Source organism: Mucilaginibacter sp. McL0603, from assembly GCF_049992945.1.
Taxonomy (GTDB): domain Bacteria; phylum Bacteroidota; class Bacteroidia; order Sphingobacteriales; family Sphingobacteriaceae; genus Mucilaginibacter.
Genome location: NZ_CP188251.1, coordinates 2187529 through 2245199 on the forward strand (window position 1 = coordinate 2187529; position 57671 = coordinate 2245199).

At 41.6% G+C, this 57671-nt stretch carries 55 protein-coding genes and 1 riboswitch (2 of these 56 only partly in view); of the genes, 32 read left to right on the forward strand and 23 right to left on the reverse strand.

Features of this window, described 5'->3' with window-relative positions:
* Window positions 1–268 carry the 3' end of a class A beta-lactamase, subclass A2 gene (gene bla, locus ACPPVU_RS10255; protein WP_426671608.1) on the forward strand. 623 nt of this gene lie to the left of the window's left edge, so the window shows 268 of its 891 coding nt (coding positions 624–891); its start codon lies off the left edge, out of view; the stop codon is at window positions 266–268.
* Between the two features lie 86 nt (window positions 269–354).
* On the opposite strand, the gene ACPPVU_RS10260 is transcribed toward bla, so the two are convergent.
* Both ACPPVU_RS10260 and ACPPVU_RS10265 read right to left on the reverse strand, forming a co-directional pair.
* Window positions 355–1053, reverse strand: a complete 699-nt coding sequence (locus ACPPVU_RS10260) for a class I SAM-dependent methyltransferase (protein ID WP_426671609.1) — start codon at window positions 1051–1053, stop codon at window positions 355–357.
* A gap of 72 nt (window positions 1054–1125) precedes the next feature.
* Window positions 1126–1539, reverse strand: coding sequence for a DoxX family membrane protein (locus ACPPVU_RS10265; protein ID WP_426671610.1), 414 nt, complete (start codon window positions 1537–1539; stop codon window positions 1126–1128).
* Between the two features lie 211 nt (window positions 1540–1750).
* On the opposite strand from ACPPVU_RS10265, the gene ACPPVU_RS10270 reads away from it, so the two are divergent.
* Genes ACPPVU_RS10270 through ACPPVU_RS10280 form a run of 3 tightly spaced genes read left to right on the forward strand, consistent with a single transcriptional unit; the run spans window position 1751 to window position 3265 of the window.
* Entirely contained in the window at window positions 1751–2725 is a 975-nt protein-coding gene (locus ACPPVU_RS10270) for a glycoside hydrolase family 5 protein (protein WP_426671611.1), read from the forward strand.
* Between the two features lie 49 nt (window positions 2726–2774).
* Window positions 2775–2990 carry a hypothetical protein gene (locus tag ACPPVU_RS10275; RefSeq protein ID WP_426671612.1) on the forward strand — a complete coding sequence of 72 codons (216 nt, stop codon included), beginning with the start codon at window positions 2775–2777 and terminating at the stop codon, window positions 2988–2990.
* Window positions 2987–3265 carry a type II toxin-antitoxin system RelE/ParE family toxin gene (locus tag ACPPVU_RS10280; protein WP_426671613.1) on the forward strand — a complete coding sequence of 93 codons (279 nt, stop codon included), beginning with the start codon at window positions 2987–2989 and terminating at the stop codon, window positions 3263–3265. Before ACPPVU_RS10275 ends, ACPPVU_RS10280 begins: the two co-directional genes overlap by 4 nt.
* 6 nt (window positions 3266–3271) lie before the next feature.
* Here ACPPVU_RS10280 and ACPPVU_RS10285 read toward each other — a convergent pair whose 3' ends face one another.
* Window positions 3272–4024 carry an SGNH/GDSL hydrolase family protein gene (locus ACPPVU_RS10285; RefSeq protein ID WP_426671614.1) on the reverse strand — a complete coding sequence of 251 codons (753 nt, stop codon included), beginning with the start codon at window positions 4022–4024 and terminating at the stop codon, window positions 3272–3274.
* Between the two features lie 198 nt (window positions 4025–4222).
* On the opposite strand from ACPPVU_RS10285, the gene ACPPVU_RS10290 reads away from it, so the two are divergent.
* On the forward strand, window positions 4223–4702 hold the full coding sequence (locus ACPPVU_RS10290) for a hypothetical protein (protein WP_426671615.1): 480 nt from the start codon (window positions 4223–4225) through the stop codon (window positions 4700–4702).
* A gap of 4 nt (window positions 4703–4706) precedes the next feature.
* On the opposite strand, the gene ACPPVU_RS10295 is transcribed toward ACPPVU_RS10290, so the two are convergent.
* From ACPPVU_RS10295 to ACPPVU_RS10305, 3 genes are all read right to left on the reverse strand, one after another.
* The gene (locus ACPPVU_RS10295; protein ID WP_426671616.1) at window positions 4707–5471 is read right to left on the reverse strand and encodes an MBL fold metallo-hydrolase; all 765 of its coding nucleotides are present in this window, start codon (window positions 5469–5471) and stop codon (window positions 4707–4709) included.
* A complete protein-coding gene (locus ACPPVU_RS10300; RefSeq protein ID WP_426671617.1) occupies window positions 5468–5740 on the reverse strand; it encodes a hypothetical protein in 273 nt (90 codons plus the stop codon). The genes ACPPVU_RS10295 and ACPPVU_RS10300 overlap by 4 nt, the downstream gene beginning before the upstream one ends.
* A 73-nt stretch (window positions 5741–5813) precedes the next feature.
* Entirely contained in the window at window positions 5814–6629 is an 816-nt protein-coding gene (locus ACPPVU_RS10305) for an SDR family NAD(P)-dependent oxidoreductase (RefSeq protein WP_426671618.1), read from the reverse strand.
* A 112-nt stretch (window positions 6630–6741) separates the two neighbouring features.
* On the opposite strand from ACPPVU_RS10305, the gene ACPPVU_RS10310 reads away from it, so the two are divergent.
* On the forward strand, window positions 6742–7806 hold the full coding sequence (locus ACPPVU_RS10310; RefSeq protein WP_426671619.1) for a polysaccharide deacetylase family protein: 1065 nt from the start codon (window positions 6742–6744) through the stop codon (window positions 7804–7806).
* A 47-nt stretch (window positions 7807–7853) separates the two neighbouring features.
* On the opposite strand, the gene ACPPVU_RS10315 is transcribed toward ACPPVU_RS10310, so the two are convergent.
* Window positions 7854–9512 carry a hypothetical protein gene (locus ACPPVU_RS10315; RefSeq protein WP_426671620.1) on the reverse strand — a complete coding sequence of 553 codons (1659 nt, stop codon included), beginning with the start codon at window positions 9510–9512 and terminating at the stop codon, window positions 7854–7856.
* Window positions 9513–9671: 159 nt separating this feature from the next.
* On the opposite strand from ACPPVU_RS10315, the gene ACPPVU_RS10320 reads away from it, so the two are divergent.
* Both ACPPVU_RS10320 and ACPPVU_RS10325 read left to right on the forward strand, forming a co-directional pair.
* Complete coding sequence (locus ACPPVU_RS10320) at window positions 9672–10088, forward strand: pyridoxamine 5'-phosphate oxidase family protein (protein WP_426671621.1); 417 nt, start codon at window positions 9672–9674, stop codon at window positions 10086–10088.
* A gap of 87 nt (window positions 10089–10175) precedes the next feature.
* Window positions 10176–10661, forward strand: coding sequence for a hypothetical protein (locus ACPPVU_RS10325; protein WP_426671622.1), 486 nt, complete (start codon window positions 10176–10178; stop codon window positions 10659–10661).
* A gap of 11 nt (window positions 10662–10672) precedes the next feature.
* Here ACPPVU_RS10325 and ACPPVU_RS10330 read toward each other — a convergent pair whose 3' ends face one another.
* The 3 genes from ACPPVU_RS10330 to ACPPVU_RS10340 are packed head-to-tail and all read right to left on the reverse strand — an operon-like array spanning window position 10673 to window position 14261.
* Window positions 10673–10960: a DUF5076 domain-containing protein gene (locus ACPPVU_RS10330; RefSeq protein ID WP_426671623.1), complete on the reverse strand. Its 288-nt coding sequence runs from the start codon at window positions 10958–10960 to the stop codon at window positions 10673–10675.
* 42 nt (window positions 10961–11002) lie between these two features.
* A complete protein-coding gene (locus ACPPVU_RS10335; protein ID WP_426671624.1) occupies window positions 11003–11674 on the reverse strand; it encodes a LolA family protein in 672 nt (223 codons plus the stop codon).
* A 52-nt stretch (window positions 11675–11726) separates the two neighbouring features.
* Window positions 11727–14261, reverse strand: coding sequence for a DNA translocase FtsK 4TM domain-containing protein (locus ACPPVU_RS10340; protein WP_426671625.1), 2535 nt, complete (start codon window positions 14259–14261; stop codon window positions 11727–11729).
* Window positions 14262–14559: 298 nt separating this feature from the next.
* Here ACPPVU_RS10340 and ACPPVU_RS10345 point away from each other — a divergent pair, with 298 nt between their 5' ends.
* Both ACPPVU_RS10345 and ACPPVU_RS10350 read left to right on the forward strand, forming a co-directional pair.
* Window positions 14560–15207 carry an ankyrin repeat domain-containing protein gene (locus ACPPVU_RS10345; RefSeq protein ID WP_426671626.1) on the forward strand — a complete coding sequence of 216 codons (648 nt, stop codon included), beginning with the start codon at window positions 14560–14562 and terminating at the stop codon, window positions 15205–15207.
* A 140-nt stretch (window positions 15208–15347) separates the two neighbouring features.
* Window positions 15348–16379, forward strand: a complete 1032-nt coding sequence (locus tag ACPPVU_RS10350) for an aldo/keto reductase (RefSeq protein WP_426671627.1) — start codon at window positions 15348–15350, stop codon at window positions 16377–16379.
* Window positions 16380–16551: 172 nt separating this feature from the next.
* On the opposite strand, the gene ACPPVU_RS10355 is transcribed toward ACPPVU_RS10350, so the two are convergent.
* Window positions 16552–17097, reverse strand: coding sequence for a hypothetical protein (locus tag ACPPVU_RS10355; protein WP_426671628.1), 546 nt, complete (start codon window positions 17095–17097; stop codon window positions 16552–16554).
* Between ACPPVU_RS10355 and ACPPVU_RS10360 the strand changes: the two genes are divergently transcribed.
* Window positions 17096–17236 (forward strand): hypothetical protein, encoded by a 141-nt coding sequence (locus ACPPVU_RS10360; RefSeq protein ID WP_426671629.1) that lies wholly within the window; start codon window positions 17096–17098, stop codon window positions 17234–17236. The two genes, ACPPVU_RS10355 and ACPPVU_RS10360, sit on opposite strands and share 2 nt — an antisense overlap.
* Window positions 17237–17248: 12 nt before the next feature.
* Here ACPPVU_RS10360 and ACPPVU_RS10365 read toward each other — a convergent pair whose 3' ends face one another.
* Entirely contained in the window at window positions 17249–17710 is a 462-nt protein-coding gene (locus ACPPVU_RS10365; protein WP_426671630.1) for a PA2169 family four-helix-bundle protein, read from the reverse strand.
* Window positions 17711–17966: 256 nt separating this feature from the next.
* On the opposite strand from ACPPVU_RS10365, the gene ACPPVU_RS10370 reads away from it, so the two are divergent.
* The gene (locus tag ACPPVU_RS10370; RefSeq protein ID WP_426671631.1) at window positions 17967–18509 is read left to right on the forward strand and encodes a lipocalin family protein; all 543 of its coding nucleotides are present in this window, start codon (window positions 17967–17969) and stop codon (window positions 18507–18509) included.
* A gap of 136 nt (window positions 18510–18645) precedes the next feature.
* On the opposite strand, the gene ACPPVU_RS10375 is transcribed toward ACPPVU_RS10370, so the two are convergent.
* Both ACPPVU_RS10375 and ACPPVU_RS10380 read right to left on the reverse strand, forming a co-directional pair.
* Complete coding sequence (locus tag ACPPVU_RS10375) at window positions 18646–19179, reverse strand: hypothetical protein (RefSeq protein WP_426671632.1); 534 nt, start codon at window positions 19177–19179, stop codon at window positions 18646–18648.
* A 487-nt stretch (window positions 19180–19666) separates the two neighbouring features.
* The gene (locus ACPPVU_RS10380) at window positions 19667–19846 is read right to left on the reverse strand and encodes a hypothetical protein (protein WP_426671633.1); all 180 of its coding nucleotides are present in this window, start codon (window positions 19844–19846) and stop codon (window positions 19667–19669) included.
* 823 nt (window positions 19847–20669) lie between these two features.
* On the opposite strand from ACPPVU_RS10380, the gene ACPPVU_RS10385 reads away from it, so the two are divergent.
* The 3 genes from ACPPVU_RS10385 (at window position 20670) to ACPPVU_RS10395 (ending at window position 23965) form a co-directional block, all read left to right on the forward strand.
* A complete protein-coding gene (locus ACPPVU_RS10385; RefSeq protein ID WP_426671634.1) occupies window positions 20670–21365 on the forward strand; it encodes a 3-keto-disaccharide hydrolase in 696 nt (231 codons plus the stop codon).
* A gap of 8 nt (window positions 21366–21373) precedes the next feature.
* Entirely contained in the window at window positions 21374–22897 is a 1524-nt protein-coding gene (locus ACPPVU_RS10390) for a Gfo/Idh/MocA family protein (RefSeq protein ID WP_426671635.1), read from the forward strand.
* Window positions 22898–23203: 306 nt separating this feature from the next.
* Window positions 23204–23965 (forward strand): NYN domain-containing protein, encoded by a 762-nt coding sequence (locus tag ACPPVU_RS10395; RefSeq protein WP_426671636.1) that lies wholly within the window; start codon window positions 23204–23206, stop codon window positions 23963–23965.
* A 20-nt stretch (window positions 23966–23985) separates the two neighbouring features.
* Here ACPPVU_RS10395 and crcB read toward each other — a convergent pair whose 3' ends face one another.
* Both crcB and ACPPVU_RS10405 read right to left on the reverse strand, forming a co-directional pair.
* Window positions 23986–24342, reverse strand: a complete 357-nt coding sequence (crcB, locus tag ACPPVU_RS10400) for a fluoride efflux transporter CrcB (RefSeq protein WP_426671637.1) — start codon at window positions 24340–24342, stop codon at window positions 23986–23988.
* A gap of 19 nt (window positions 24343–24361) precedes the next feature.
* Window positions 24362–25765 carry a voltage-gated chloride channel family protein gene (locus tag ACPPVU_RS10405; protein ID WP_426671638.1) on the reverse strand — a complete coding sequence of 468 codons (1404 nt, stop codon included), beginning with the start codon at window positions 25763–25765 and terminating at the stop codon, window positions 24362–24364.
* A 25-nt stretch (window positions 25766–25790) separates the two neighbouring features.
* Window positions 25791–25869: riboswitch (Fluoride riboswitch) on the reverse strand.
* Window positions 25870–25981: 112 nt separating this feature from the next.
* Here ACPPVU_RS10405 and ACPPVU_RS10410 point away from each other — a divergent pair.
* The 6 genes from ACPPVU_RS10410 to ACPPVU_RS10435 all read left to right on the forward strand — a co-directional run bounded on the left by ACPPVU_RS10410 (window position 25982) and on the right by ACPPVU_RS10435 (window position 29311).
* The gene (locus ACPPVU_RS10410) at window positions 25982–26752 is read left to right on the forward strand and encodes a hypothetical protein (protein ID WP_426671639.1); all 771 of its coding nucleotides are present in this window, start codon (window positions 25982–25984) and stop codon (window positions 26750–26752) included.
* Between the two features lie 113 nt (window positions 26753–26865).
* A complete protein-coding gene (locus ACPPVU_RS10415; RefSeq protein WP_426671640.1) occupies window positions 26866–27273 on the forward strand; it encodes a hypothetical protein in 408 nt (135 codons plus the stop codon).
* 182 nt (window positions 27274–27455) lie between these two features.
* Window positions 27456–27974, forward strand: coding sequence for a GDSL-type esterase/lipase family protein (locus ACPPVU_RS10420; RefSeq protein ID WP_426671641.1), 519 nt, complete (start codon window positions 27456–27458; stop codon window positions 27972–27974).
* A gap of 40 nt (window positions 27975–28014) precedes the next feature.
* Window positions 28015–28281, forward strand: coding sequence for a DUF4342 domain-containing protein (locus ACPPVU_RS10425; protein WP_426671642.1), 267 nt, complete (start codon window positions 28015–28017; stop codon window positions 28279–28281).
* 107 nt (window positions 28282–28388) lie between these two features.
* Window positions 28389–28925, forward strand: a complete 537-nt coding sequence (locus ACPPVU_RS10430; RefSeq protein WP_426671643.1) for a hypothetical protein — start codon at window positions 28389–28391, stop codon at window positions 28923–28925.
* Window positions 28913–29311 (forward strand): spore germination protein GerW family protein, encoded by a 399-nt coding sequence (locus tag ACPPVU_RS10435; RefSeq protein ID WP_426671644.1) that lies wholly within the window; start codon window positions 28913–28915, stop codon window positions 29309–29311. The genes ACPPVU_RS10430 and ACPPVU_RS10435 overlap by 13 nt, the downstream gene beginning before the upstream one ends.
* Before the next feature lie 73 nt (window positions 29312–29384).
* Here the strand turns inward: ACPPVU_RS10435 and ACPPVU_RS10440 are convergent, their stop codons facing one another.
* Window positions 29385–29816 carry a carboxymuconolactone decarboxylase family protein gene (locus ACPPVU_RS10440; RefSeq protein ID WP_426671645.1) on the reverse strand — a complete coding sequence of 144 codons (432 nt, stop codon included), beginning with the start codon at window positions 29814–29816 and terminating at the stop codon, window positions 29385–29387.
* 152 nt (window positions 29817–29968) lie between these two features.
* A complete protein-coding gene (locus ACPPVU_RS10445) occupies window positions 29969–30541 on the reverse strand; it encodes a Crp/Fnr family transcriptional regulator (protein WP_426671646.1) in 573 nt (190 codons plus the stop codon).
* 92 nt (window positions 30542–30633) lie between these two features.
* Here ACPPVU_RS10445 and ACPPVU_RS10450 point away from each other — a divergent pair, with 92 nt between their 5' ends.
* Window positions 30634–32196 (forward strand): M20/M25/M40 family metallo-hydrolase, encoded by a 1563-nt coding sequence (locus ACPPVU_RS10450; RefSeq protein ID WP_426671647.1) that lies wholly within the window; start codon window positions 30634–30636, stop codon window positions 32194–32196.
* A gap of 109 nt (window positions 32197–32305) precedes the next feature.
* Here the strand turns inward: ACPPVU_RS10450 and ACPPVU_RS10455 are convergent, their stop codons facing one another.
* The 3 genes from ACPPVU_RS10455 to ACPPVU_RS10465 form a co-directional block, all read right to left on the reverse strand.
* Complete coding sequence (locus ACPPVU_RS10455; protein ID WP_426671648.1) at window positions 32306–32983, reverse strand: peptidoglycan-binding protein; 678 nt, start codon at window positions 32981–32983, stop codon at window positions 32306–32308.
* Between the two features lie 313 nt (window positions 32984–33296).
* A complete protein-coding gene (locus ACPPVU_RS10460; RefSeq protein WP_426671649.1) occupies window positions 33297–35165 on the reverse strand; it encodes a M1 family metallopeptidase in 1869 nt (622 codons plus the stop codon).
* A gap of 216 nt (window positions 35166–35381) precedes the next feature.
* Window positions 35382–36365, reverse strand: coding sequence for a GlxA family transcriptional regulator (locus ACPPVU_RS10465; protein ID WP_426671650.1), 984 nt, complete (start codon window positions 36363–36365; stop codon window positions 35382–35384).
* 223 nt (window positions 36366–36588) lie between these two features.
* On the opposite strand from ACPPVU_RS10465, the gene ACPPVU_RS10470 reads away from it, so the two are divergent.
* On the forward strand, window positions 36589–36969 hold the full coding sequence (locus tag ACPPVU_RS10470) for a VOC family protein (protein WP_426671651.1): 381 nt from the start codon (window positions 36589–36591) through the stop codon (window positions 36967–36969).
* Between the two features lie 86 nt (window positions 36970–37055).
* Here ACPPVU_RS10470 and ACPPVU_RS10475 read toward each other — a convergent pair whose 3' ends face one another.
* The gene (locus ACPPVU_RS10475; protein WP_426671652.1) at window positions 37056–37817 is read right to left on the reverse strand and encodes an NUDIX hydrolase; all 762 of its coding nucleotides are present in this window, start codon (window positions 37815–37817) and stop codon (window positions 37056–37058) included.
* A 213-nt stretch (window positions 37818–38030) separates the two neighbouring features.
* Between ACPPVU_RS10475 and bglX the strand changes: the two genes are divergently transcribed.
* The 6 genes from bglX (at window position 38031) to ACPPVU_RS10505 (ending at window position 53066) form a co-directional block, all read left to right on the forward strand.
* Window positions 38031–40340: a beta-glucosidase BglX gene (gene bglX, locus ACPPVU_RS10480; RefSeq protein ID WP_426671653.1), complete on the forward strand. Its 2310-nt coding sequence runs from the start codon at window positions 38031–38033 to the stop codon at window positions 40338–40340.
* An 888-nt stretch (window positions 40341–41228) separates the two neighbouring features.
* Window positions 41229–44480: a SusC/RagA family TonB-linked outer membrane protein gene (locus tag ACPPVU_RS10485; protein ID WP_426671654.1), complete on the forward strand. Its 3252-nt coding sequence runs from the start codon at window positions 41229–41231 to the stop codon at window positions 44478–44480.
* Window positions 44481–44509: 29 nt separating this feature from the next.
* On the forward strand, window positions 44510–46429 hold the full coding sequence (locus tag ACPPVU_RS10490; RefSeq protein ID WP_426671655.1) for a RagB/SusD family nutrient uptake outer membrane protein: 1920 nt from the start codon (window positions 44510–44512) through the stop codon (window positions 46427–46429).
* Window positions 46430–46595: 166 nt separating this feature from the next.
* Window positions 46596–50183 (forward strand): VCBS repeat-containing protein, encoded by a 3588-nt coding sequence (locus tag ACPPVU_RS10495; protein WP_426671656.1) that lies wholly within the window; start codon window positions 46596–46598, stop codon window positions 50181–50183.
* Window positions 50180–51496 (forward strand): vanadium-dependent haloperoxidase, encoded by a 1317-nt coding sequence (locus ACPPVU_RS10500; protein WP_426671657.1) that lies wholly within the window; start codon window positions 50180–50182, stop codon window positions 51494–51496. Before ACPPVU_RS10495 ends, ACPPVU_RS10500 begins: the two co-directional genes overlap by 4 nt.
* Before the next feature lie 16 nt (window positions 51497–51512).
* Window positions 51513–53066, forward strand: a complete 1554-nt coding sequence (locus ACPPVU_RS10505; protein WP_426671658.1) for an FG-GAP repeat domain-containing protein — start codon at window positions 51513–51515, stop codon at window positions 53064–53066.
* A 64-nt stretch (window positions 53067–53130) separates the two neighbouring features.
* Here ACPPVU_RS10505 and ACPPVU_RS10510 read toward each other — a convergent pair whose 3' ends face one another.
* Window positions 53131–54180, reverse strand: a complete 1050-nt coding sequence (locus tag ACPPVU_RS10510) for a hypothetical protein (protein WP_426671659.1) — start codon at window positions 54178–54180, stop codon at window positions 53131–53133.
* Window positions 54181–54641: 461 nt separating this feature from the next.
* Between ACPPVU_RS10510 and ACPPVU_RS10515 the strand changes: the two genes are divergently transcribed.
* From ACPPVU_RS10515 to ACPPVU_RS10525, 3 genes are all read left to right on the forward strand, one after another.
* Window positions 54642–54830 carry a hypothetical protein gene (locus ACPPVU_RS10515; protein ID WP_426671660.1) on the forward strand — a complete coding sequence of 63 codons (189 nt, stop codon included), beginning with the start codon at window positions 54642–54644 and terminating at the stop codon, window positions 54828–54830.
* 84 nt (window positions 54831–54914) lie between these two features.
* Window positions 54915–57443: a glycosyl hydrolase 2 galactose-binding domain-containing protein gene (locus tag ACPPVU_RS10520; RefSeq protein WP_426671661.1), complete on the forward strand. Its 2529-nt coding sequence runs from the start codon at window positions 54915–54917 to the stop codon at window positions 57441–57443.
* Window positions 57444–57628: 185 nt separating this feature from the next.
* Window positions 57629–57671: the start of a flavin monoamine oxidase family protein gene (locus tag ACPPVU_RS10525; protein WP_426671662.1), read on the forward strand. It continues 1262 nt past the right edge of the window; 43 of the gene's 1305 nt are visible here — the first part of the coding sequence; it begins with the start codon at window positions 57629–57631; the stop codon falls past the right edge of the window.

Consider the following 57671-nt stretch of genomic DNA (forward strand, 5'->3'; position numbering starts at 1 on the left):
GAAGATCATGACGGACACATCTACCGGTCCGAAAAGGATCAAAGGTTTATTACCTTCAGATGCAGTTGTAGCACATAAAACAGGAACATCAGGCACTAACGATGAAGGCTTAACGCCTGCCACCAATGATGTTGGCATTATCACTCTGCCAAATGGAAAGCATTTGGCCATCGCTGTTTTTGTTTGTAATTCAAAAGCAGACGAAGCCGCTCGCGAACTGGTGATTGCGCAAATTTCAAAGGCGGCCTGGGATGTTTATGGTAATTAAGGACACGATTCCGAGATTTTATTGATTTTTTTAGATAACTCTTAAAGAATCCATTTTAATCCATAAAATCTCGAAATCGTGTCGTGTCATATCACTGCCGTTTCCACATTTTCATCCTTAAAACCACCAAATACAGCGAAGTTCATGTTTTTATAAATGCAATCGGCTTCGCTAAAACCGGCTTTCTCCAGCATTTTTAATTGTGTTTCAAGCGGAGCGAGCCTGTCCAGCTTGGTGCGCTCGAATGCTTGTATCAATGCCTCGCGGTCGAGGCCGGAATGTGATACGGTTTCACGCCAGTGGTATTTGTAAAGGCTGTCAAACAATATGTTTTTCCCTGCAACCTGGTCGGCATTAATAAACAAGCCGCCATCGTTAAGGGCAAGGTAAATGTTTTTATAAAGCTTAGCCTTATCAGCGTCCTCTAAATGGTGAATAGCCAGTCCTGAAATAATGATATCATATTTACCTGGCAGAGCATCTTTTGAAAAATCCAATTCTACGTATTCAAAATTTTCTGCATTACCGAAACGTCCGCGTGCAACGTTCAGCATATCACCGGAAAGGTCGGTCAGCGTAAAATGTAAATTCGGGTTAAGGTTATAAATAAATTGAGAAAACAGACCTGTCCCTGCCCCAATATCCAATACCTTTTTTGCATGGGTAAGGCTTTTTACCAAAGGCAAACATGCCGAATAAAAGTCGTTAAAGCACGGTATAAGGTATTTCCTCTGCGAATCGTACTTTTTTGAAACATTGCTGAATTGTTCTTTTACGTCGTTCATAGTTCAATAATTGGCTGGTAATATAAATTTAACCTTTTTGGCTGACATTTTAAATGCCTTTCTTAAAAAAAATCAATGTTGTGGCTCCTTTGTAAATCTTCCGTCTATAGAATATCGGTTATAGACCGCAAAACTGTATAGCAATGCAAAGTAAGCGCCGTAAATTACCTGGGTGAATACATTCTCCCATTGTTCTATCAAACTCGATCCAAATATGAGTGCCAGCATAATCAGAATACCCAGTACACAGGCAAAGCGGGTAAATAAGCCCAATAATAGCAGTATGCCTGTGAGGAATTCAAGAAAGGGGAGCGCACTACTGAAAAGCGATACCAGCGATGCCGGTATCATGGATTTGCTGAACTGACCCACCATGTGGCTGCTGAATGCCTGTAACTTAGGTATGCGGTCTAACCCGTGACCAAACATGCTCATGCCGATGGGTAAGCGGGCAAGTAAATAAGTTCTGCCTGGATTTTTTTGCATTGTCAAAATATTTAATGCTTTAACAACGCATTATAGACTAATTGTTTTATACCACCACTTAAAAATTACAATTTAAGCCGGGTGTATTGCTTAATATCTTCAAATAATTACGCCCAGGAATGAACATCATTATTTCTAATTTTTAACATTGTATGATTGATTTTTTACATAATGAGCCCCAATTAATTTAATTAATCTAATTTGCTCTTTCATGACAAAGAAAGCTTTTATAATAGTGCTGTTATCCCTCATTTTCCGGGGATTATTATCAGCCCAGACACCCGTTGCAAAAAACGGTGCCTTACATGTTAAGGGTGGTCAAATTTTGAACCAGCATGGTGTCGAACCTCAACTGCGCGGAATCAGTTTATCATGGAGTTTATGGGGTGGACGCAAATATTACAATCCTGAAGTAGTGGATTGGTTAACCAATGATTTTAAAATAAGCATACTGCGCGTAGCAATGGGCGTACAACCTAAGCACGGTTATCTTGACGAACCGGCATTGCAAAAGCAACTCGTAATAACAGAGGTCGACGAAGCCATTAAGCAGGGTATTTATGTATTAATAGACTGGCACGACCACAACAGCGATAAACACACCGAGCAAGCCAAAGCTTTTTTTGCTGAGATGGCTAAGAAATATACAGGTGTGCCCAATGTGATATACGAGATATGGAACGAACCAGCCAAAACAACCTGGGATACCGTAAAAAACTATGCCTCGCAAGTGATACCCGAAATAAGAAAGTATGACAAAGATAACCTGATCGTAGTAGGCAGCCCGCATTGGGATCAGGATGTAGATATTGCAGCTGCTGACCCTATTACCGGGTTTAAAAATATTGCCTATTCTTTTCATTTCTATGCATCTGACCCTAATCACCAGGAAAAATTAATGGCAAAGGCAGATAAGGCAATCAAAATGAATCTGCCGCTTATAGTAACCGAATGGGGCGTAGGAGAATCAGATGGTAATGGTCAGTTCGACAGGGAAAAGACAAAGAAATGGCTCAACTGGGCAGAAGCTAATCACCTGAGCTGGGCCAACTGGAACGTTACTGATAAACAAGAGACCACCGCTCTTATGTTACCCGGAGCACCTGCCAATGGCGGCTGGACGCAAGACCAACTTAGTCCGGCAGGGATTTATATCAGGGATGTGTTAAGAACGTTGAATAAGTAAACGGAGACACATTTTTCGCTAATAAATATAAATTTGCTAAATTTGAGTAATGGCTACTCAATTCATCACGAACGATAAAGGCGAAAAAACCTCAGTAATCATTTCCATTACTGAGTATGAAGATCTGTTACATCAACATCATTTAAATTTGGAATTAACTGATGAATACAAAAAAATGATGGATAACATGCTTGAACAGGAAGACAACGGTAAGGCTAAATATGTTCCATTCGATCAAATTAAAAATAGGTTTTTGAATAAATGACCTATGATCTTGTTTTCAGGGTTGAAGCTGAAAGAGATTTAGAAGATATCCAGGATTATTACAATAAGATACTTCCCTCTATTACCGATAATTTCTTTGTTGAGTTTTTTGACACAATGGATTTTATTGAAGATGAGCCTAAGCTTTTTCAAGCCAGGTACAGAGGTATAAGGATAGCCCCATTACATCGGTTCCCTTACGGAATTCATTATAAGGAAACTGGAAATAAAATTATTGTCTACCGGGTACTTCATACCAAAAGATATTTCAAATAAGTGCACTTATTTCGGCCTTTTCAAAGCCTCAGCAATAGCTTTCTCAGCCAGCGGTTCCATTATTTTATAGCCTGCCAAAATTGGGTGTACGCCGTCGCCTGACAAAGATAGCGGCAGGCCTTTTTGATTGTCAACCATCGCCGAATAATAATCCAGGTATACAATGTTATTTTTATCCGCGTAATCCTTAATCATTTTATTAAGCTGTATTATTTTTTCAGTTGGATTGATAGATGTTCTCCACGGTATTCTATTGGCGGGTAATACGGAAGACAGCACCACTTTGATATTAGATACCTGTGCCAGCTGTGTCATTGAAACGATATTACCAAAAATATTTTCGAGCTTTGACGGACCTGTATTTTCAGCAATATCATTAAGGCCTGCTGATATTACGACTACTGCAGGATTCAGGTTGATCACATCCTCGCGAAAACGAACCAGCATTTGCGGTGAGGTTTGCCCACTGATGCCACGACATACATTGTTACCGCCAAAAAATGCAGAATCCGCATATTCCCAATTTTCAGTAATAGAATTACCCATAAAAACCACGCGGTTAGGATTAGGTGTTAACCTGCTGTTCTCGTCTTCATATTTTTTAAGGTTGGGCCAATCGTTATGGAAACGTTCTTCAGCAGCCTGTCTTTGTTTTGCTTCCTGTGTCACTTTATCGTTAGCTGTTTGGGGTGTTGCAGTTTGTTGCGCATGTGCAATAAACGCAGAGAATAAAAACATTATAATGAATAATTTTTTCATAGTAAAGATATGAGCGATTGATATTGCAATATTAAATCTTTTGAAAACTTATTGATAAAATTTGTGCATTTGTAACAACATTGTGCTTCAACTAAACCTTTTATTTAGTACATTGTCAGAGAGGGTGCGTTTCGTATTACGGGCAGGCTAGTGCATAGGGAACGAAATGCTATTTGTTATCTGAAATCTTTTATTGTTATGGCATTACCCCACCAAAAACAATCTCCCCGATATCTAAGTGAACTTCCGGTTTTACCGGTTCTGCTCATACTTGTGCTGTTGCAATCGTGTTCGCATGAAAAAAAGATATATAAAAGCAATTGCAATGATGATAAAACATTTACACGCATCACCTTTAAGCACCTGATGGATAGCCTGGATGATTACGATCAGCAATATGTAGAAGTGTCCGGCAAGTATATTGAGGATAAAGACCTGTCGGCCTTATTTAATGATAGTCTGTTTGTGGATCATTCTAATAAAAATGCTTTATGGGTCGATTTTAGCCAGGAATGCCCGCTTTACTTATCAGGAACGCATACGGGCTTGTTTGAATACAATGATGGCAGTTTTACCCAGATCAACAATAAATCAGTTACCATAAGGGGGATGATCGTCTTTCATCCTAAAAAGAAATACAAGGCAACATTGGAACGGATAAGCCTGGTAAAGCTTTAATGGATCAATTAACTTCTAAAACAAGGCCATCATAAGCCAGGGTGATATTTTTTGGCAGTAGTCCCAGTATGGTAGCATGCCGTCCAAGGCGGTGACTGATATGCGTAAAGTAAGTTTTTTCGGCGCCTATCTCTTTGGCAAAAGCTATGGCCTCAACAAAGGTAAAGTGCGAAATATGCTTTTCTATCTGCAGCGCATTAATAACTAGTATTTTCGTGCCCTTGATTTTCTGTTTCTCAACCTCCGATATGGTTTTGGCATCAGTAATATAGGTAAAATCGCCAATACGGAAACCTAAAACGGGCAGCTTATAGTGCATCACTTCAATAGGGATGAATTTGATACCGCTTACCAAAAATGGCTTCAATGTAATCGTGTGCAGGTTAATCTCGGGGATGCCGGGATATTTAAACTCAGCAAAAATGTAGGCGAATTCCCTTTTTAACGCTTCCTGTACCCTTTCCGTGGCATAAACATCAATAGCTGCTTCCTGGCGATAATTAAAGGCGCGGATATCATCCATGCCGGCAATATGGTCCTTATGTTCGTGCGTAAAAACTATTGCATCCAGGTGTTTAACTTTCGCCCGCAACATCTGATAGCGAAAGTCGGGCCCCGAATCAATCACGATCACCTTTCCTTCTTCTTCGATCATGATGGAAGAACGCAGCCTTTTATCATGCGGATCAGGCGAAGTGCAAACCTCGCAGTCGCAGGCAATAACAGGTACACCCTGTGAAGTTCCGGTTCCTAAAAAAGTGATCTTCACAACTGCAACTTGGTTTGTTTTATTTGTTGTAAAAAAGCGATCTGTTTATCGTCCAGTAAATTATAATCCAGTTCCAATTCACGTACCAGTTCAACTATTGCCTGTATTTTGCTTTCAAGATTTGAAAATTTATTCACGACAATAATGCGGTTGCTTAGCAGCAGGCAGGCACCGGTTTTGAAATTTCCTTTCTCATAGCGCACCCGGTAACCAGCTGTTCTTAGCAGGATCTCCAGTTTTTCAAGGGTATGGGTAGTAAGGGTAAGCATCAGTCTCAAAAATAGTAAGAATAGACGAGACGCGAGATTTGAGACGACAGATTTTAAAAATATTTTATCTGTTTTATTTATCCTTTGCCCCGGCTTTTATTAGTGCCTTCTCATAAACCTTGCTCATTTTGCCTGTAATGAAGCTTTTGGGCATCAGGTTCATAAAAAAGCCGCCAACCCGGTTCAGTACGCCTGGCACATAAATGCCCTTGCGTGTTTGGAAGGCATAAATACCCTCATTTGCTGCTTGTTTTACGGGCATCAACCAGCCTTGCAAATCATGGAAATTATCACCGGCAGTCATTTCAGTAACAATTCCTCCTGGTGCGTAGATTGACAATGAAAAGCGTGGATTTTTGATCTCATGGGTCAATGCGGTAGCAAAACTCAGGATAAATGCTTTGGTGCCCGAATAAGCCGATTGGTAAGGCACCGGAAAAAGCGCCGCCATGCTGGAGACGATCAGTACGCCACCTTCGTTACCTGAAGTTTCAAAATGGTTAACGAGCCTGTTGGTCATTCGCACAACACTTACTACATTGGTTTGCAGCATAATTTGAAATTGCTCCCAGGTCAAATCGACATGTCGTCCAAAATAGGTAACGCCTGCATTTAATATTGCTCCGTATAATTGCCCGTCCGAAAGTATCTCATCCAACGCTTTATCAACTTCATTAAGATCCGATAGATCAGCAACTACAACTTTTACACTGACGTCGGCTTCTTTTTCAAGTTCCGTTTTTAATTGGTCCAACTTTTCTTTGCGGCGGGCAAGCAATACCAGGTTTGCTTTGTGCTGATGGGCCAGTTGCCTTGCCATCTCCTCACCAAGTCCGGATGATGCACCGGTAATCAGTATCCATTTATCTTTAAATTGCAGTTTGCTCATGTTGATGTGGCAAAGCTAATACTTTAGTCTGAACCGGAATTATAGGAATTAATGAATTAACAGAAATTATTACCAAAACCCTATATTTATTGATCCCATTATTGACCTGAATATGAAAAAAATTATTCTCGCTACATTTCTTATTTTAATTTCCTGCTATACATTCTCGCAGCAGACAAAAACCTACGCCGAAAAGCTAGGCTGGCCCAAAGGTACCAAAGTGCTGATACTGCATGTGGACGATGCGGGCATGTCGCACGACTCGGACGAGGGGGTTGAAAAAGCAACGGGCGAAGGTGTAGCCACTTCCACCAGTGTAATGATGCCTTGTCCGTGGGTGCCTGAGATCGTAAAATATATTAAAGAACATCCGGGCCTGGACGCAGGCTTACATTTAACATTAACCTCCGAATGGAGCAATTACCGCTGGGGGCCGCTTGCAGGTAAAGAAAATATTCCCGGATTGGTGGATAAACAAGGTAGTATGTATGCCTCAGTTGGCGCTGTTTATTTTAGCGCAACACCTGATGAAGTAGACAAGGAAATTCGTGCACAGTATGACCGTGCTATCGGCATGGGTTTTAAACCTACACACCTTGACTCACACATGGGTACGCTGTTTGCAAAACCAGCTTTCATGGAAAAATACATCAAACTGGGTATCGAAAAACAGGTGCCTGTGATGTTCCCTGGCGGCGAAGATCTGTTTTATCGTGCTGAAGCTAAAGCGGCCAGTATTGATGCATTAAAGAAACAGGGAAAATATACTGAAGGTATGACCATAGCCGATCCAGCAGAGTTAGGAAAAGCCAAAGAAGTAGGAGCGATGTTATGGAAAAATGGTCTTCCGGTATTGGATGATCTGCATAACTCCAGCTACGATTGGGTAATGCCTGATATTGAAAATAAAACAGATGCAGAGATACAAAAATGGTATACCGACCATTACATCGAAAGTATAGGCAGGCTTAGCCCCGGATTGACAATGGTAATTATGCACTGTACTAACCCATCGCCAACATTCAAATACATCTGCAATGAAGGCCAGAAACGTAAGGGGGATATGCTGGCTATGCTTGACCCACGCCTGCGTGAGTTTTTAAAGAAGAACGGTTATGTTTTGACCACCTGGAGAGAAGTGATGGAGAGAAGGGTAAAAGTGGGTAATGCGGAATAAATTTATAGCGATGGGTTTGAACCCATCGCTATATTGAAGTTATATCTTTATTTCAATCCGTATACAACCACCTGACCTGAAAACGTAGCGAGGTAAACATGCCCGTTAGCTATAGTAGGCGATGAAAACTTGGCGTAGGTTCCGGCATTATCTGTAGCTTTTTGGTTGTTGTTCCAAAGCTCTTTGGTGATATCGCTGGCATCAAATGCCCTTAGAATTCCCGGACTAACACTATGTTCCGCATCACCGGTTGCTGCGTAGGCCGTCCATACAATACCCGACCCGGCGGTTGAGCCATTTGATGATACCGATATCATAGCACCGTTTTGTCCTGAAGGGCCATTAGAGCCTATTATCTCATTGGCAATTTTAAATGTATTGCTACCGCGATCAAACGGGAACGCACGTAGCTGGTCGTTTTCCGGCCAGATATAAACAAATTCGTTAACAGCACCTTTGCCATAAGCAGGCTGGCAATGCATGTTTGAACTTGAGCTTAGCGTAATAATTTGCTGTATCTGGTTTGATCCTGCGGTATATCCACCCATATTATTTTTATTCAGCAAGTAAATATTGCCGTCCTTGGCACTGGTGAAATAATAGTTTGAGTTAGGGATTAGAAAAGAACCCATACAACCATAATCAAGATCCTGATCTTCAAGATGCTGGAAATTGTAAGGCGTAAAATAGGAGTTTATTGTTAATGTTGATCCGGAAGGAGTAAGCTTCATCGCGCTTTCGCCGCGATTAGTAGCTACAGTAGGGTCACCGCCTGCACCCACAGTGCCATTGCCGGTAACTACATATAAGCTCCCTTGTGCATCAGCGGACATACCTGTACCGCTTTCCCATATGCCTCCATCTGATCCGTTTGGCGTATCGTTGTATACAATTTGTTGCTGTAAAGAACTTGAGTTATAACCTAATATCCAACCATGATATGGCCCCCAATCACAATGAGATGAAAAGGTTACATATACTATTCCATTCAATAGAGTCAGGGCTGCGCGCTGGTTGTTTTTCTGAGGGTCAAAGCTTACCACATTATTTACATTGCCATCGCCTGTACCGGGAACAGAAGCGGTGATCTTTATTGGGCTTCCAGATCGTTCGCTGCCATCAACAAGGTTAACCGCGTGCAGGTACTGAACGAATGATGATCCATTGGTACTCCTGGCTACAAAAAAAATAGTTTGCGCTACCGAATCGATGACAGGCGTGCCTACTATGCCAATATCGCCGCTGAAATCTCCATATTGTCCGCCGCAGGCACCCGTCATATCCGTATTTTTCGGGGCACGCATGCCGGAAAACGTATAGTTTTTCTTCCAGTATAATTTACCGCTATCGCCATCATAGGCATAAAGTGAGTTATTAACTGTAGCTATGTAAGCAACGTTGTGTGGGCCTGAGCCAATATTAAGGTTACCCACAACAAGAGGTTGTGCATAAACCTGGTCATCTACACTTAAGGTAAATAGCTTGCCAAATTGTGTTGAATTAACATTGCTGGTAGTCAATTTTTTTTCCTGGTCATTTAAACCAGATCGTGTATTGCTGTTATGTTGGGTAAGCACAGATATGTGCTGGTCATTCGCTACATCAAGGATACTGTTGTTAGTATCAATCGGTTTGGTGGTCTCCTTTTTTTTGCAACTGATACAAAATAGGACAATAAAGATCAGCAGGGTACTTTTTTTAATCATACATTTAGATTTATTGGTTTGCCTAATTTAAATTTTTTGTTCATTATTATCCTGATTCAGCGATAATTAAAATCCAGGACGAACAACAGTGCGCTTATTTTGTATTAAAATGAAAGACTTATCTTTAATTAAGAGCAGCGACAGATTGCAATTTTTACCATGAAAGATCTCATCTACCAATTCATTGCCCAGCAGAAACTTGCTGTTGTATCCACAATCAACAGTCACGGTAATCCTGAATCTGCCGTGGTAGGTATTGCGGTTTCAATTAATCTGGAGATCATATTTGACACGATTACAGCATCACGTAAGTATCAAAATATTTTACATAATCCCAATGTGTCAGTAGTTGTTGGCTGGGACGATGAGATTACAGTGCAATATGAGGGAAATGCTGTAGTGTTGGGGGATAATGAGGATGCCGATAATATGAAAGAGTTGTATTACAGAGCTTATCCTGACGGACGAGAGCGTGCCGATACCTGGCCCGGACTGGTGCACATAAAGGTGTCGCCCAGGTGGATACGCTACAGCAAGTTTAACGAGCCTACGGTGATAAAGGAACTCACTTTTTAACCAGTGGTGTAATTATTTTTTAATAAGTTCGTTACATAATGTATATTAAGTTCGTAATCACTACAAATGAACTTTTAAACCCAAATTATGAAATATATTTACTTACTACCGCTTGTTGCAATAGTTGCGCTTATTATAACCTCATGCTCAAAAAGCAACGTTAAACCTACAACCAGCACAAAAGCTGATACCAGTAATACACTGACCGCGGATATCAGACTGGTAGGGAACTGGAATATTTTAACGGATACTATCAATTTTCAGGGTAATGGCACTATATACCACGGTGTTGCAACTGATCATTTTATATTTACCAAATACGGCAATTTATATATCAAAGAAGGACTCGCAAATCTTATTGATACCGCTGTTTATTCAGTCGCATCAATCACTAATTCAGTAAGCTGGATAAATACTTATATCAGCGTGAACGGTGCATTTAGTACAATCCATTCACAGTCATTGCCTTACGTAATAACAAAACTTGATACGGCATCATTGATACTAACCTCTAATGCCTCTACTGCACAAGGCCCGCGTTATGAGCAGATCACTTTTAAGAAGAAGAAATAGCGATTGGCAATTTAATCTTGAATATTTCCCGTGGGATTTCCCGATTCTTTAATTATTTCGGCATTAAAGCCATCAAGTATATTTTTTAAGGCTTCGATTTCGGGAATATTAAGTTTTTGAGCATATAGCCTGGAGCCATGCAGTGCAAGTTCTGCAAGTAGGTATCCGAAGTTATTTGCATTGCCATTTAGACCGGAATGTATAGATACATGTTGAGCCTCAAAAGCAGCCCAAACCCTTAAAATTTCAAAAGAATTTTGGTCTTCAATTGCGGCAGGAGGAATCTGTAATTCTGTCATAGAAGTTAGTTGGTCTCAAATCTCATATCTAACATCTCAAATCTACCTCAGATCCACCAACTCCACACCCGGATGGTCTTTTTTATCAAAGGTGAAGGTGCTTTCGGGTACTTTAACGTTTGGTGTAAAGCTGCGTACAATGTAGGTATATCTGCTGCCGTTCTTATCGAATATCACGGCGCTGTAAATCTGCTTTTTAGCTTTATCTATAGACAGGCGGATTTTAAAAAAAGGCTTTTTCTCGTCTTCCGGGGTAAGGTCTATCACCTGGTAAGTTTTGCCGTCTATCTTTTCGTCACCATTGTAAACATATTTGTAACCCTTTTCATAAATAGTGAATATCTGTGCCGGGTTAAGGCTTTCGTTGCTGTTATCAACGTCGCTTATTTCAACCTCTTTATCCTTTTTGATGTATGTCCACTGAGTTTTACCATCGCTGATGATCTCCTGCTCCGTAGTTGCATTATCGGGACTGTAGATGCTTACCCTGTACTTATTGGTTTTTGATTTTGATATGAGTGTGCCGCTTTGTGAATCTTTGGTGCTGGCCTGCTTATCCTCATAAGTAAAGGTGAAATCGGCCTTTACCACATTGTACGAACGATATTTGGCACTTACCTGGTTCAATATTTTTTTAGCGTCAACATCTTTTTGAGCAAAAACTGTGCTTATGGTTAAGCCGGTAAGCAGGCAATAAAGAAGTATTTTTTTCATAGTTGGTTTTTATCCTGATGATTGGATAGCGGAATAAGCAACAGGTTTAATATTAAATTGGTTTTGATAAAGTCTCCAAATGCTTTTCAAGACTGTACTCATCACTAAATAGCACATCACGCGCCTTGCTGCCTTCAAACGGGCCCACTATACCTGCGGCTTCCAGTTGGTCAATAATGCGTCCTGCACGGTTGTAGCCTAATTTTAATTTACGCTGAATTAGTGAGGTTGATCCCTGCTGGTGCATCACGATCAAACGGGCAGCTTCTTCAAACATCGCGTCGCGATTATCAGCGTCAAACTCCTTAGTGCTGCTGCTTTCACCCTCACCTACATATTCGGGCAGGAGCAGGGCAGTAGGGTAGCCTTTCTGATTACCAATGTAATCCGATATCTTTTCCACTTCAGGCGTATCCACAAAGGCGCATTGCAAGCGTATCAAATCGCTGCCTGTTGATAGCAGCATATCACCACGACCAATCAATTGATCAGCTCCACCGGCATCCAATATTGTACGCGAGTCTATTTTTGACAACACGCGGAATGCCAGCCTTGACGGGAAGTTGGCCTTAATAGTACCCGTAATGATATTTACCGAGGGTCTTTGCGTAGCAATAACCAAATGGATACCCACCGCACGGGCCAGCTGGGCTATACGGGCAATAGGCATTTCTACCTCTTTGCCTGCGGTCATCATCAGGTCGGCAAACTCGTCAATTACCAGTACAATAAAGGGCAGGTAACGGTGTTTCTCCGGGTCGCTTATTTTACGATTGATAAACTTCTGGTTGTATTCCTTCAGGTTACGTACCTGTGCATCTTTCAGCAGGTCATACCGCTGATCCATCTCAATACAAAGCGAGTTGAGCGTATTTACCACCTTTTTGGTATCGGTAATAATGGCATCGGCCTCATCAGGTAATTTGGCGAGGAAGTGCCTTTCTATCTTACGGAAAAGTGTTAACTCCACCTTTTTCGGGTCGACCAACACAAACTTTAACTCAGAAGGGTGTTTTTTATACAGCAGCGAAACCAATATGGCATTGATACCAACAGACTTACCCTGGCCGGTAGCACCCGCAACCAGCAAGTGCGGCATCTTGGCCAGGTCGGCAATAAATACCTCGTTGGATATGGTTTTACCAAGAGCGATAGGCAGATCCATCGTGGTGTTCTGGAACTTTTCGGTAGCCAGGATAGAACGCATGGAAACCATTTCAGGGTGCTGATTTGGTACTTCTATACCGATAGTACCCTTGCCCGGCATAGGGGCGATGATACGGATACCCAAAGCAGCCAGACTTAACGCAATATCATCCTCCAAATTCTTGATCTTGGAGATACGCACGCCCGGCGCAGGGATGATTTCGTATAGTGTAACCGTTGGCCCGATGGTCGCCTTTATTTTATCGATCTCGATATTATAATGGTTCAGTGTTTCAACGATCTTATTTTTATTGGCCTCCAGTTCTTCGGAGTTAACAGTTATCTTATTGGTGCCATGGTTCTCTAACAGATCAAGCGGCGGATATTTATAATTTGCCAGATCGAGCTTATGGTCATAAATGCCAAACTGCTCTAATAGGCCTTTTTGTTTCTCGTCATCTGCCTGTTCAATACTTAGCTCTTTGTTTGGTCTTGCAGTATCAATAGTAAGTGGTATCTCGTCTTCAAATTCAGGCTCGTGGTGTGCAGAAGGATCGGGCGTAAGTACCATTGGCTCATGGAAAACAGCGTTTTGTATCAGTAAGTCGCTCTTGGGTTCCTTGTCCTTCATCTTGTTGCCATTCTTGGGCCACTCAACGGGTTTTGATGGATATTCGTCCTCTATATCAACAGGTTCGGGTACTACATTGGGCACAACGTCCTTATTAAGCTTTTTACTGCGACGCGGTATTTTAAAGTCGATATTATAAGCGATGATCAATACGGCAAGCGCGGCAAATACCAGTATCGCCGCAGTGCCTGCTTCACCCACTTCGGCATCCATCAGGCGGTTGGTCCAGAAACCGAAATTTCCCTCCAAAAAATGCGGCGTATCGCTGATAAAGCCATGGAAGAAGCCCAGCATCACCGAGATAAACACCAACAAGAATAGTGAATAGGCCAATGTTTTGCTCGCGGAATATAAACGCACTTTAAAAAGCAGTCGGTACCCTATAATGAAAAACACAAACACGAAAACAAATGAAGCTACTCCGAACCATTCAAAAATAAACTGGTTAGATAACAGCGCACCAAATTTACCGAGCCAGTTATCAACCATGGGGTTTTTAATGCCGTTGTCTAACAGTTCCTGCTGGGTTTTAAACAGGTTGTGCCAGCCGCCATTGGCGCGTGATACATAGCTCTGGTCTTCCTGCCAGGTAAACAAGTAGGAGGTAAAAGCAATGAGAAAAAAGACGGACATGACCAGGAAAAACAGACCGGCTATTTTAGCCGCGCGTCCATCACGCAGGTTAAAAGAGGGCATTTTTTCCTGCTTTTGCCTGGATGCTTTTTCCTTTTCGCTTTTCGGCGAAGAGCGGTCGGGTTTAGTATCGTCCCTTAAAGTATTCGTTTTAAATTGGTTCCCTTTAGTCGGCATCCTTTACATTACACGTTGAAACGCAAATATAAAGTTAATAGATTAAAGAAATATTAGGAGTGATTTTTAAATTTTATTTGAGGCGTTCCGGTTGACTCACCCGGTCATAGCTATGCTCGACCACCCTCTCTTCGCTGCGCGGAAAGAGGGATTAAAAAGAAAAAATAAAACTCCCCTCTTTGCCAAGCAGAGAGGGGCAGGGGGTGAGTAAACTCTGCGCAATTTGAGTATCAATCCACATTTTTAGCAATTTATTAACACTTGTCTATCCGATTTAATTTTTTAGTAATATTGAACTATGAGCATAGAGGTGTTGGAAGAGTATATTGCTGCTGCTGATCTGGCTGGTTTAAGCAACCTACTATCAGCTAACCCTGCGCTTGCAACCAAAACCACTTCTCAAAATGTCTCTCCATTAATGCTTGCCTGCTATTACAAAAAACCGGAGGTAGCCGAATTTTTGTTGAAATATGTGAGCGAGATCAGCCTGTTTGAGGCCTCGGCTGTCGGCAAGTTTGACACAGTGGCCCATTTGATCTATACCCATCCCGATTCCATAAACGAATATGCCGATGACGGTTTTACACCGCTTGGATTAGCCTGTTATTTCGGGCAGTTGGAGGTAGCACGTTACCTGATATTGAAAGGTGCTGATGTTAATCAGCCATCTAATAACGGATTTCATGTATTTCCCATTCACTCAGCCGCCGCGGGCAATTATACTGATATTGTCCGCATATTGATAGAGAACGGTGCACAGGTAAACGTAAGGCAACAAGCCGGAGCTACCCCGCTGCACTCTGCCGCGCAAAATGGCAATCTTGAACTACTGATCATGCTCCTCGAAAACGGTGCAGAAACCAACGTACGCATGGAAGGCGGTAAAATGCCTGCCGACCTGGCAAAAGATAAAGGTTTTGATGAGATAGCGGAGATATTGAGCTGATTTCGGATATCGGATTTTTAATTTCGGATTTAGCTTCCGCGAATCAACAACTAAATTGACATCAGCATGATGCAACAAATACACTCTAAAACTGCTTAAATTCTAATTTTGCCTTACACACTATAAAAATCAATCTGACTATGGAATACAGGCAATTAGGCGCATCCGGATTAAATGTGCCCGTTTTGAGTTTCGGTACGGCCACTTTTGGTGGAGGTAATGAGTTTTTTAAAGCATGGGGCACCACACAGCTCAACGATGCTAAGCACCTGGTAAAGCTTTGTTTGGATGCAGGCGTAAATATGTTTGATACTGCCGATGTTTATTCGCGCGGAATGGCCGAAGAGATATTGGGCAAGGCATTGGAAGGCTTGCGCGACCAGGTTTTGATATCCACCAAAGCAACTTTTAAAATGGGGGATGGCCCTAATGATTATGGATCATCGCGCCAGCATTTAATAGCTTCATGCGAAGACAGTTTGCGTAGGCTGAACACCGATCATATAGACATTTACCATATGCACGGTTTTGATGGCAACACCCCGATTGAAGAAACCCTGCGTGCATTAGACGACCTGGTGACAAGCGGAAAAGTGCGTTATATTGCCTGCTCTAACTTTTCGGGCTGGCATTTGATGAAGTCACTTTCTATATCTGAACGTTATGGCTGGTCGAGGTATGTAGCGCACCAGGCTTATTACTCATTGTTGGACCGTGAATTTGAGTGGGAACTAATGCCTGCCGGGATCGATCAAAAAGTAAGCACCATTGTATGGAGCCCGCTTTCATCAGGACTGCTCGGCGGTAAATATCGTCGAAATAAATCTCTGCCCGAAGATTCAAGAAGGCAGCAAGGTGGAAGCCATGGTCCGACACCTGACTATGAACGTCTGTATAATATTATGGATGTGTTGGATGTAATAGCCGAAGAAACCGGCAAATCAGTAGCACAAGTGGCCATTAACTGGGTATTGCAAAGGCCGACCGTCGCTAACATTGTGATAGGTGCCAGGAACGAAGAACAATTAAAACAAAACCTCGGCGCAACCGGATGGAACCTTACCGTAGACCAGATCAAGAAACTGGACGAGGTAAGTGCTATAGCACCAATTTACCCTTACTGGCATCAAAGGCAGGATACACGGTTAAATCCTTTGCCTAAGTTTTATTAAGTATCAAGCACATTCTATTCGCCCTGACATCGCTATGCTCGTCATTCCTCTCTTCGCTACGCGAAAAGAGGAATGTTGATCCGACTTTAGGCGGAAATGACCGGGTGAGTCGATATATGAGCGATGAATTTCGTGTTCCGTTCGTTACGGAGTGTAACAGTTGCTGTCCTGATTACTTTTTCAGGTTGAGAACACGCGAGAAGACACCTTGCGTTGTAATTACATTGCTATTTAATGTAACCGAATTGCTTGTTACATTGATGGCATTGAAATCAGCCACAACTGACCCATAGTTACTTACCGATGCACCATTGTACCAGGTATACTTAAATACAACTTTATAATTACCGGTTAAGGAATAGTTTGCAGTATCTATCACACCATTTTCTTTGATATACACTTTGCCTGTGTTGGTAAATGTAAAATAATCATCAGAAGTACCTTTGTAATTATTAGAGGTAGCATTTGAAGCAACTTCGCCGCCATCGTAGTGGGTAGAGTCGTTTGCTATTTTCCAGGTACCTTCAAGTGTATTATTATTATTTATGTTACTGGTTACCGGGTTAGGGTTGGTTGCCGGATTGGCAATATCCTGGGCAGGTGTTGGTTTAACAATCACCTGGTTTTGAGGGTTTGCAGGTGCAACATCGGTCTTTGCACAAGACGCCAATACTGCACTTAAACACACGAATAGTGAAATAATGGTTAAATTTTTCATGCTAATCAGAGCTGTTTTCGATTTTGTTTACGGGCTCTTCCTGGCTAAAGTTTCGTTTAGTTATCCACATTTACCTGAAATACAGGCGCAAAAAAAAACCGCCTGGCAATGGATACCGGCGGTTTTCCCAAAAGTGTGAGTTGTTTTTTTCTTACTGTACGCTATCACGAAGCTCTTTTATCTCATCGTGTGCTTCGATCAATTCTTCCTGCTGATCAAGTAGCATTTCGCGGATATAGGTTGCAAGTATCTCGTCGCTCAAGGCTTCTTCGTAGGCCTTTTTGATGGCATCTTCACCAAACTCGCATTCTTCCAATATGCTATGCCTGTCGTTGCCGCTAAAGGTTTCTTTTACAGCAATCCACGCCCTGTGCAGTTTGCCTGGCATTGTTGTACCTGTTTCCATATCTTTGCCAAACGCTGCTATCTCGGTGCCCAGCTCTACTTTATAACGACGACTGTCGTCAATAAACCGCAGAAACATAGGTACCAGGTCCGAGTCTCCTTCATTATTTTCTACTTCTTTCAGCGCTCTTTCATAACCCTCGATACGGTCGTTATTGATCAGTATAAGATCATTCAGTATCTCGATTGTTTTTGCAGTATTTTCCATAATCTTTATAATTTGATATTGACTAAACAACCACCAAATTATCATATTGTTTAATTTTTTTATCTTAAAGTATTTAACATCAGTTTAAAATAAACTTTACAGCAATATTGTTTTCTCCTAAAAAACTCAGCCTAAATTCTTTAACAACGATTTTTAATTGAGGAGTGACAAGACGAAATCATGACCGGTCCGAAGGACTCCTTTGGAAGCGAGTCATCCTCAAACTTTCCGTCTACTCTACTGTTAATATTTTACTATGAAAAAAGAGATCATTGCAACCACAGCTTTGGCCGGTTTAGGCATAGCCGCACTGGCCCTGGCATCAAAAAACAAGCCCCTCGAAACCGTTAGTCATGTCGACCTTGAAAAGTACCTGGGCAAATGGTATGAAATAGCAGCTTTTCCGCAAGGCTTTGAAAAGGGCTGTTCCTGCACCTTTGCCGAATACAGTTTAGATGGCAATGGCAAAATAATAGTTAAAAACAGCTGCATGAAAGACGGCGAGCATAAAGTAGCCGATGGCAAAGCATCTGTTACCGATAAAAAGACCAATGCCAAGCTTGAAGTGCAATTTCAGTGGCCATTTAGCGGTAAATACTGGATAATAGCATTAGCCCGTGACTACAGCTACGCCATGGTGGGCCATCCTAATCGCAAATACCTTTGGATACTGAACCGTAAGCCCAAAATGGATGACATGACCTACAATCACCTGGTACTGGTGGCAGCGGGCAAAGGTTTTGATGTGCGCAAACTGGTGAAGACTGAGCAGGAGGTGGAAGAATTGGTTGAAGCGTGATGTCTGAACCGGAATTTTTTGAATTAAGGAATTACCTGAATTCAAAAAATTCTTTAATTCGTTTAATTCAGGTTCAGACAAATATAAGTGTTCGTTCGTTCCCGGGTGTAGGAGTAGTTGGAACAGTTGCGGACGGTTACTTAACCTTTAATGATGATACAATATTATCTGCGGTTTCTTTCCATGCTGGCAATAGCTTCTCTGTGCAATTAAAGGTCATTATCAAAGCTCTGCCATCCATATCGGTAAAGAAATAGTACACAAATACTTTCTGGTCAGCCGCATTGCTCAGCATTTTAAAATAGCCTACACGCTTGCCATTGATGGTTTTTACACCGCTATCCAGCCATTGTGCATCAGGGTGAGATTTTTTTAACGAGGCTATCATAAAATCCTTGTAAGCTTCCATCTGTGAGGCTTGTAAAAGTTGCTTGGTACGGCTTGCCACTATGTTTACCTCTGCATTATCATCAGTAAGCACAACGTCCGGCTGCTGACCGGAGTTAGGATATTTCTGATCCATTACCTCTACCGTCATCGGTTTAAATTCAGCCGGAACCATCAGTTCTACTTTACCGTCAAACAGTTTACGGGTTTCGAGATTTCCCTGGCCGAAACTGCAAACAGGCAATAAAATCAGGAGGAAACTATTGAAAAGGAATGATCTCATAAAATAACAAGGTTTAATTCAGGTACGGCAAACATAATAAAAACTGTGAACGGCATAATTTAAGATATGTTGTTTATGAGCTGATTAAGCACAAAGTTATTACAGAAACTTCCTAATCAATACTACATTTTTTATAGTGTCGATTAACAGGTTGTGTCCCTTATGCTTTTGTTTCTGGTGGTATGTTGTTCCGTTCTTTATTTGTGTAACATGATTTTTAGAACAGGGCGTAACAGCCAAGTCGAAACAATAGGCAGGCGTCCGGCTTGTTCTGATCAACTGTTACACTCCGTAAAGAACGGAACAGACAATTTTAAAATATTTTGCAATAATTATTTGGCTAATCAAATACATTTTGCTAAATTTGTTAGCACGATCCTTACATCTACCAAATCCCATCTTTCCCGGTTACTTGCTGCAAAGCCGTCCTTTACTTTTATTAAGTAAGTGGGTAAGGGAAGGGTATTATTAAATCAGACCGCTGATTTTAATGATCAGTGTGATTTCGCTGATGTATGATAGCAACAGTATTCATCAATATGTCATTGAACGATACTGTGGCAATCTCTACATAGGCAGGTCGATCATGCAAGTTCGATACCATTGCATCTGCTCTGTATAGTTCGCGATTGCTTCGTACAGCAATGACATGATTTATTAATGACATGATTTATTAAATAAAATAACATAGTCAATTCAACCTGCAACATCACACCACTGCCTTAACCCAACTAAACCTGGTAGCAGCGTATACCGGCTTGTGGTTAATGCCCAATGTCATTAAGTTAAGGATTTGCAAGCATTTAAAATATCGAACATTGAATGTCCAATGCTGAATAATGAAGTAAAAACATCGGCGTTCGATATTCAAAATTCATTATTCGATATTATCAGCACTTCTGTTTTTCCTTAACTTAATGACATTGGGTTAATGCCTGTAGCAGTATAAGCGTATAAAAGGACTGCCATAGATAGTATCACTGCAATTGCTTTACTATTATATAATATTGATAATCTTCTCCGTCGTTGTTCCGTTCTTTATTTTGTAACAACACCTTGTAACAAATAGCGGACAGTGGGGCATTGGTTCTATATTGCTTACCAGTGTTTCCCTTGTTCCAGTTAGCTGTTACACTCCGTAAAGAACGGAACAACCTTACAACGCACAGTTGACTCACCCGGTCGTTCAGCCTAAAGTCGGATCGACCACCCTCCTGCTACACAAAGAGGGTTTATTTGGAAAAGATATTTTTTACTCCCTCTTTACGGCTTGCCGTAGAGAGGGTCGACCAGCGCAGCGTCGTCGGGGTGAGTAGAATGAGCGGACAAACACACCCTCACCCGGATAATATAACAGATATTTTGATGAGTATTTTCCAATGCAATTGTTTAATAAAATCCTTAATTTGCCTGTACCAATATAACTAACCCGCTATGTATGCCCTCTGCTGCATGCGGATTATTAAAACCCGTAATCTAAAATGAATATCATGACCCCAAAATCAATTCTTAAAGGCTTTTCTCTTGGCTTAATGTTGCTGGGTGCTACTGTAGTTAGTGCACAGGAGAATGCCCCCAAATTACCCGAAGAAGGATGGAAACAGCTTTTTAACGGCAAGGACCTTACCGGCTGGAAAGAGGTGGGCAAAGGCACACGTTATGTAAAGGATGGCACTATCCGCAGTCACGGTGGTATGGGCTTACTATACTGGACAGGCGGTAAGCTGAGCAATTGTACCATCAGGGTGGTTTACCGTATGGAGAAATCCAACAGTAACTCGGGCGTGTTTATCCGTATTCCGCTGGAGCCGCGTGAGGAGTGGATGCCGGTATTTTATGGTTATGAGGTACAGATAGATAATCATCCCGAAACTTCCAAGGAGGATGAATACCATGTTACAGGTACTTTATACTCGCTCACCAAACCACTAGCCAAACCGGGCAAACCGGGACCCGAGTGGAACGTAATGGAGATCACCCTTGATGGCCCCCGTACCATTGTGGTAGTGAATGGCCAAAAGGTAACCGACTATAAAGAAGGCGACCCTACCCCTGCACGTAAATTTGATTTTGAACCGTATCGTGGATTAAGGCCATTGGCCGGATACATAGGCCTGCAAAATCATGGTGATGATGACATTGTTTACTTTAAGGAAGTTGCTGTAAAACCGTTAGCTAAAAAATAAGGATCACCATGAAAACGGACGAACAAAAACCTGCTGACAATAGTATCAGTCGTAAGGATTTTATTAAGAAAGCTGCCATTGCCACTGCCGGGTTCTACATTGTGCCCAGGTATGTATTAGGCGGACCGGGCTATACTGCCCCAAGCGATAAGCTGTACATTGCTGCCGTAGGTTGCAGCGGTGAGGCGGAAAATGATATCCACCATTATGCTACTGCACCTAAAAAGAATGCCGAGATAGCCTTTTTGTGCGATGTGGACGACAGGGGTGCTGCACCGCGTATCAAAGAGTTCCCGAAAGCAAAGTTTTATCATGATTGGCGTGAGATGTTCGACAAAGAGAGCAAACATTTTGATGCCGTAACAGTAGCAATCCCCGATCATAATCACGCTATTGTTGGCTTAAGCGCTATGCAACTGAATAAACACTTATACCTGCAAAAGCCCTTAACACATGATATTTACGAGGCACGCATACTTACAGAGGCAGCCAAAAAGTATAATGTGGTAACCCAAATGGGCGATCAGGGTTCATCCTGCGAGGGTATGCGCACCATGCGCGAGTGGTTCGAGGCCGGGTTGATCGGCGATATCCAAAAAGTATACTGCTGGACAGACAGACCAGTATGGCCACAGGGTATTTCATGGCCTACCAGCAAACCACCTATCCCCAAAGAATTAAAGTGGGATCTATGGCTCGGCACAGCGCAGGAGACTAATTATATAGATAACCTGGTACCTTTCAACTGGCGCGGATGGTGGCAGTTTGGTACAGGTGCTTTAGGTGATATGGGATGTCATATTATGGGTCCGCCGTTTAAGTTGTTGGGATTAGGTTATCCTACAGAGGTATCGGGCAGCGCAAGTACTACTTATAAAGGTATTTTCAAAGAAGGTATTTATCCTGAAAGCGGACCGGTATCCAGCTCGATCAAGTTTAAATTTAAGCAGCAGAATGGTCAAAACCTCGACCTGTACTGGATGGATGGTGGTATTACACCTGAACGCATGTCGGAGCTTGATCCTGACGTAAACCAGAACGATGCTTTGGGCGATATACCAAGCGAAAATGATTTTGAAGGATGCACGCTGTTCATCGGCACAAAAGGGAAAGTAAGCTGCGGATGGGGAGGTAGTCACCCACGGTTGTTACCGTTATCGTTGAACAAGGATGTGAATATCCCTAAGAAATACCCACGTGTAGAGGGCGATATGGATGGGCACTGGTGGCAATGGGTAGATGCCAGCATAGCAGGTGCAGGTAAAATGGAGGTCGACTCGCCTTTCGTAGGTTACGCAGGCCCACTTACCGAAACCGTGCTGATGGGTAACCTGCTGTTAAGAACCTTCGACATACAGGAAAAAATAAAACGGCAAGACCCTGTTTACGGCACTATGGAAGGCCTCAAATTCAGCGGCAGATACAAGGCCCTGCAATGGGATGGTGCAAATATGAGGGTAACCAATTATGAGCCCGCCAACCAGTTTATCCGCAGGGAATACCGTAAAGGGTGGGGTGAGTTGAAGTTGTAATAATGGGCTGAAAGCAAAAAGACCAAAGCTGAAAGCCGTTGTGAGCTGAAAGCAGAAAGACTAAGGCAGAAAACTTATTCTGTTTAAAAAAGCTTTAGACTTTCTGCTTTAAGCTTTCAGCTGGTTACGGACGGACACCACTAATTATTCCCCCCAATAGTATACACCACATAACCCCATGGCTCCATCTTCCGGGGTTTGTTGGTGATAGGCTCATCAATTTAAAAATACCTTCAAACTTTTTGTGGTATATTGCTTCTGTTATCGATTTATTGATGTTGATCAAATCTGTTAGCAGACTCAAATATGGAAGCTTATAAAGACCTTAAACTGGCAGTATTGATTGATGCTGACAATGTACCCTATGCCAACGTGAAAGAGATGTTTGAGGAGATAGCCAAATATGGCACACCCACCTTTAAACGCATTTACGCCGACTGGACAAAGCCAACAGTTTCGGGCTGGAAAAACGTGCTGTTAGAGAATGCGATAACACCAATACAGCAGTATAGTTATTCGGTAGGGAAGAATGCATCGGATAGTGCATTGATCATAGATGCAATGGATATTTTGTATACAGGCAAGGTGGATGGCTTCTGCATAGTATCCAGCGACAGCGATTTTACACGATTGGCGACAAGGCTGCGCGAAGCAGGAATGAAAGTGATAGGCATAGGTGAAAAGAAAACTCTGAACCCTTTCATAACCGCTTGTGATAAGTTTATTTATATCGAGATCCTGAAAAAAGAAAAGCTGGTACGGGCTGATAACAACCCAAAAGAAGTAACCAGGAATGAAGCTGTACCGGAAAACAAACCGCTGAACAAGATCGACCCGGAAATAATAGAACTCATATCAGACAGTATAACCGACCTTGCAGATGAAAATGGTTGGACTTACTTAGGCGACCTTGGAAGTTTAATCATCAAAAAGAAGCCTGATTTTGACCCACGTAATTATGGTTTCCCTAAGATGTCGCCTATGATAAGGAGTATCAATAAGTTTGAGATAGATGAGCGGGACACGGGTAAAAAGAATGTGAAGCACATTTATATCAGGAAAAAGTAGCTTCTAAATATTCTTCGCAGCTAATAATCCAAAATAGGTGCCATAATGCCAAGTGCCACGCTGCCGATTGTGTATAGCAGGAAGAGGAAAATGCGATGGTCGGTTATCAATGACAGGTTCTCAAATGTAAAGGCAGAAAAAGTGGTAAATCCGCCACAAAGACCTGTAACAAGAAATAATCGCCATTGCAGGCTCTGAGCATCGTACCGTTCGGTATAAAAAACAAAGAAGCCGATAAAGAAGCACACGATTATATTTACCAGGAAAGTACCATACGGAAAAACAGATTGTGTGATACTATTTGTTAAACGATATACTGCATAGCGCAGCACACTGCCTAATCCACCACCACCAAATACTAAAAGCAAGTTTTTCATGGCTCAGGGTTGTGATCTTTTATTTATTCTTAGCTATTCTTTCTTTGTATTGAGCGAGCCGATGATTAACCATCCTGCGCCTTCTTTTAATAGATTGCCCGATGGAAGTTTCAGCAGCATAATGCGGGTCGAATATTTTGGGGATAGCAATACGCTGTGCACTATAAATTCCCGAGTGCCCACTAAAGAAATAAGCGGTAAAGCAGGCTACAGCGAAGTATAGAGCATATTCTCCGCCAAATAATTCTATCCCCATAAAAGTGCAGGCGAGTGGCGTGTTGGTAGCTCCAGAAAAGACGGCTATAAAACCCAATGCAGCAAACAAGCCCACAGGTGCATTTAACAGCTGTGATAAAGTATTGCCTAATGTGGCACCAATGTAGAATAAAGGAGTTACCTCTCCGCCTTTAAATCCTGTTCCCAGTGTGACGGTGGTATAAATGATTTTCCAAAGCCAGCTCCAGGTATCAGCACCACCCTGGTGAAAAGCTGAGGGGATAGTAACCGAATTGGCAAATTGTGCATCAACGCCCAGGCTCAGGTAATCCTGTCGGCCTAAAAGCAGGGTTAACCCAATGATGATGATACCACCGACTATAGGTATGAGCCAAGTAGTTTTTATTAAGCGTAGCGATAGGTCTTTGATACCGTGAACCATTTCAGCAAAAAGGTAACTCGTCAACCCAAAAAGTACGGATGCAAGAATGATCTTGGCTAACAGAAAGTAATCAAAATGGATAAAGCTAACGTTTAACGGGGATTTAGTGATAAAAGGTGCAATATGGTAAGCCGTATGATGAATGCCCAGCATAGCCACAGTCTGATCAGCAAAAATACTTGCAATGAGGCATGGGATGATAGCATCGTACTGTAATCGACCAACAGCTAACACCTCTATAGCGAAGATCGTTCCGGCCAATGGCGTACCAAATACTGCTCCGAAACCTGCGGCCACACCTGCGATGAGCACTGTGCGTGAATCCTTTGCATTCAGTTTGAATAAGCGGCCAAAGAAATCGGCAATACTACCGCCTATTTGCACTGCCGTACCTTCACGACCAGCAGATCCGCCAAACAAATGGGTAAATACCGTTGCTCCCAATACCAAAGGCGCCATGCGTTTGGGTACTCCACCACCCGGTTCGTGTATCTCGTCCATGATCAGGTTATTACCCCGCTCGGATGATTTCCCATAAAGCTTATACACCACATGAATAATCACACCCGCCAACGGCAATAAATAAAGCAGCCATGGATGAGCAAAGCGGTAATGGATAGCGAGGTTAAGTAACCATAGAAACAGGGCTACAACACCCCCTATCACGACAGCTACGGGAATGGTCAACAAAGTCCACCGCAGTAAATGGTTGAAGATCAGAAAATATGGGGATGTAAAAAATCTGGAATAGCGTATACGTTTCATGCCTATGAAATAAAAATATAAAACTTATTTCGTAGGCGCCATCAGAACTGCATTAATTTTAGCAGAACGGTTCAAATAGGTGGAACACCATCACCTTTGTGATACAATTATACACAAACCTTATCTTATTTCAAAACAACCTGTCATCCAATTACCTATAGTCTTAATCTATAAGGAAATATTCTATATCTTTAAATAACCAATTAACCTTAATTCATGGAAAATAGAAACAGTTTATGGCGTTCATTCTTCGCAATAGGGCTTTTGGCTATTGCGGTACAACAAGTTATTTGTCGCGATTTCAGGCCTGTAATCCTACCTTCGGGATATCCTGCATGGCTGTCACAACGCTTTATCTGGGATTGCATATTCAGCGTTTTGCTGGCTATCGCTTGTGTATCTATTATTTTAAGCATAAAAGCAAGATCAGTATCATTATTGTTGGCAACCGTATTTCTCCTGATTGTGATCATGTTCCAGCTTCCGTGTCAGCAATATCCTGTGCATTTAAGCATGTGGACAAACGTTTTTAAAGAATTGACTTACAGCGGCGGTGCATTTTTGGTTGCAGGATCATTACCCAGGCAGGGCATTACTTCAGGATTGATCAATTTCTTAGAGAAGTTGATCCCGATGGGTAAATATTTCTTCGCTATCACCATGGCAGTTTTTGGTTATATGCACTTTGTCTACCCTGATTTTGTAGCTACATTGGTACCTAACTGGATACCCGGACATCTGTTCTGGACCTACTTTGCAGGAGTGGCATTAATGGCGGGTGGTATTGGTATTATAGTCAATATCAAACGGCATTTAGCAGCCAACCTAACAGGCATCATGATCTTTATCTGGCTCATTGTATTACACGTACCACGTGCCATTGCCGATCCGCATAGTGGAGATGGCAACGAATGGACCAGCGTATTCGAAGCCCTGTCATTCAGCGGAATAGCTTTTTTGATTGGAAGAGAAGAGGTCAAACATTAATTTTAAGCCAATTTTATTGTACCTTAGAGGTAGGGTAAAAGATTGATTGTATAAAAACAGTTACGGGTTTTCTCAGTTCATTCAACCATGCAATAACAAGGCATACTGACACGATGAAACTATACTGCGCTATAATTTTTATTTTGACGTTATTTACCGGTACGCATAAATTCGGGGAATACGATCAGAAAGATATGGTAAGCGGTACCTGGAGGGGGACATCGATATGCCAGGTAAAGGATTCACCCTGTCACGATGAAATGGCGGTGTATCATGCCTCAAAAGCTGAAGGTAACACCTACCATTTCCAGATGAATAAGATGGTTAACGGCAAGGAGGAGGAAATGGGCATGTTGGTATTTGCTTATAATGACAGCCTTAAAACACTTGTTGCTGTTTCAAATAGTCCAAACAGAGGTAAGGCTACCTGGAAATTTACAATAAAAGGCGATACCATGCACGGCACACTAATAGTTGATAATAATATCCTTTATAGAATGATCGATCTTCATAAAGATTGATCATAGTTTAAATTAACTTCATGAAATATCTGCTTATTCTTCTTCTATTCCCCTTCGCTGTAAGGGCGCAAAACGTCACTAATTAAAACATATCCGATACCACTCCTTTTATACCCGAACACAGGCAGCCACGGCTTGACCAGTTTGCAAAGGAGCCTGTTGTTACCGGACGGATAATTTTCATGGGCAACAGTATCACCGAAATGGGTAACTGGAAAAAGGTATTGAACGATACTACCGTCGTGAACCGTGGAATTGGCGGTGATATTACTTACGGCGTGCTTAAGAGGCTAAAAGACATTACAGACAGGCAGCCATCCAAGCTATTTATTTTACTGGGAATAAATGATATCGGCAAAGATATACCGGATGCCGTAATAGCCGATAACTACCTGAAAATAGTAAGGGAGATACATACTAAATGCCCGCAGACAAAGATCTACGTGCAAAGCATATTACCTGTAAATTCTACCCTTCCGCATTTCCCCCAGCATTATGACAAGGAAGAACATGTGTTATCTGTAAACAAGCTGTTAAAGGCCAATGCGCAGGTGGGCAATTATACTTTTATAGATATCTTCCATTTGTTTGTTGATGCTGATCAGCGCCTGGATAGCCGGTATACTTTTGAGGGCTTGCACCTTAAACCGGAAGCTTATCCTATTTGGGTAGCCTATTTAAAGAAACAGGGATATTTGTAACAAAACGAGGCCGCATCTGTCTTAATTAAAACACAAGATCATGACGAAGGAATCATTTTCAATCCACGGTGAAAACCTGTTGAAGAAAGTAAAGGAACTGATAGAAGAAGGCAATGTCAGGAAGATCACCATTACAGATAAATCGGGTAAGGAAGTAGCATCTTTTCCGCTAACCGTTGGCGTAGTAGGCGCTTTATTACTGCCCATGCTGGCGGCAGTAGGTGCATTAGCTGCCCTTATAACTGAATGTACTATCACAGTTGAGCGAGAAGAAACTGCTGAACCGGTAAAAGAGGAGAATAAATAATCCAGATTCCGAATTTTCTTAATTGACTGATATCATACTGTAAGCTGCCTATCGTCATTTTTACATGGCTGAACCTGCCTTAAATTTGTCCTATAAAACGATTTTGAATGGTATGGCTATTTTCCCTTCTTTTCATTATTGTAGCTATTTTCAGCTATCTGCTGTTTGCGCCTTTATACATAGAAATAAATAGCGTCAATAGCTTGTATGCCGTACGCTTTCATCACCTGGCAAGTGCGAAACTTATTTTTATAGATAGCTCATTAAAAATCAACTTAAAAATAGCCGGTTGGAAAAAACAAATCGACCTGTTCCATCAATTGTTCGAAAGAAAGCCTAAAAAAACACCTGCCGAACAACAGAAAAAAAGAAAACCAAAACGATTCTCCTTCAGCTTAATAAAAGCAATATTAAAAAGCTTCAGGGTAAATAAATGCTATCTCAACATAGATACAGGAGATATGCAGTTAAATGGCATTCTGTACCCCGGTTTTTATTGGTTAGGTAAATACACAGGTAACCCGATCGGGATAAATTTCCAGGATAAGAATGAGATCGAAGTAGAAATCGAAAACAATTTTGCAAGAATTATAGGGGCTTTTATTTATTCATCATTAAAAATAAAAAGATCATGGAAAACTTAGATGACATGCTTGGTAAACTGAGCGAGTTTTTGAAATCAGAAGCAAAAACCGAAACCATTATCGGTCAACAATTTAAATTAGGTGAATTTACTTGCATACCGGTAATGTCTGTGGGCCTCGGACTTGGCAGTGGCGGAGGAGAAGGTAAGGGCAAGGGTAAAGGGCCTGGGGGTGGCAAAGGCGAAGGTGAAGGCGAAGGATTTGGAGCAATGGGCGGTGCCGGAGTTGGCATGGGGCCTGTTGGTTTTTTAGTGACCCGGGGTGATTCCATTGAATTTATACCGACCCGTTCATCAAAAGGGTTTAGCGCCTTATTGGAAAAAGCGCCAGACATCATGGAAAAGATATTTGACAAAAACCACAATAAGGAAGCTGCACATGCCTGATAGTTCGATAACATATTGATAAACCTTGTTAAATATTAGCAAGGTTTATCAATATCGTTTACATGAATAAGATTTACAAAGCAGGCTGCATTCCGGTACTTATTGCTATCCTGTTCCATGCATTGATGGTTACAGCGGCCATAATTACTTTTCCGATATAATGCCTGTCAAGTACTTGCGCAGCATCTTCATAAGTTTTGTCAGATACGCCACCGTGTTTAATATTGGTAACCTCTTCGGTTAATGCCAATATTGCTCTTTCTTGTGGTGTAAAGAACGGAGTTTCACGCCATGCATTCAGGGCATAAATGCGTTGTTCAGTTTCTCCTAATGCACGAGCATCTTTGGTGTGCATGTTAATACAGTAAGCACAGCCATTGATCTGTGAAGCACGGATTTTTATCAGTTCAAATTGTTTTTTATCTAATCCGCTGTCGTGTAAATAATTTTCGAGAGCCTGCATTGCTTCGTATGCTTTTGGCTCTACACCTATTCTTTTGCTCATGATATTTATGATTTGATTACAGCACAAATTTCCCCATCAGGCAGCACAAAAAAGTTAATCGTGATTAAGAAATGAAGACAGAGTCAAGATGTAAGAATCAAGATACAAGACGATCATATTTTCTATTGTCTTGATTCCTGACTCTTAATTCTTTATTCTTTCTTTCCCCTTATCTTACTTAAAAATTGCGGAGTAAAGCCCAGGTAAGATGCCAGCATATATTGAGGTATACGCTGTACAAAGCCGGGAAATAAGGTTATAAAATGATGGTAGCGTTCCTCGTCTGTTTGATCGCGGAAGTACTCCAAGCGGCGCATGGTAGCCGCATGTGTCTTTTGCAGGATGATCCTAAAATAGCGTTCTACTTTTGGCAATTGCAGCAATAACTCTTCATAAGTTTTTTTATTTATGCTGATGAGTTCCGAATCTTCAATAGCCTGTATGTAATAGTTTGAAGGCTGACTGGTTTCCCAACTCCAATAATCTGTTATCCACCAGTTCTCAATGCCAAACTGGGTGATCTGCTCCTGCCCGTTACGGTTGATAAAGTAAAGCCGTATACAGCCTTTGCTTACAAAATAATTGGCCCTGCATATCTCACCCGGTTCTAATATCAATTGTTTTTTCTTTAATGTGGTGAGGTTGACACTCGCGCATACTTTATCCGCCTCTGCTTCATCAAGGCTGACAAATTTGTTGATATGGGCAATGAGGCTGTCTTTCATTCTAAAAAGTAATCATCCAAATATAAACCGATAGGCACGTAACAAAAATAATACTCCTCATTATTCTTCATCCAATTTTATAATTTAGTTGCATGAACACTTTTACCAAACCCTTAACCATAGGCTGTTTAATGGCAGCCACATTTTGCGGCAGTGTTTTTGCACAAACCGCACCGACTGTTGTCGACCAAATAGTAAAAGAAGAAACCGATAACTCCCAGCTGGAAAAACTGGCGCATGAATTATTTGACGGCGTTGGACCGCGTTTAGTTGGCTCGCCGCAAATGATGAAGGCGCATGACTGGGCCGTAGCCAAATATACCGGCTGGGGCATTGCAGCGCATAACGAAAAATGGGGCGAATGGCGCGGATGGGAACGTGGCATTTCACATATCGATATGGTGTACCCCCGCGTTAAAAGTTTAGAGGGAACACAATTGGCATGGAGCCCGGGCATGGGTAAAAAGACCGTCGTATCTGATTTGGTAATACTACCTGACCTTGCCGACTCCAACGCATTCAAAGCCTGGTTACCTGCTGTAAAAGGTAAGTTTGTGATGATATCAATTAACCAGCCTACCGGTCGCCCTGACTATAACTGGCAGGAATTTGCTACCAAAGAGTCATTCGATAAAATGAAAAAAGACCGGGATGCACAAACCGCTGCATGGCGCGAGCGTATCCGTAAAACAGGTTGTACTAATAAAACTTTACCTGTCGCTTTGGAAAATGCAGGGGCTGTAGGTATCGTTACCTGCAACTGGTCAAACGGGTTTGGAGTTGATAAGATATTCGGAGCCTACACCAAAAAGATACCAACCATTGATATTGCTTTAGAGGATTACGGCACATTGTACAGGCTGACCGAATCTGGTGATAAACCCCAGATCAGCGTGCATACGGAATCAAAAGAGTTGGGGGTAGTACCTACATTTAACACCATTGCCGAGATAAAGGGCACCGAAAAGCCGGATGAATACGTGATCCTTTCTGCCCACTTCGATAGCTGGGATGGCGGTACAGGTGCTACGGATAACGGTACAGGCACTTTAACCATAATGGAAGCCATGCGTATCCTGAAAAAGATCTATCCTAATCCCAAACGTACCATCATCGTAGGACATTGGGGTAGTGAGGAGGAAGGCCTAAATGGCTCAAGAGCATTTGTGGAAGATCATCCCGAGATCGTAAAAAATATACAGGCTGTGTTTAATCAGGATAACGGAACCGGTCGTGTAGTTAACTTATCGGGACAAGGATTTTTGAATTCTTATAATTATTTAACCCGCTGGTTATCTAAAGTTCCTTCTGATACTAAAGATCAGATCAAAACCAGTTTCCCCGGCGAACCTGGTCGTGGCGGATCTGACTTTGCATCTTTTGTAGCGGCAGGTGCCCCGGCATTTTCATTAAGCTCAACAAGCTGGCTGTACGGCGTTTATACCTGGCACACCAACCGCGATACTTATGACAAGATCGTATTTGATGATTTGCGCGCCAATGCCATCTTGGCGACCATACTAGCTTACGAAGCCAGCGAAGACCCAACAACCACATCACGCGATAAAAGCATATTGATCAACCCAAAAACAGGCGAGCCAACCAAATGGCCTGATCCAGTTAAACCTACTCGCATAGGGGGATTGGATCAGTAAACGGGTGTCATGCTGAGCCTGTCGAAGTATGGTGGGTATGGCCTTTACGCTATATCCTTCGACAGGCTCAGGATGACAACGCTCTTCGACGATGGTTATCAGACAACTTTCAGAAATCAACATCTAAAGCAGCAGCTGTTAAAGCGCTCACTTCTCCATCCGGGTTGAGGCCTGCAGAATCCTGAAACTGCCTTACCGCATTATAGGTAAGTTCGCCAAAAACATTATCAACACCACCGGTATCAAAACCGCGTCTTGTTAGTTCGGCTTGTATTATCCCCACATCAGGCGATACCATATTGGGGCTTGTAAAACGATAGATTACGATAGATGGCGGCCTGAATGGCAATGTCGGATTAGGTTTGTAGGTTACGCCCGGTATCAATATACCCATATCCCAGCGACGACCATCCACTACCGAATTAGTGATACCATCCTCTCTCCCATGCGCCTCTACTGTTCCGCCGTTCCCGTCTGATATCGCGATATGGCCTATTTCGCCATTACCTGCTAATCGTAATATGGCTGCGCCCGGGGTTGATTTTGCTTCCTCAATAGTGATGATTTGCCCTTTTGTATTGGCATCGCGGTCCCAAAAATCGCTGTGTTCATTTACGCTATCGCAACCATATAAAATGCCAAAGGTTTGATAATAAAGCCATGATACAAATTCGGCACAATCCCAGGGGCCTTTGTAACGGGCATCATTCTTGGGCACCAGCGTGCCTAAAGCGTAGGGTTCTCCTACGTGCTTATCTCCTAAAGAAACAATATCATCGCCGGTCATCAGAATTTATTTACTGATAAAAATATGCAATATTAATAAATATTGCATGACATTGTTTTGACAATAAAATTATTTGGGGCGGTGTATTGCTTATAACATAGTTGACTCACCCGGTCATTTCCGCCTAAAGTCGGATCGACCACCCTCCGCCTTAGGCGGAAAGAGGGATTGTATGGGACGAAATGCTTTTTATGCCCTCGTTCCGCACAGCGAAAGAGGGTCGACCAGCGTAGCAATGTCGGGGTGAGTAGAATAACAAAGCGGATATATCCTCAACGAAATCAAACCCATCATTAAAATCAACGGTCAACAATCAACGGTTTGCTTCCCACACATTATTTTCCTTGTTCACATCAGGATCATGCGGGCCGCCTAATATCATTTTTTTGATCTTTTTGTGCGATGTATGGGTAATGGTATAAGTTTTATTACCGTTTTTCCATTCCGATATGCTTTGATGCACCAGTTGCGTAGAGCCGTCGTTGTAAAAGATCGTCAGGTTGATAGGCACAGGCTTGGTACCCACCTTGCTAATGGAGATGGTATAAAGATCATTCTGCACAGAAACACGGCCGATAGCAAGGTCTGGAACACCACCGTCAAAGAACCAGCTTTTCCAGAACCAGTTGAGGTTTTGGCCTGATCCTGCATTCATACAATTAAAAAAGTCGTACGGCATTGGGTGCTTGCCGTGCCATTGCTGTATGTAGTAATGCAGGGCTTTGGTAAAAAGTTCATCGCCAAGCAGATCGCGCACATAAAAATAGCCAAGACCGGGTTTACCGTAGGAGTCAGGTTCAAATGAAGGGCCTGAAAGTTGTGTGGTCAGGGTAATAATAGGTTGATCAGCTTCCTTGCCTGCAACATTCTCATACTGAGGTACGCCAAAAGTATCTACAATAGTAGGGTCTATCAGCGGACTGATCACCCACTCACCTATAGTTGCCCAGCCTTCATCCATCCAGCCATATTTGGTTTCGTTTATCCCCATGTAAAAAGGGAACATGGTATGGAATATCTCGTGATCAGTCAAAGTAATAGCATCAAATACTTTTTCTTCGGGGTTATCATTCACCATCATGGGGTACTCCATCTGGTCAAGACCATCAAAAACGGTTTCATGCGGATAGGGGTAAGGCCATTTTGGGAATTTGAAGCTCATGGCTTCAACTGTTTTACGGGCGTAATTGATCACCTCGAAATAATCCTTATGATTAGCATTAAATACCGCATCAACTTTTGTACGCCTACCGGTTTTCGGATCGACAACCAAACTGGATGATTTCCATAAATAATGGTCACTGGTAGCAAAAGCAAGATCGGTTACACTATCAGCCTCAAATTTCCATGTATTAGTAGGGTTATGTGGCGATATATTGCCTTCATGCAAATCAGCTTCGGTAATAATATCAGTTACCTTGTCATTTAAACCAGCCTCTTCTATTCGTTCTACATACCGATCGGTATAAACTTTGGTTGGATTTGTTAAATCACCTGTAGCCCATACCTGGTAATTGCCCGGCACGGTTATCTCGGCATTAAAGTGGCAAAAATCATTATAGAACTCTTCGCTACCGCGATAGGGGTTTTGGTTCCATCCATCAATATCATCATAAACAGCAACACGCGGAAAGAAATAGGCGATAAAGAAAGCCCCGGTATCCACTTGTCCTGTACGGATATGCGAGGTTTGATTGAGGACAAAATTATAGTCGATATCAAAATGGATATGATGATTGGGCAATAATTCGGGCACTTTTATAATCATATTGGTGCCTTCAATGGTTAGTCCTTCAATATCCTGATCTTGCTGATTTACACTTATCTTTTTTATCCTGACGCCCTCATTTATATCTTCCGGATGAATGGGCATATTACGTACACTACCCTTTTTAAAAAGATTGGGATACAATTTAAACCAAACCTGTGTAAGCGTATCAGGACTGTTGTTGGTATAATCGATAGAAACCGTACCATCCAGCAACCTGCTTTTTGGATCAAAATTGACCTTTATAGTATAATCGGCACGGTTTTGCCAGTAGTTTTTGCCCGGTGCGCCGCTTTCTGTCCGCGTACCAATATTATAAGTATGCTGTATGTTCAGTGGAACGGGGAGGGTAGTTTGTGCAATACTTGCAGCAGACCATAGTAGTAAAAAGATAAAAGGTATTTTTTTAAGCATAAAGCAGACACTATTGAGAGAATGGCAAAGATAACGGAAATGTTTTAATGTGTCCGGGTATGGTGTTACACCGTAACGGACGGAACAAAACAGTGCCGTTGATTTGAATGATATAGTGATTGCGTTGATTATTTATCACCGTAATGATTTAACGGTGTAGCCCTCTTGAACACAACTAAAAACAATTAAACTGTGAAAAATCAAAATAATCAGCGGTCAATTGACTGCCATTTCCCTATTATACTTATTACGATACTCGATAGGCGACAAGCCGGTTATCTTCTTAAATATATTACGAAAAGCTTTATTATCAGAATAACCTACAGCATACATCACCTCGTTCACATTCTCCCGGCCTGATTCAAGGCTTTTCTTGGCGGCTTCTATTTTTACACGTTGCAGGTACTCAACCGGGGTGTTGGAAGTAGCTTTCTTAAAACGGCGTTCAAAATTGCGGCGACTGATAGCGAACATCTCGGATAAGTGGTCGACAGATATTTTAGTGCCTACGTTACGCTCTATATAGATCTGGGCTTTTTTAATGGATTCATCCTGATGCTCCTTTTGCCCGCTGAAGATCACAAAAGGCGATTGGCTTTCGCGGTCAATTTCTATTTCCATAACTTTTGAGCAATGTACGGCAACATCACGGCCACAATATTTCTCAACCAGGTAGATCACCAAATTAAGGAAGGAATAGGCACCGCCGCTTGAGTAAATGCCCAGTTCATCAATGATCAGCTTCTCGGGCATCAGCTTAATATTAGGGAAGGCCTGCCTGAAAATATCTGCTGCCATCCAGTGAGTGGTACAAGTTTTACCTTTTAATAAATTGGTTGATGCCAGCAGGAAGGCACCGGTACACAGGCTGGCAATTTCTGCACCATGTTTATATTGCTCGACAATCCAGGGCACAAAATCCATGTTGCGCTCAATACCTTCCATCGGGTTGCCATAGAAGGCTGGTATCATAATCAAGTCTGTTTTTTGCACTTCGTTAAGCAGTGAATTGGGGCGTACGGCAAATAAACCGTTGTACAATTCGCATTCTTTGCTCAAACCAACCAAATGGATATCAAAAGCCGGGCTTTTACCCTTCACGATCATAAACTGGTTTACAAATGATAATACCTTATAGGTACCTATCACACTGCTCAAAATAATTGGCCCTTGTGGAATGATGATTGAAACGTGTTTCATAATTGGTTGGTCTGTAGAAAATTGATATAACAAAGGTATGCCATATGATTGGCGCAATCAACCCCTAAAGTTGTCGTATTTACCTACCATCGACTTAGTAAATTAGGCTTAGGTTTGCTTTAGGCAGACACAGGTTTATCACTTCATCTGCACTGAATATTAACTTAATAAGCACGTTGTATTTTTAGAAAAATCAATTTATAAACCACAAAAACAAAAACTTATGGATTCTTCAGTAAACATCCTCAACTGGTTTGAGGTATCAGTAAGCGATATCGCAAGAGCAAAAAAATTCTATGAGACTATTTTTTCTATCACTATGGAAGAGCAGGAAATGATGGGTATGAAAATGGCATTCTTTCCTTTTGAAATGAATGGCAAACTCTCAGGCGGCCTGGTACAAAGCGGCATGCACAAACCGAGTGCAGACGGGGTAAAGATATATTTTAACGGCAACCCTGATCTGGATGTAGCTTTATCAAAAGTAGAAGCCGCTGGTGGTAAGATCACCATACCAAAAGGGAAAATAAGTGATGACATAGGTTATATGGCATTCTTTATGGATACTGAGGGTAATGCGGTGGCGCTCCATTCAAACAGTTAGTATTTCGAATTTCGGAATTTCAATTTCGAAATTATTTAATGTATGATAAATCCGAAATCGAACATTCGAAATCCGAAATTGAAAGATTACCATCCGCTTTTTAATCCTTCTTTCAGGGCATCCTGGTAATTTTTCAGATCGAAGGAATAGAGGTAGGGCGCTTTATGCGCTCCGCCTTTTCGTGGTTGTTCAGACCGGTTTAAAATGCCAAAGCCCAGCATCCTGCGCTGAAAGTTGCGCCTGTCGAGTTTTTTATCCAGGATGGTCTCGTATAGTTTTTGCAATTCGGGCATGGTAAATTCCTTTGGCATCAGGTTATAACCAATAGGTTGATAGTTAAGCTGTAGACGCAGAGTATCCAATGCCCTCATTAATATTCGGGCATGGTCAAGTTTCAGATCAGGCAGATCGGTCAGATCATACCAGGTACAGCTTTCAGAATGAGCATCGGGAGTGGGGTTTACGTGCACAAAATCAACCAGGGCATAATAACCGATGGTCAAAAATCTCATCGAGAACCAATTTTCGTCAGGAGGCAGCATGTCTTTATACAGATCATGGTGTGGCCTTGCCCTTTCAGGATCGCCGAATACATGAAATTGCTGCAGAAATATCTCATCCAGCCCGGTACGCTCTTTCAAAATGCGGTTGGCAGCCATCTCTATAGGTTCGTCAGTTTGAACAAAGCCGCCGGGCAAATACCACGATTCTTCGTTTTTTACTTTCAGCGACAATACCTTCAACTGCCCTTCATGAAATCCAAAAACCACACAGTCGATCGAAATATGATCGAGATAACTGCTGCGGGCCGTTTCGCAAAACTCTATAAGTTCCTCTTTAGTAAACATTTTATGCTATTGTACAAAAAATACTTTGATTATCCGAATTATAATAAATAGTATTGTGTTCAAAATACACCATATTATATAGGTATGGTTGTACAAACCAATTTAAACTCAGATTTTATAAATATACCTTGTACCGGTTTATATTAATTTAATTTGTAAAGATATTATTTATCGCAAAGTTCCTTTAGTAAGATAAAACCCGTTTCTATTAAAATGAAAAATTATTTCTCAAGCCAGGTATTACGGAAGATCGTAGCAGTATCCGTATTGGCTATGCCTGTAACCGTCGCTGTAGCTCAAACAAAAAGCGGAGACACCAAAATGGATTCTTTTGTTAGCGGCCTGATGACTAAGATGACCTTAGACGAAAAAATCGGTCAGCTTAATTTAGTAACCAGCGGACGCGCCTTAACCGGTTCGGTAGTTAATAAAGGAGTTGAAGAAAGTATTAAAAAAGGAAACATCGGCGGGATATTTGGTGTATATGGTACCGATTATATTAGTAAGGCGCAGGATCTGGCAGTAAAGAACTCACGTTTGCATATACCATTAATATTCGGGCTGGATGTAATACACGGTCATCGTACTATATTCCCTATACCGTTGGGGATGTCGGCAACATGGGATATGGGCCTGATCGAACGTTCTGCAAAGATCGCAGCAAGCGAAGCGACAGGGGAGGGTATCAACTGGGTTTTCTCGCCAATGGTAGATATTGCCCGTGATCCACGCTGGGGACGTATATCAGAAGGTTCAGGCGAAGATCCTTACTTGGGTTCGCAAATTGCAAAGGCTATGGTAAAAGGGTACCAGGGCACCAGCATGAAAAACAGCGATGCGGTAATGGCTTGCGTAAAGCACTTCGCCTTATATGGCGGTGCCGAAGCTGGTCGCGAATACAATACTGTTGATATGAGCCTTATAAAAATGTACCAGGATTATTTGCCGCCATACAAAGCAGCAGTAGATGCAGGTGCAGGTAGTTTCATGAGCTCATTCAATACTATAAATGGTGTGCCTGCAACGGCTAATCAATGGCTGTTAACTGACGTGTTGCGTAAGCAATGGGGATTTAAAGGTTTTGTTGTATCAGACTATACAGCGGTTAGTGAGTTAACTGCACATGGATTAGGCGATCTGCAAACGGTATCGGCTCTGGCATTAAAAGCAGGTTTGGATATGGATATGGTAGCAGAGGGATTTTTAACCACGTTGAAGAAATCATTAAAAGAAGGGAAAGTTACCCAGCAGGAAATTGACCTGGCTTGCCGCCGAGTACTGGAAGCAAAATATAAACTGGGTTTATTTGATAATCCTTATAAATCCATCAATGCTGATGTGGAATCAAAAACTGAACTGACAGAAACTAACCGCCTGGCAGCAAGAGAAACCGCAGAGCACTCATTTGTATTACTGAAAAATCAGGGTCAGATATTACCATTGAAAAAATCCGGAAATATTGCCTTGATAGGTCCGCTGGCTGATAATCATTCAGAAATGTTGGGTACCTGGGTTATTGCAGGTGATCCTAATAAATCGGTAAGTGTGATTGACGGGATAAAAAAAGTGGTTGGATCAAATGCTAATATATTATATGCGAGAGGATCTAACTTTACTGATGATTCGTTACTGAATGCTCGTGCGTGGTTTTTTGGAATGAAACAGATCAGGGATACACGTCCGGCACAGGAAATGATAGACGAAGCTGTTGAAACAGCTAAAAAAGCCGATGTGGTAGTAGCTGTAGTTGGCGAATCAGCAAATATGACGGGCGAATCAGCAAGCCGTTCTGATATCAACATACCAGAAACACAACGTGATTTGTTAAAGGCGCTGTTTAAAACAGGTAAGCCTATTGTATTGGTATTATTTAATGGTCGTCCGCTTACTTTGACATGGGAAAATGAACACGCAAATGCAATACTAGATGTATGGGCACCAGGTACCGAAGCAGGTAATGCTGTTGCAGATGTATTATTTGGTAATTACAATCCTGCAGGTAAGATCACTGCAACGTTCCCTAAAAATGTAGGGCAGGTACCTATATATTATAACCACAAAAATACAGGTCGCCCATTTGATGATAAAGGACCGGCTAAATTTAAATCAGACTATATTGATGTTTCCAATGCTCCGCTTTTTCCGTTTGGTTATGGTTTAAGCTACACTACGTTTAATTATAGTGATGTTAAACTAAGCAAAGCCAGCCTGAAAGGTAATGAGACATTAACCGCCACTGTTACTGTTAGTAATACGGGTAAGCTTGCAGGAGAGGAAGTAGTTCAACTATATGTCAGCGATCCTGTTGCAAGTATCAGCCGTTCTGTTAAAGAATTGAAGAATTTTAAAAAGATAATGCTTCAGCCAGGAGAACAAAAAGAAGTGTCATTTAATATCTCTACACAAGATCTGAAATTCTATAATACGAGGCTTAATTATGATTGGGAGCCCGGACAATTTATCGTAGAAATAGGAACTAATTCAAGCGATGTGCACTCGGCATCTGTACAATGGGAAAAGTAAAAAAGCAATGATATTATTTTGTCCGGTTTACTGTACTCTGATATAAGGGTATAGGATATAGAATCATAATAATTAGGGCCTTAACTGTTTAAAAAGTTAAGGCCTTTTATTTTGTTTAGTTGATTGCAGAGCAATAAATTTTTATATTTTTCGGGCTTATTAAATGTGATTTAAACATTTAATTCATTCAAATCAGACTAAAAATTTATGATACTTTAGCGCATAGTTATGATGATATTTTAACATTGTTTGCTGTTTGTATAAAGTGTAAATGGTCTTCATTTTACAAGTAAATATCTCAACACATATTCCATTTTAACCATTTATGATACGAAATTGCATCTGTTTGAAAGTCTGCACACAATTATAACAGCTTTTTTACATTAAGTTTTTCGCAATTATTTAATTAATATGTTGAATTATTTTCATTTTTTAATCAAATATTCGCGCTTCGTATTGATTAATTAATACAAAAAATAATTAATTTGTAAATCTGTAAATTGTACTTGTGTAAACAGTACACTCTATTTAAATTAGATGCAGTACCAATTAAGTTTTCCCGAACAACAGGAAAACACATATAACCTGATATAATTATAACATAATGAATTTTTAATATCCTGCACTGCAAAGTGGCTGGTATATTAAAGCAAAAGGAACAGCGACTGTTTTTTAGATTTATTATATAATAAAATTAAATGATAAAACTTTTACACTTTTCTCTTTTATGTGGTTTCCCCCGTACCCTAAATAGTTTCAAAGGGCACCGCGTAAAGCTTTTTGACCCCAGCCAGTAGCCCTCCGTAAGGCTTACTATATATTCTGATATCTCACTAAGAATTCAATTGTCAACTAAATCAATAAATTAATCAACTAAATCTCAATCTCATGTTTAAAAGTTTACTTCTAAAAGGAAGGATGCTGTGCATATTGTTATTATGCACGCTCTCCTCATTGGTAGTTACCGCACAAACAAGGATTACCGGAAAGGTCATCGGCAGCGATGATAAGCAAGCGGTAATTGGTGCTACCGTAAAAATTAAAGGTACGAACGTAGGTGTAGTGACCGATGTCAACGGTGCTTTTGTGGTTAACGCAAAAACCGGCGATGTTTTGGTCATCTCCTATATTGGCTACCAACCCAAATCGATTCCTGTAACAGGCGAATCTTTGGGAACCATAGTGCTGGACATTACCAGCAGCACCCTGAACGAGGTGGTGGTAACAGGTTATCAGACCCAGCTTAAAAAGGATATCTCTGGTGCAGTTGCTACAGTAAATGTGAGCGATGCCAAAAAGATAAATGCTACCAGTTCGGAGCAATTATTGCAAGGGCAAGCTTCAGGTGTTACTGTAATCAACTCAGGTGCACCAGGTGCCCAAAGTTCAGTATTTGTTCGTGGTATATCCAACTTCGGTAATAACAACCCGTTGTATGTTATTGACGGTGTGCAATCTGGGGACATGTCTACAGTTAACCCGGTTGACATTGAAAGCATCAGTGTGTTAAAGGATGCCGGTGCAGCAGCTATCTATGGTGTGGCTGGTGGTAACGGTGTTATTATTGTTACTACTAAAAAAGGTAAAGCTGGCCGTTCTACTATCAGCTATGATGGTTGGTATGGTACGCAACGCCCATTGAGTGGTAACGTTTGGAACCTGATGAACCCCACCCAGCAATCACAGTTGGCCTTTACAGCGAATGATCTGGCTACAGAAGGTTTATATCCGGGAGGTCCTGGCGTGATACCTACTTATGGTTATCATGGTACAACCGCAGCAGGCGCTTTTGGTACTGCTGGTGTTACCAGTGATCCCGCTATCTTGCCATATTATCATTTTGATGCTTCAAACCCGAATAATGATTTCCTGATCCAGAAATTCAATGTAGCAGGTACCGACTGGTTCCATACTGTGTTTAAACCTGCTCCAGAAATGCAGCATACAGTAACAGGAAGCGGTGGTACTGATAAGAGCACTTATTTGTTCTCATTAAACTATTTGAACCAACAAGGTACTTTACTCAACAACTATGAGAAGAGATACCAGGCACGTGTAAATACCAATTTCAGCGTAGCCAATAACCACATCCGCATGGGTGAAAATGGTTATGTGACTTACCGCGAAAATAATGGTGGTTATAATGGAAGTCAGCAATTTGAAGGTGGCCCTATCGCTTATACCTTCCGCGAAATGCCTATTATTCCACAATTTGACGTAGCAGGCAATTACGGTGGTACTTATGATGTATCCAACGGTGAGCCGCTTGGTAACGGCAGCAGCCCTTATGCTATACTTGCCAACCAAAAAACTAATAATGCACATTTTGTAACAGTACAGGGTAATTTGTATGCAGAGGCAGACTTTGCTAAATACTTTACTGTACGTACCGCATTCGGCGGCAATTTGTACAATCAGTATTATTGGAACATTTCCTATAATACCTATAACGATTTTGAAACCCATACTTCACCAAACGGCTCAAGTGAAAACGAGCAAATGAACAGCAATTACAACTGGACCAATACTATCAGTTATAAGCAAACCTTTGGTAAGCATAATGTCTCTGCATTTGCAGGTTATGAGCAACAGGCATTTCAGGGTAGAGAATTCCATGCTTCTGGCCAGGGATATTTCTCTCTTGACCCTAACTATGTACAATTGCAGTATGGTGCGCCTGTTCCAGTTCCTACCAGTACTATCTACCAGCCAACAGCTACTGAATCGTTCTTTGGACGTGTAGATTATACTTATAACGACAAATATATCCTGGCAGGTACTATACGCCGTGACGGATTCTCAATCTTTTATCCTGGCCACCAGTGGGGTACTTTCCCTTCAGTGTCTGCAGCATGGCGCATTTCTCAGGAAGATTTCCTGAAGAGTGTTAGCTGGATACAAGACTTGAAATTGCGTGCCAGTTATGGTGAAGCCGGTAACAATAAAAATATCAGCGGTAGCAACGCTTATACCAGCTTTCAATCTGGTCCTGGTTCTTCTTACTACGGTATTGGCGGTACTAATACTACTTCGCAAGGCTTTTTCCAGCAACAGATCGGTAACCCGAATGTAACCTGGGAAAATGACAAGATCACCAACATAGGTATCGATGCTTCTTTATTTAACCATTTAGAACTTTCTGTTGAATGGTATAAGAAAGCAATCAGCGGTTTATTGTTCCCATTCCCGCTTCCGGCTACTGTGGGTGGTGCTACTGCTCCTACTGTAAATATTGGCGATGTTCAAAATAAAGGTCTTGATTTTTCTGCTACCTATCATGGTAAGGTAAGCAGCGATTTCTCTTTCAGCATTGGTGCAAACATTACTACTTATAAAAACACAATCACCAAATTACCTGATCCGGGCTATTTCGATTACGGTGCTTCACGTGATAATTTTATTGCAAGAAACCAGGTTGGTCACCCTATCGGCGAATTCTTTGGTTATCAAACCGCAGGTATTTATCAAAATGCCTCACAAGTATCCAGCCTGCCTGGTTATGATCAAGCTGCCCCGGGTTCATTCATTTATAAGGATGTTGACGGAGATGGCAAGATCACCCCTGCTGACCGTACCTGGATCGGTAACCCGAACCCGACCTTTACTTATGGTGTAAACCTGAATGCCTCTTACAAAAGGTTTGACTTCACTATGGTGCTATATGGCTCATATGGTAATAAGGACTTCAATTATGTAAAATACTGGACTGATTTTTACAGTACCTTCCAGGGTGGCAAAAGCCTCGACCTTTATAATAAGGCAGCCATCGTTTCAAACGGCGTAGTAACTAATCCGGGCGCTACTTTACCGGCAGCATCCTATTCCAATGCTTTGGGTTCAAGTACCATCAGTTCTTTCTATGTTGAACCAGGTTCATTCCTGAAATGCCGTGTTGCACAAATAGGTTATACTTTTGATCCGGGAATGCTGAAATCAGTTGGTATGGATAAGCTGCATGTTTATATACAGGCAACCAACTTGTTTACCATTACCAAATACACTGGCTTAGATCCGGAACTGGTACCATCGTTAAATGTTAACGGTAGTACAGATAAGGCAAATGCAGCTCAGGGTATCGATTATGGAGCATATCCAAACAACCAGAAGCAATATATTTTAGGTGTTAATTTGACATTTTAATTGATAGATTATTAAAAAATTTTAGAGTTATGAAAAATTCTTATAGTAAATTCATTGCCCTGGGATCACTTGTCTTTCTTACAGCCACATATTCATGTAAGAAACTTTTAGACAAGCAGCCATCAGGTGCATTATTACCCACAGTATTGGCCAATAAGGCTGGTGTTGATGGGTTGCTCATCGGGGCCTATTCCATGCTGGATGGTTATACCCAGCAAAACGGCGGTACTTCATGGGAGTCTGGTATTGATAACTGGACCTATGGCGGTCTCGCGTCTGACGATGCTTTCAAAGGATCGAACACAACTGACCAGGGACCGGCTGCGCCGCTCGAAAACCACAGCGTGGATCAATCGGCTGACTATGTGAATCAAAAATGGGTAGCTGTCTACAATGGTATCCAACGTGCTAACGACGTGATCAGGGAAATACCTTTGGTTACAGATGGTTCAGTAAGTACTGCTTATGCTGCTGAAGTAATAGGTGAAGCCAGGTTCTTACGTGGTATCTATCACCTGGAGGCTGCAAAAATGTGGAGGAATGCACCTTATGTTGATGAAACCATCACTTATACTGCTGGTAATTACCAGGTAGGTAACCCCGGCCCTATTTGGGATAAAATAGAAGCAGATTTCACCGCAGCTATGGCTGCCCTGCCTAAAACACAACCACAGGTGGGCCGTGCCACTTACTATGCAGCTGAAGCGCTTTTGGCAAAAACTTTAATAACCGACCATAAATATTCTACGGCTTTGCCAATGTTGACTGATCTGATCGACAATGGTACTACAGCCAACGGTACCCATTATAATATAAACGGGGCATATGAAGATAATTACAATGCTTCTACAAAAAATGGTCCTGAATCAGTATTTGCGGTACAAATGACCGCTAATGACGGTTCTAATGGCTATAATGGTAACGAAGGCGAAGTGCTGAATTTCCCTGCTGGTACCTACACAGGCTGCTGCGGTTTTTATCAGCCATCTTACACCCTGGCAAACGCATTTAAAGTGGATGCAGCTGGTTTACCAATGCTGGGCACTACGCCAACTAGCGTAGCTTCTTATAATGCGGATCAAACCACAAAAACAACTTCTACAGTTACTTTACCGAATTATAATATTACCAATCTGGGCCACGATCATGGTTATTCTTTAAGCAAAACCGGTAAGTATACTCTTGGCGGCGTAGATACCGGAACACCATTTGTTGCTCCAACTGATGCGCTGGATCCACGTATTGACTGGACTGTAGGCCGTCGTGATATTCCTTATCTGGATTGGGGGCTTTGCGGTGGAGAAGCATGGTCACGTGGTGACTTGAATCCTTATAACCCGATCAAGAATGTTTTCTGGCATGCTGCACAAGCTGCAACTGCTGGTAATGGACAGGGTTGGGCTCAAAATCAGGACGTTGCCAATAACTATAACATCGTACGTCTTGCTGATCTGTATCTTTGGAGAGCAGAATGCTATATTGACGCAAATAACCTGCCTGCAGCATTAGCTGATGTGAACAAAGTAAGAGGCCGTATGGTTGATCACCATGAATATTGGGTTCATAAATACCTGGATAATTCTAACCCAGGCGGAGGATTTGCAGCAGGTGATACTAATTTAGCTGCAAATTATAAGATAGCCAGGTACGTATCGTTCCCATCAAAGGCTTATGCCCTTGCTGCTGTAATTATGGAAGAACAGCTTGAATTCGGTATGGAAGGACATCGTTTCTTCGACCTTCAACGTCAGGATGCGCTTTATGGCGGCCCTGCTGGTGCAAGCTATATGGCTAATGTTTTAAATGCTCACACTAAAGCCGATACCAGGATCAATAACCCGGTATTAAACGGAGCCGTATTTACCGCAGGTAAAAACGAGCTTTGGCCAATACCTCTTCAACAATTTGATATTGAAGCTGGTAAGCTAAAACAAAATCCAGGCTATTAATAATTAATGCAATTTTAAAAGAGGTGGTGATATATATCACCACCTCTTTTTTTATATATTAGCATGTAGTTTTTTGCATTAGATCAGCGTTATCAGTTTCAAAAAAGCAGAAACCGTTTGGTTTAATCGCAACTAAAGAATTACCCCTAAAATGCAAATTGTTGTAATGAAGATTCAATATCTATTATATCTTTTTATCCTTTTTCTGTTAGTTTCCTGCAAAAAACCAACCCTGTTTGAACAAGTTTCCTCATCTCATTCAGGTGTGCATTTCAACAATAATGTTATTGAGAATGATACAATAAATCCATTAGATAAACTCAATATCTATAATGGAGGCGGAGTTGGTGTAGGTGATTTTAATGGAGATGGTCTGCAGGATATTTATTTTATTGGTAATATGGTACCGAACAGATTATACCTTAACAAAGGTGATATGAAGTTTGATGATGTTACAACAGAAGCAGGTGTAGGAGGCAAAGGCGGCTGGGGGCGGGGTGTTGCCGTTGTTGATATTAACAATGATGGGTGGCCTGATATTTATGTGTGTAATACTTTATTAAACGATTCTGTAAAGAGGCGTAACTTGCTTTATATCAATCAGGGACCGGATAAGAATGGGGTTCCTCATTTTAAAGAAATGGGCGAAGAGTATGGATTGGATATATCAGTACATTCAACCATGGCGTCATTCTTTGATTATGATAATGACGGCGATCTGGATATGTATCTGACCGTTAATGAGGTTGACCCGACGGATAATACAAGTTTATTTAAACCAATTGTAAAAAACGGAACAGCAAGGAGCACAGGCCGGCTTTATCGAAACGATTGGGACGCTGTTTTAAAACATCCCGTATTCCATGATGTGTCTAAACAGGCAGGCATATTAATAGAAGGCTTTGGTCATGCAGCAACTACGGTAGACATTAACCGCGATGGATGGAAAGACATATATGTAACCAACGACTTTTTGCCCGATAATATATTGTATATCAATAACCATGACGGTACGTTTACCGATAAATCAAAGGAATATTTTAAACATACCGCCTCAAGTGCAATGGGACAGGACATCGAAGATGTTAACAACGATGGGCTTGCCGATGTATTTGAGCTGGATATGAATCCCCCTGATAATTATCGTAAGAAAATGTTCATGGGATCTGATAATTATCAGTTGTATCAGAACTATGATCATTATGGGCATCAATATCAATATCCGCGTAACACATTACAATTAAACCAGGGCCCACGCGTAGGACAAAATGACTCCATTGGTGATCCTGCTTTTAGCGAAATTTCATTCCTGAGCAATGTTTCGCAAACTGATTGGAGTTGGGGTCCTATGCTTACTGATTTTGATAATGATGGTTACAGGGATCTGATTATTACCAATGGCTATCCCAGGGATGTAACGGATCATGATTTTATGAATTTTAGGGCTCAATCTTATTTTGTTGCAAGCAAAAAACAAATCCTTGATCAAATACCAATAATAAAGATCCCGAATTTCGCCTTCAGAAATAACGGCAAATTGGAATTTGATGATGTAACAAATAGTTGGGGATTGGGAACGCCAACTTTTTCAAACGGTGCAGTGTATGCCGATCTGGATAACGATGGGGATATGGATCTGATCATTAATAATATTGATGATGAGGCCATGATCTACAAAAATACTTCACGCGAGAAGGATCCGAATAACAGTCATTACTTACATGTTAAATTTAATGGTGGAGAATTTAACCGGGATGGAATAGGGGCATGGGCTGATATTTATTATGACCATAACAAACACCAGGTTTATGAAAACACACCTTTCAGAGGGTATTTATCTACCATACAAAATATAGCTCATTTTGGTATGGGGAAAGCTACTGTACTTGACTCGGTTATTATACGCTGGCAAAATGGTAAAAAGCAAATACTGCAAAATGTAAAGGCTGACCAGCTGCTAAAAGTAAATATAGCCAATGCAAAAGACCCATATACATTTAATCAGCCTGAAATTGACAAGCAATCCTTATTTACCGAGGTTACAAGAATGCTCGGTGTTAATTATAAAAACCAGGATCAGGACTTCGTTGACTTTAGCGTCCAAAAGCTCTTACCACATAAGCTTTCAGAATATTCACCAGGTTTGGCTGTAGGTGATGTTGATGGTAATGGATTGGATGATATTATTGTTGGAGGTACATCTAAATACCCGGCACAGGTATTTTTACAACAGCCTAATGGTAAATTTATTCAGCGTAGCTTATTGCCGCCTGCACAGATGGATCAGAGGGATAAATTTAAGGACGAAGGCCTGCTGTTACTTGATGTCAATGGAGATGGCAAACTGGATCTGTATGTGGCTAGCGGTGGCTATGCTAATGATCCAGGTTCACGTTTTTACCAGGATAGGCTTTATATTAATGATGGTAAAGGCAATTTTACAGAAGCTACAGATGCCTTGCCGAAAAACTTCACCAGTAAATTATGTGTAAAAGCGGTTGACTATAATAAAGATGGGAAGCTTGATCTGTTTGTATCTGGCCGTGTTGACCCGTGGAATTATCCTAAACCGGTTTCGAGTTTTATTTTGCGTAATGACAGCAAGGATGGACATATCAAATTTACAGATGTAACGGCATCTGTTGCCAAAGATCTGAAAAACATAGGCTTGGTTTGTGATGCTGTATTTACTGATTTTGATAATGATGGCTGGCCCGACCTGATATTGGCAGGAGAATGGATGCCTGTAACGTTTTTAAAAAATGATCATGGTGTATTCAAAAATGTAACAGCTGGTACTGGCGTACAGAACAAATTTGGCTGGTGGAATACCATTGTTGCCGGTGACTTTGATCATGACGGTGATATTGACTACATAGTTGGTAATACCGGATTAAATACCTTTTTTAAGGCAAGTGATGAATACCCGGTCTATATAACCGCAAAAGATTTTGACAATAATGGCAGCTACGATGCTTTCCCTTCCGTGTTTTTAAAGGATCAGAGCGGTAATATGAAGGAGTTCCCGGTACACACGCGTGATGATATTATAAAACAGATGATAGGAATGCGGGTGAAATTTCAAAATTACAAGTCGTTTGCTACTGCAACTATGGATCAGGTAATCACTCCCGAGATGCGGGAAGGTGCCTTGAGGCTTAAAGCGAATACGTTACAATCGGTTTATCTGCGCAATGATGGAAAAGGCAAATTTACTATGATACCTTTACCTGTCCAGGCACAAATATCACAGCTTTGCGGTATGTCTGTTGAAGATTTTGATGGAGACGGTAACCTTGATGTTGTTATAAACGGCAATGATTACGGCACTGAGATAACCACGGGTCGTTATGATGCTTTTAACGGATTGATGTTAAAAGGCGACGGAAAAGGGAATTTTGAACCTTTAACCATTTTACAAAGTGGTATTTATATACCGGGTAACGGTAAAGCATTAGTTAAACTGACTGGTGCACATGGAAAGTATTTACTTGCAGCCAGCCAAAACAGGGATGCGATGAAAATATTTGAGCTTAAAAGAAATATCCATACAGTTAAGTTGGAGCCACTGGATATGTTTGCCACTATAACTTATAAAAATGGAAAGACCGTAAAGCAGGAATTTTATTATGGTGATTCGTTCTTGTCTCAATCTGGCAGGTTTATGAATATTGATGATACGATAACATCGGTTACTATTACAGATAATTATGGGCATACAAGGAGTATTCCCGTCAACAAAGATTTAAAATGAGAACCATTAAAATATTATTTGCAATTACACTGGCTGTTTTTGCGTCCTCCTGCAGTCATAAAGGAGCAGCCCCGCCGGACGATGCCTCGGTGCTGCATACGAACGAAGACCAGCTGACGAACGTGATCATATATGATGTGTTCACCCCGCCGGTAGCCTCCAGGATCTATGGCTATACCTCGCTGGCTGCTTATGAGGCCATCCGTTATGCTGATCCGAAATACAATTCGATCACCGCGCAGCTCAAAGGCTTCGGCAACCCGCCCGAACCGGAGAAAGGGAAACAGTACAACTATACACTGGCAGCCACCAAAGCTTTTTTTACCGTAGCGCATAAAGTGACTTTTTCGGTTGATACGCTGAAAAAGTATGAAGACGGCGTATATGCCCGCTTTAAGGATCAGCTGGACGAGAAGACCTATACCCGCTCAATGGACTTTGGCGAAAAGATCGGCAAGATGATCCTGAAAAGGGCTAATATGGACTATTACCCGCAGAGCCGCGGCAAACCCAAATATTTGGGCAGCGGCGATCCGGGCAAATGGCGCCCTACGCCACCCGACTATATGGATGGGGTAGAGTTCTGCTGGGGACAGATACACCCGCTGCTGATCGATTCGGCCTCGCAGTTCCCGCCACCACCGCCACCCGCTTACAGTGAGGACAAGAACAGCGCCTTTTTTAAACAGGCGATGGAAGTATACCAGCAAAACAAATCGCTGAGCAAAGAACAAAAGACGATCGCCACTTACTGGGATGATAACCCTTTTGTGGTGGTACATAACGGCCATATGATGTTTGCCGATAAGAAGATCACCCCGGGGGGGCACTGGATGGGAATCACGGCCATTGCCTGCAAGCAAAGCCACGCCGGTGCGATAAAGACAGCCCAGGCTTATGCACTGACCTCTGTTGCCCTGTTTGAATCGTTCATCACCTGCTGGCAGGTGAAATACAATTACAGCTACGAAAGGCCGGTATCGGTGATCAATGAGAAGATCGATCATGACTGGCTGCCGCTGCTGCAGACCCCACCCTTCCCGGAATATACGGCAGGGCACAGCACGATCAGTGCAGCCTCGGCTACCGTGCTGACCCATGTGTTTGGTGATAACTATAAATTCCAGGATACCAGCGACCTGCATTACATCGGTCTGCAAAGGCATTTTGACTCGTTCAACAAAGCTGCACAGGAAACGGCGATGAGCAGGTTCTATGGCGGTATCCATTACAAAAACAGTTCACTGATGGGAGCCGAGCAAGGCAACAAGGTAGGTGAATTCATCTGGCAAAAACTAAAATTGACTAAATAGAATTTTTTTATAGAATATGAAATTTACTAAAACCGGACTTTATACTACTTATCTGCTATTGTTTGTACTTCTGTGTTCAGGAAGTGTGTTATTTAACGGATGCAAGAGCAAAACCAACGTTTTTCAGCCTACGGGCGATACTATAGCTGATGGCGCAAAACTGGTTCAAATTTATTGTACCAAATGCCACCAGGAGGTTCCAACTGATGCGCTTAACAAAGATGTGTGGAAATACCACACCCTCCCGGCTATGTCACATTACCTGGGACTTTCAACTTATGGAGGCGGGTATTTCAAAAAAACAGCTGATAGCGTTGGGATTTCATTAGATAATTGGCAAATATTAGTTGCTTATTATAATAGATTGGCACCTGTCGCATTACCGACACCTAAGCCACCTGCTCCTCTGCTAAATGATTGGGCGGGTTTCAGCTTAAAAAAACCGTCGGAAAATAAAGAGATTGCTTTTACCACAATGGCGGTTGTAGATCAATCAACCCGGAAAATATATACCAGCGATGCGCGAATAAATAAACTATTTGAATGGGATAAGGACCTTAAAATGCGTGCAGTAGCCGAACTTCCTTCCCCGGGTGTGAGTGCCAGTTTTATAAAGGATGATAAAGGTGCTGATGTGGCCATAGTTTCATGTGTGGGCGAGTTGCTACCAATGGACTTTCCCAACGGAAAAGTGATGAAAGTGAATCTTAATGAGAAAAGCGAGATAGCTAATCCCGAATTGCTTTCCAGTGATCTGTCAAGGCCGGTACAAACCGTAGCCGGAGATTTTAATAAGGATGGACTAAACGACTGGGTAATTTGTTCGCAGGGAAATAAAGCAGGGGCAGTTTATTTATTAACTCAAAAATCTGATCATTCTTTTACACAAAGTACTATTATCAATAAAGCCGGTGCAGTACAGGCACAGGTGGGTGATTTTAATAATGATGGATGGCCAGACCTGATGGTGTTATTTGGGAGCAGCGATGAGGGATTATGGCTATTCTTAAATGATCATAAAGGGGGATTTACATCAAAAACATTGTTGCGTTTTCCGCCGGTTTATGGATCAACCAGTTTTCAGTTGACTGACATAAACCATGATGGTAAGCTCGATTTGATTTATACCAGTGGTTACAATTTCAGAGATTCGCGCATTATGAAACCTTATCATGGCCTTTATATTTTCACAAATCAGGGGGACTGGAATTTTAAACAAAGTTATTTTTATCCCATCAACGGCTGTACCAAAGCAATTGCAACTGATTTTGATGGAGACGGTGATATTGATATAGCCACCTGCGCTTTTTTTGCTGATCTGAAGGGTAGCCCTTCTGAAGGCTTTATTTATTTTGAACAGGATAAATCAATGAGCTTTAAGCCTCATGCTGTACCAGTAAGTAATTACGGCCGTTGGATGAGCATAGATACAATTAATAATGGCCATGGTGGCAGGCCTGACATTGTGTTGAGTAACTATTCGACAGGTTTAGCTATTCAAGCTGACTTGAAACCATTTTGGAATGTACATTTGCCATTCATAATTTTAGAAAATCATACTAAAAAATAACCGGCAAGTATTACTACTTAAAAAAGCTGGCCTGACATCGATCGGGCCAGCTTTTTTTATTGAATTATTTGTCAGCGGATGCTCCACCAGATTTTGTTTTCAAAAATGCAAGGATCTTTTGGGTTTCTTCAGGATAAATGGCAATATGATGGGTATGGACTGGGGTACCTGCTTGCTCTAATACAATAACCTTTGAAGCAAAAGCAGGCATGTGGCATGCTATACAATTGCTTTTTAACACGTCCGGGCTTAATTGTTTTGATAATTTACAGATGTTATGACTGTCATTATTATGACAAGCCATGCACCGGGCGGTATATAGTAAAGTATTACCCCGGTCATTTATATGGGTATCATGACAGGTAGAACAATCCATTTTACTGCCGATAAAGCATTTACTGCTTTCGAGTAAACCCCGTTGATTACCATGCACATCAATATGTTTATAATCCAATTCGGGCGATGGTATCATATATTTAGTAAGTGTATCCTGGGGTTTATAACCAAATGTAGGTTTGGGCATATGGCTATTGGCACCCGAATGACAGATAGCACACATATTTATTTTCTGATCGCGTGTTAACGACTTGAATGTGGCAATAAATTTTGCTTGCTTTTCGTCGGGATTTTCTGTGTGAAATTTAACATGCTCTGCTGCAGGCCCGTGGCATCTTTCGCAATCAATGCTATAAATAAGCGTGCTTTTCTCAAATCCTTCAGAATTACCATTAAAGCCCGGTATTGCCGGAGGTGCCTCTTTAATATAGGATGCATGGCAATCGAGGCACTTGGTACCAATAGCACGTTCAAAAATTATTTTATCAGGAGCATAGCCCGGGCTATTTAACCATTCATGTTTATTAGTTATATAGGATATAGGCAACTGAAATAACTCATTAGAAACCCAATAGGCATAGGTTTGCCCTTTTACCCCTCCAAATACTATATCAAAACGTTGTGACTGTTGTGGTTTGCCATCAATATAGCTGGTTTGATAAAATCCACTGTCGCGCTTTTCCATTAATACCTTCATGTGGTCATTAAACAGAAAATCATTTGAACCCTTTGCGAAGCTGCCCAGAATAGTATTGGCATTGGCAGGTTGCGATGCCATAAAGTGCGCAGTATGCAAATAGGAACTGTAGATATTTTTATGACAACTTACGCAGGTTTGCGATCCGGCATAAGTATCGCCCCGGGGATCTTCGTGTTTTTTGAGATTAAAGCATTGCGAACAAACAATTAGCAGGGGCACTAAAATAATAGCTAAACGGAAAAGCTTCCTTTTTGATGTAGTCCGGTATATCACGATATAATTGCTTGTTAGGAATAGTTAATTGGCCTGTTAGCTAATATAGTTTATCAGCATTATAAATACTGATTATGGCGAAAAGTACACAGTAATATTGTAGTTACAAAATATTATGAGACTAAAGACCTCCATAGAATTTTGTAAGTGCGACAGTTTGATAAAAATATACTGCAACTTAATTCAAAATAGTATAATAAAAGGATAAATTAGTACAGTACTGCCTTGGCATTGTTAAGTAGTTTTACAGGAATTAATTTGTACTAATGAAAAGAACTTTTTATTCATCAGCCTTAATGCTGCTTATTAACTTATTTTTTGTTGCAAATACGTGGGCACAAAATGGAACGGTTAAGCAGGTTAAGCTGATCAATTTCGATCTGCAATCCTCGTCACTTGTTAAAGAAAATGGCAGTGAGTTATCCAACTCAAATTATCATTCAGGTATTTACTAGTTCCCGGTTAGGGTGCCGTCAACGGTGCTTACCGGCTTAGTTGCCAATCATATATATCCTGATCCATATCAGGGACTAAACAATATGCTGATACCTGATGCATCGGATCAGTTCAATAAAGAATATAACCTGGAACAATACAGTTATCTGCCCAATGGCACTAATCCATGGAAAAAGCCTTACTGGTACCGCACCACATTTAAAGTGCCGATGGCAGATAAAGGACGCCATTTTCAATTAATATTTAAAGGAATAAACTACCGTGCCGCGGTTTGGGTTAATGGCAAACAAATTGCCGATTCGACCAAAATGGTGGGCATGTTTGCGGAACATAACCTGGATGTAAGCAAAGCAATAATTGCCGGTAGTGACAATACACTTGCTGTTGAGATATATCCATTAGATTATCCGGGATATCCTGCTAAGGAGCAATTACAGGCTTTAGGTCCATTTTACGAAAATGGTGGGCCTACAGGGGATATCGGTAAAAATGTAACTATGCTTTGCTCGGTAGGATGGGACTGGATGCCGCCTGTGCGAGACAGGAATATGGGAATATGGCAGCCGATTTATCTTCGTACTACCGGTGCGGTAACCATTGGCCGCCCTAAATTGGTGACTGAGTTACCTAATCTGCCTGATACGAGTACGGCTAAATTATCATTAAACCTGAGTTTATCTAACAATACCAACTCGGCTAAAAATGGTAAACTTACAGTAAGTATTAAACCTGAAAACTTCGCGGGCGTACCTGTTCAGTTTTCACAAACCGAAGAGGTAAAAGCAAATTCAGTATCGGAGGTTAGCTTGGATGCTAATAAAATAAGTCAGTTTATAATTCATCAGCCTCATTTATGGTGGCCTAATAACTATGGCCGGGCCAATCTCTATCGCATTAGGTTGCAATATGCCGATGCCTCAGGTATACAAGACGATACCGCCTTTGTGTTCGGTATCCGTACTGTAAGCTCAAAAGCAACTACCGTGAATGGTTTTGTGCGACGTGATTTTTATGTTAACGGCAAACGGGTGCACTTGGACGGTGGGGCATGGGTGCCTGATATGATGGTTAACCGCGATTCAGCACGCTATGATTACGAAATGCACTTGTGCCGAAATGCTAATGTTAATCTTGTGCGTATCTGGGGTGGGGGGGTAACTCCTCCAGATGCTTTTTGGAATGCCGCTGATAAATATGGGCTGATGGTATGGTCGGACTTTTGGGTAACAGGCGATACACAAGGCGAATTTAAAGGCTCGCCGGATTGGCCATTGGAAAGTAATGTATTTATCAATAATGTAAAGAGTACTATCTACCGCATCCGCAACCATCCAAGCTTATTGGTGTGGACAGGCGGTAACGAAGGGCATGCACGCAAGGAATTATATGATGCCATGCGTGATAATATTATTGCGATGGATGGAACAAGGCCATTTATACCAAGCTCATCAGGATTTGCAAAATTGCCCGCCGGATGGAAAGGTTCATACCCGGATGATATGCCATCAGGTGTTTATAGCGGTGGCCCATATGCATGGCAAGATCCCAGGGCATATTACAAACTGGCTGATGCCGGCCGCGATTGGGTATTTAAAGATGAGACCGGTATCCCGTCTCAACCACCATATACCACTTTGGCCAAGACTATTCCAAATTTGGTTTGGGATACTAAATTGCCTTTCCCGCTCAATAATTCATGGGGATACCATGACGCGGCAACAGGGGCGGCACAATATGATAAGTATTACAGCGAAATGGCTAAACGATACGGAACCCCAACAACCATGGTCAACTTCTCGGATAAAATGCAGTTGATGAACTATGTAGGTTATCAGGGCATATTTGAAGCAGCAGGACATAAATTGAATGAAACCGGTGGGGTAATGCTATGGAAATTAAATGCAGCATTGCCAAGTGTTGTTTGGCAGATATACGACTGGTACCTGGAGCCTAATGCAGGATATTATGCCATGCAAAATGCTTGCGAGCCTTTGCATATCCAGTTTAACCAGGACGATTCAACAGCAGCAGTGATCAATCGTTTGCATCATGCTACCGGAACCCTTATTGCTGAAGTAAATATCTATAATATTGATAGCAAATTGATCAGGAATTCTCATGCGGAGCACATTGGTCTTGCTACTGCCGGAACACAAGAGGTTATTCAATTAAAGGATGTATTAAGAGGAATAAAAGAAGCTTGTTTTGTGGTGATGAATTTGAAAGATGCTGGTGGTAAGGTTATTTCGCATAATGTTTACTGGCTATCACCAGGTGATGACTTTAATTCACTGAACACAATTAAGGGCGCACACGTACAAGTAAAAGTTTTAAAAACTGAAAAAGGAAAAAGCGAGAACAAGTGGACGTTACAGATAGCCAATAATACAGATAAGCTGGCATTTTTTGTACGTCCTCAATTGATGAAGAATGGCGAAGAAGTAATGCCAAGCTACTGGACGGGCAATTATTTTACGTTGGCACCAAGGGAAAGTATCACTGTTTCGGTAAGTGCACCGGTTGCAAAATTGGGTAATGGCGACCCAACTGTTTTGGTTGAGGGATGGAATGTGGAGAAACAGGTAATTAGCTTAAATACCAATATTAAATAGAATCAACCAATCACTTTTATAGCAGGGCCCCGTTTCAACCGGGGCTTTTGTGTTTAGCCCCACCCAACCCTCCCCATAAGGGAGGGCTAAAAAAAAATAAAAAAGTCTCTCCCCCATCTGGCGGAGGAGATTTAGAGGGGGCTATTGCATCAACCTTAAATACATTTTAACTTGCGTTATCTCACATGAAAAATACAGAAGTAATAGTGATCGGTGCCGGTGCCACTG

Coding starts and splice junctions, on each gene's coding strand:
- ACPPVU_RS10490 (WP_426671655.1), top strand. CDS start 44,510: ATGAAAAATTCTTATAGTAAATTCATTGCCCTGGGATCACTTGTCTTT.
- ACPPVU_RS10405 (WP_426671638.1), bottom strand. CDS start 25,765: ATGAAACGTATACGCTATTCCAGATTTTTTACATCCCCATATTTTCTG.
- ACPPVU_RS10415 (WP_426671640.1), top strand. CDS start 26,866: ATGAAACTATACTGCGCTATAATTTTTATTTTGACGTTATTTACCGGT.
- ACPPVU_RS10380 (WP_426671633.1), bottom strand. CDS start 19,846: ATGTCATTAATAAATCATGTCATTGCTGTACGAAGCAATCGCGAACTA.
- ACPPVU_RS10355 (WP_426671628.1), bottom strand. CDS start 17,097: ATGAAAAATTTAACCATTATTTCACTATTCGTGTGTTTAAGTGCAGTA.
- ACPPVU_RS10325 (WP_426671622.1), top strand. CDS start 10,176: ATGAAATATATTTACTTACTACCGCTTGTTGCAATAGTTGCGCTTATT.
- ACPPVU_RS10390 (WP_426671635.1), top strand. CDS start 21,374: ATGAAAACGGACGAACAAAAACCTGCTGACAATAGTATCAGTCGTAAG.
- ACPPVU_RS10425 (WP_426671642.1), top strand. CDS start 28,015: ATGACGAAGGAATCATTTTCAATCCACGGTGAAAACCTGTTGAAGAAA.
- ACPPVU_RS10420 (WP_426671641.1), top strand. CDS start 27,456: ATGGGCAACAGTATCACCGAAATGGGTAACTGGAAAAAGGTATTGAAC.
- ACPPVU_RS10410 (WP_426671639.1), top strand. CDS start 25,982: ATGGAAAATAGAAACAGTTTATGGCGTTCATTCTTCGCAATAGGGCTT.
- ACPPVU_RS10340 (WP_426671625.1), bottom strand. CDS start 14,261: ATGCCGACTAAAGGGAACCAATTTAAAACGAATACTTTAAGGGACGAT.
- ACPPVU_RS10360 (WP_426671629.1), top strand. CDS start 17,096: ATGCTAATCAGAGCTGTTTTCGATTTTGTTTACGGGCTCTTCCTGGCT.
- ACPPVU_RS10330 (WP_426671623.1), bottom strand. CDS start 10,960: ATGACAGAATTACAGATTCCTCCTGCCGCAATTGAAGACCAAAATTCT.
- ACPPVU_RS10315 (WP_426671620.1), bottom strand. CDS start 9,512: ATGATTAAAAAAAGTACCCTGCTGATCTTTATTGTCCTATTTTGTATC.
- ACPPVU_RS10475 (WP_426671652.1), bottom strand. CDS start 37,817: ATGTTTACTAAAGAGGAACTTATAGAGTTTTGCGAAACGGCCCGCAGC.
- ACPPVU_RS10515 (WP_426671660.1), top strand. CDS start 54,642: ATGAAAAGAACTTTTTATTCATCAGCCTTAATGCTGCTTATTAACTTA.
- ACPPVU_RS10495 (WP_426671656.1), top strand. CDS start 46,596: ATGAAGATTCAATATCTATTATATCTTTTTATCCTTTTTCTGTTAGTT.
- ACPPVU_RS10445 (WP_426671646.1), bottom strand. CDS start 30,541: ATGAAAGACAGCCTCATTGCCCATATCAACAAATTTGTCAGCCTTGAT.
- ACPPVU_RS10430 (WP_426671643.1), top strand. CDS start 28,389: ATGGTATGGCTATTTTCCCTTCTTTTCATTATTGTAGCTATTTTCAGC.
- ACPPVU_RS10300 (WP_426671617.1), bottom strand. CDS start 5,740: ATGCTTACCCTTACTACCCATACCCTTGAAAAACTGGAGATCCTGCTA.
- ACPPVU_RS10265 (WP_426671610.1), bottom strand. CDS start 1,539: ATGCAAAAAAATCCAGGCAGAACTTATTTACTTGCCCGCTTACCCATC.
- ACPPVU_RS10460 (WP_426671649.1), bottom strand. CDS start 35,165: ATGCTTAAAAAAATACCTTTTATCTTTTTACTACTATGGTCTGCTGCA.
- ACPPVU_RS10385 (WP_426671634.1), top strand. CDS start 20,670: ATGACCCCAAAATCAATTCTTAAAGGCTTTTCTCTTGGCTTAATGTTG.
- ACPPVU_RS10465 (WP_426671650.1), bottom strand. CDS start 36,365: ATGAAACACGTTTCAATCATCATTCCACAAGGGCCAATTATTTTGAGC.
- ACPPVU_RS10510 (WP_426671659.1), bottom strand. CDS start 54,180: ATGGCATCGCAACCTGCCAATGCCAATACTATTCTGGGCAGCTTCGCA.
- ACPPVU_RS10370 (WP_426671631.1), top strand. CDS start 17,967: ATGAAAAAAGAGATCATTGCAACCACAGCTTTGGCCGGTTTAGGCATA.
- ACPPVU_RS10505 (WP_426671658.1), top strand. CDS start 51,513: ATGAAATTTACTAAAACCGGACTTTATACTACTTATCTGCTATTGTTT.
- ACPPVU_RS10275 (WP_426671612.1), top strand. CDS start 2,775: ATGGCTACTCAATTCATCACGAACGATAAAGGCGAAAAAACCTCAGTA.
- ACPPVU_RS10270 (WP_426671611.1), top strand. CDS start 1,751: ATGACAAAGAAAGCTTTTATAATAGTGCTGTTATCCCTCATTTTCCGG.
- ACPPVU_RS10500 (WP_426671657.1), top strand. CDS start 50,180: ATGAGAACCATTAAAATATTATTTGCAATTACACTGGCTGTTTTTGCG.
- ACPPVU_RS10440 (WP_426671645.1), bottom strand. CDS start 29,816: ATGAGCAAAAGAATAGGTGTAGAGCCAAAAGCATACGAAGCAATGCAG.
- ACPPVU_RS10290 (WP_426671615.1), top strand. CDS start 4,223: ATGGCATTACCCCACCAAAAACAATCTCCCCGATATCTAAGTGAACTT.
- ACPPVU_RS10455 (WP_426671648.1), bottom strand. CDS start 32,983: ATGACCGGCGATGATATTGTTTCTTTAGGAGATAAGCACGTAGGAGAA.
- ACPPVU_RS10350 (WP_426671627.1), top strand. CDS start 15,348: ATGGAATACAGGCAATTAGGCGCATCCGGATTAAATGTGCCCGTTTTG.
- bglX (WP_426671653.1), top strand. CDS start 38,031: ATGAAAAATTATTTCTCAAGCCAGGTATTACGGAAGATCGTAGCAGTA.
- ACPPVU_RS10395 (WP_426671636.1), top strand. CDS start 23,204: ATGGAAGCTTATAAAGACCTTAAACTGGCAGTATTGATTGATGCTGAC.
- ACPPVU_RS10310 (WP_426671619.1), top strand. CDS start 6,742: ATGAAAAAAATTATTCTCGCTACATTTCTTATTTTAATTTCCTGCTAT.
- ACPPVU_RS10320 (WP_426671621.1), top strand. CDS start 9,672: ATGAAAGATCTCATCTACCAATTCATTGCCCAGCAGAAACTTGCTGTT.
- ACPPVU_RS10485 (WP_426671654.1), top strand. CDS start 41,229: ATGTTTAAAAGTTTACTTCTAAAAGGAAGGATGCTGTGCATATTGTTA.
- ACPPVU_RS10435 (WP_426671644.1), top strand. CDS start 28,913: ATGGAAAACTTAGATGACATGCTTGGTAAACTGAGCGAGTTTTTGAAA.
- ACPPVU_RS10285 (WP_426671614.1), bottom strand. CDS start 4,024: ATGAAAAAATTATTCATTATAATGTTTTTATTCTCTGCGTTTATTGCA.
- ACPPVU_RS10345 (WP_426671626.1), top strand. CDS start 14,560: ATGAGCATAGAGGTGTTGGAAGAGTATATTGCTGCTGCTGATCTGGCT.
- ACPPVU_RS10260 (WP_426671609.1), bottom strand. CDS start 1,053: ATGAACGACGTAAAAGAACAATTCAGCAATGTTTCAAAAAAGTACGAT.
- crcB (WP_426671637.1), bottom strand. CDS start 24,342: ATGAAAAACTTGCTTTTAGTATTTGGTGGTGGTGGATTAGGCAGTGTG.
- ACPPVU_RS10305 (WP_426671618.1), bottom strand. CDS start 6,629: ATGAGCAAACTGCAATTTAAAGATAAATGGATACTGATTACCGGTGCA.
- ACPPVU_RS10280 (WP_426671613.1), top strand. CDS start 2,987: ATGACCTATGATCTTGTTTTCAGGGTTGAAGCTGAAAGAGATTTAGAA.
- ACPPVU_RS10520 (WP_426671661.1), top strand. CDS start 54,915: ATGCTGATACCTGATGCATCGGATCAGTTCAATAAAGAATATAACCTG.
- ACPPVU_RS10450 (WP_426671647.1), top strand. CDS start 30,634: ATGAACACTTTTACCAAACCCTTAACCATAGGCTGTTTAATGGCAGCC.
- ACPPVU_RS10365 (WP_426671630.1), bottom strand. CDS start 17,710: ATGGAAAATACTGCAAAAACAATCGAGATACTGAATGATCTTATACTG.
- ACPPVU_RS10470 (WP_426671651.1), top strand. CDS start 36,589: ATGGATTCTTCAGTAAACATCCTCAACTGGTTTGAGGTATCAGTAAGC.
- ACPPVU_RS10375 (WP_426671632.1), bottom strand. CDS start 19,179: ATGAGATCATTCCTTTTCAATAGTTTCCTCCTGATTTTATTGCCTGTT.
- ACPPVU_RS10335 (WP_426671624.1), bottom strand. CDS start 11,674: ATGAAAAAAATACTTCTTTATTGCCTGCTTACCGGCTTAACCATAAGC.